Raw genomic sequence first — 55,135 nt, forward strand, 5'->3', positions numbered from 1 at the left:
GGTCGGAATCGGCCAGCGCAAAGATCGCGGCATGGAAGGTGGGCGTGATCAGCGTGACGTGGCGCGCCAGCCCGAGTTCTTCCAGGGTGTCGTCCAGCGGACCGCGCGCGCGTCCCCGGCGCGAGACGCTGACGTGGTCGTAGGCGCAGAAGCGCTGCGGGGTGATGGGCGCCTTGAAGATCGGGTGCTCCTTGCGCGCCAGTCCGCAGAACGCGGTGGTGAACAGGGTCTGCACCTTGATGTCGGCGCCGAACTTCTGGGATGAGCCTATGTAGAGGTCGGCATCGCCGCTGAGCGCGTCGGCGTCGTGATTGCCTTCGGAGACGAAGCGCAGCACGGCGCGGGGCGCGTAGCGGCGCAGGTGCTCGCGCAGCCGGCCGCCGTAGCCGCCCGCGAAAACGTCGTTGGCGCGCAGGGTGAAGACGCGGGTCAGGGTCGCAAGGTTGACGTCTTCGCCGAAGGCGGTGAAGACGGCCTGCGCCTGTTCGATCACGTGACGCACCTGCGCGTGCAGGGCCAGCGCCCGGGGCGTGGGCGCCAGGCCGCGGCCGGAGCGCACCAGAACAGGGTCGCCGACGGCTTCCCGGATGCGCGCCAGGCTGCGGCTCATGGCGGGAGTGCTCAGGTTCAGCCGGCGGGCCGCGCCGACGACGCTGCCTTCCTGGATCAACACGTCCAGGGTCAATAGCAGATTCAGGTCTAGCGGTTTCATCTGGCCAAGCATAGCGCGGCGGGCGCGTCGGGCAGGCGTTACAGGGTTGCGTCTGGCGCACTTCTGGATTGCGCGTTACGGCATTCCCCGGCGCCCCGTCCGGGAACAACATTCGAGCCGTGGCTGCGCGTGGGCGCAGGCCGTATGAGAACCGAGGAGAGACAAATGGCGCTGGAAGTTCTGGAACTGCATCATCACGCCGTGCGCATGCCGCTGGACAAGGTCGCGGCCATGGGCGCGTTCTACGGAGACGTGCTGGGACTGGATACGGACCGTGGCCGCTGGGAGATTCCGGGCATCGCCGGGTACTTCCTGGACATGGGCAACGACTGCCAGATCCACCTGCTGGGCAGCGACGGCCCGTCACCCTATTCCCAAGGCCCGGGCTGCGACCCTGTGGAAAACCACGTGGCGCTGGCCGTGCGCGATATCGCGGCGGCCGAGACCGAACTGCAGCGTCTTGCAGTGGATTATTGGAAGCTGGAAAACGTGGCCGCGCCCGATCTCATGCAGCTGTTCCTGCGCGATCCTGTGGGCAACCTGATTGAGCTGCACCAGATCGGCCGCTGCCGCTGCAAGCGCAGCGACCGCGTGTTCGCCGATACGAAGGCCGCGCAAGGCGCCGCGCCCACGCAGGGCCGGGGCTGAGGGGCCTGGGGACAAGTCATGTTCATCGATCTGAACGACCTGGCAGGCCCGGCCCGCTACAAGCTGCTGACCGCGGCGATCGTGCCGCGGCCCATCGCCTGGATCGTGTCGCGCGACGCCGCCGGGACGACGAACGTGGCGCCGTTCTCGTTCTTCAACCTGATGTCCGGCGATCCGGCGTTGATCTGCGTCGGCATCGGCGTGCGTGGCGACGCGCCCAAGGACACCGCGCGCAATATCGCCGAACGCGGCGAGTTCACCGTAAGCCTGGTGTCCGCCCCGCAGGCCGGCCGGATGAACGTGACGGCGGTGGATTTTCCGGCGGGCGTGGACGAGTCCCTGGAGGCCGGCCTGGAGCTGGCGCCGTCGCGGCGCATCGAGGTGCCCTGGGTGGCGCAGTCACCCGTGGCATTCGAGTGCCGCGTGCATGAACTGATGCGCATCGACCGCCGCAGCCTGATCGTGGCGCAGGTGGCGGCCATGCATGTGCGCGACGACGTGGTGGCGGACCGGGAGCATCTGTATCTGGATGGCCCCGCGATGGACCTGCTGGCGCGCCTGCATAACCCAGGCTGGTATTGCCGGCCGCAGGCGGCCTTTCAGATGCCTCAGCTGACGCTGGCGCAGTGGGAGGCAATGAAGCTGTCCGGCGAGGCCGAGCGGTATCTGGAGCAAGGCGCCGCAGCGCGCTGATGGAACAGGCGCGAAGTCACCGCCCCGCCCGCGCCTTCAGATCCCCCATCTCTTCCTGCATCAGCTGGTGCGCATAGCGTGAAAACACGCTGACCAGCCGCGTGCGCGTGTGGTACGGCGGATAAAGCAGCGCCACCGTCACCGGCACGGCGGGGCTGAAGGGGCGGATCTCGACGTTGTGCGCGGCGTATTCCTCGCGCGCGGCCAGCGGGTTGATGAGCGCCACGCCCAATCCTGCGCCGACCAGGGCGCAGATGGACGAGCCCAGGCCGGCTTCGGCCACGGTCTGGCGTTCGACCTTGGCTGTCTTGAATATCGTGTCGATCTTTTCGCGCAGCGCCGTGCCGCTGGTGAAGGCGACGAACGGCTCGCCGGCGAAGTCGGCGGGCTTGAGCTTCTTCAGCCTGGCCAGGCGATGGCCCTTGGGCACCACCGCCACGCAGCTCATGGTCAGCACCGGTTCGACCTGGATGCCGGGGGCGTCGCCGGACAGCATCGCCAGGCCGGTGTCGCAGAACCCCGAGCTGATCCACTGGTGCACCGTGCTGGCGTTGCCGGAATGGATGGACACCATCACATCCGGGTATTCGGTCTTGAAGGCGGCGACGATGCGCGCCAGCAGGCCGCCCGCCAGCCGCGGCATGGCGGCCACGCTCAGGCGGCTGGCGCTGAACGAGCGGATGCTGGCCGCGGCCGATTCCAGGCCGGCCAGGCCGATGAAGGTTTTTTCCACTTCCTGGAAGAAGCGCGAACCGTCCTGCGTCGGCGTCAGGCGGCTGCCGTTGCGATCGAACAAGGCGAACTGGGTAATGGCTTCCAATTGCGCAATTAAGCGGCTAACGTGCGGCTGCGAGGTGTGCACGCGGCGTGCTGCGGCGGTCATCGAGCCGGTCATCATGACGGCGCGGAACGCCTCGATGTGCCTCAGGCCCATCCGTGGAATGGCCATGTCAAATCCGTATAGAGGAATACTTGATTGGAACTGGATAAAACCATACCGCTAGTTGATACTTTTTGCCAGCCGCGGGGCTCATCGCGGGACGCGGCGGTTGCCGGCCAGACCGGCACCGTTGATCGTGAACATAAGCATGCGCCGCAAGAACGGCGCCAAGGGAATCAGATGAAAGCACTTGCTGCGATCTCCGTCGCCGCGGCCCTGCTCGGCAGCGCCGCATCCGCCCAGGCCGAAGGCCCCAGCCGCCTGGACAAGATCAAGGAAACCGGCGTGATCACGCTGGGCCACCCGGAGACCTCGGTTCCGTTCGCCTATCTCGACGGCAACCAGAAGCCGATCGGCTACACCGTGGAGATCTGCCAGGAAGTCGCCCAGTACGTGAAGGCCGCCCTGAAGCTGCCCAAGCTGGAGGTGCGCTACAACCCGACGACGTCGGCCACGCGCATTCCGCTGCTGGCCAACGGCACCATCGACCTGGAGTGCGGCAACACCACCAACAACCTCGACCGCCACAAGCTGGTGTCGTTCGCGCCCACGACCTTCGTGGCGCAGGTGGTGCTGGTCGCGCGCAAGGACGGCGGCGTGGATCCCAACAACCTGGAATCCTTCCGTGGCAAGTCCATCGCCGCGCAGGCTGGCGGCCAGACCTTCCGCCTGATCTCGCAATTGAACGCCAAGGGCAACCTGGGCATCACCATGGCGCCCACCAAGGACACGGCCGAAACGATTCTGATGGTGGAGTCGGGCCGCGCCGCGGGTTCGGCCAACGATGACGGCATCGCCTATGGCGCGGTGGCTTCGTCGAAGAATCCCGACGCCTTCGTGATCGGCACCAAGGGCCTGGAAATGGCGCCTTACGGCATCATGGAACCCAAGGACGACCCGGCCTTCAAGAAGGTGGTGGACGATGCCGTGCGCGACCTGATCAAGACGGGCAAGGTGGCCGCGATCTACGAGAAGTACTTCAATTCGCCGATCCCGCCCAAGCAGATCAACCTGAAGTACCCGATGAGCGATGCGTTGAAGCGCGCGCTGGCCAATCCGACCGATTCGGGCGATCCCAAGGCGTACGAGTAAGCAGGCTGTCCGCGGGACCTTGAGCGTCCCGCGGGCTCCGTGCAAGGACGCCGGCCGCCAGCGCGGCCGGCAACGCCATCAAGGGACGGGCATGAATTACAACTGGAGTTGGAGCGTCTTCCTGGACATGTCGCCGGACGGCGTGCATACCTTCCTGGAAACGATCTTCATCGGCGTGGGCTGGACCCTGGCGCTGGCCCTTACCGCATGGGTGTTCGCGCTGTTGCTGGGGTCATGGCTGGGCGTGATGCGCACGGCCCGGTCGCGGCTGATGAACGCGCTGGGCGCGACCTATGTGGAAGTGTTCCGCAACATCCCGCTGCTGGTGCAGATGTTCTTGTGGTACTTCGTGCTGCCCGAGCTGCTGCCGCATGCCTGGGGCCTGGCGATGAAGCAGATGCCGCAGCCCTGGGGCCAGTTCGTGCCCGCGGTGCTGTGCCTGGGCTTCTATGGGTCGGCGCGCGTGGCCGAGCAGCTGCGCGCAGGCATACAGTCGCTGCCGCGCGGCCAGTACCAGGCGGGCACCGCGCTGGGCCTGACCGAGTTCCAGGTATATCGCTACATCATCCTGCCTGAAGCTTTCCGCATCGTGCTGCCGCCCCTGACCTCCGAGTTCATGGGCACCATCAAGTATTCGTCGGTGGCGCTGACCATCGGGCTCCTGGAGCTGACCGGCCAGGCGCGTTCGATGGCGGAGTTCAGTTTCCATATCTTCGAGGCGTTCTCCGCCGCCACGGTGATCTACCTGATCATCAATGGCGTGGTGGTGCTGGGCATGCGCTTGCTCGAACGCCATGTCGCGGTTCCCGGACTGATCGGTTCGGCGAAAAGGCCCTAGGACGACGCCATGGGCAAATTCGATTTCGACGTGATCTGGGCGGCGCTGCCCTATCTGTTCAAGACGGGCATGACCTTCACGCTCACGCTGACCGCGCTGGCGGGCGTGATGGGCCTGGCGCTGGGCACGCTGCTGGCCATGATGCGGCTGTCGCGCTTCAAGATCCTGTCGGTGCCGGCGGGCATCTACGTGAACGTGATGCGCTCGATCCCGCTGTTGCTGGTGATCTTCTGGTTCTACTTCCTGATGCCCTATATCGCGGCGTGGGTGGTGGGGTCGCCTACGCCGCTGCGCGTGGGGGCGTTCAATTCGGCGGTGATCACGTTCACGCTGTTCGAGGCCGCGTACTTCTGCGAAATCATGCGCGCGGGCATCCAGTCGATCGCGCGCGGCCAGGTGTCGGCCAGCATGGCGCTGGGCCTGAACCACTGGCAGGGCATGCGCTACGTGGTGCTGCCGCAGGCGTTCCGCAACATGCTGCCGGCGCTGCTGACGCGCATCATCATCCTGTTCCAGGACACCTCGCTGGTGTATGTGCTGTCGCTGACCGATTTCCTCGGCGCGGCGGCCAAGATCGGCCAGCGCGACGGCCGTCTGGTGGAGCTCTATCTGTTCGTGGCGGTGGTGTATTTCGTGATCTGCTTCACGGCGTCCCGCCTGGTCAAGCTGCTGGAAAAGCGCACCCGGGTATTGCGCTAGCCGCGCGGCCCTACAAGTTATCCACAGGTTCAACGATGCAAACTTCTTCCAAGCCCCCAATGATCGAGATCAAGCAGGTCAGCAAGTGGTACGGCGACTTCCAGGTGCTGGACGATTGCTCGACCACGGTGGGCCGTGGCGAGGTTGTGGTGGTCTGCGGACCGTCGGGCTCCGGCAAGTCCACGCTGATCAAGACCGTCAATGCGCTGGAGCCCTTCCAGAAGGGCGAGATCGTGGTCAACGGCACCTCGGTGGGCGATCCGCGCACCAATCTGCCCAAGCTGCGCGCGGTGGCCGGCATGGTGTTCCAGCACTTCGAGCTGTTCCCGCACCTGTCCGTGACCGAGAACCTGTGCCTGGGCCAGGTCAAGGTGCTCAAGCGGGGCAAGGACGAAGCCCGCCAGCGCGCGCTGGCGCTGCTGGAGCGCGTGGGCCTGTCGGCGCACAAGGACAAGCATCCCGGCGAGTTGTCCGGCGGCCAGCAGCAGCGCGTGGCGATCGCGCGCGCGCTGTCGATGGACCCGGTGGTGATGCTGTTCGACGAGCCGACCTCGGCGCTGGATCCGGAAATGGTCAACGAGGTGCTGGACGTGATGACCGACCTGGCCGGAGAAGGCATGACGATGATGGTGGTGACCCATGAAATGGGATTCGCGCGCCGCGTCGCCGACCGTGTGATCTTCATGGACGGCGGCAAGATCGTGGAGGACTGCGAGAAGGAGCAGTTCTTCGGCGATGTGGAGGAGCGTGCGCCGCGCACGCGCCAGTTTCTTTCCAAAATTTTGCAGCACTGACAGCCATGAACCCAAGGCAATCCGCCGCCACCCGCGCACCCGTCGACCTGCGCAGCGACACGGTCACCCATCCCACCGAGGCCATGTACGAGCGCATGCGCAGCGCGCCGATCGGCGACGACGGCCTGGACGGCGATCCCACCGTGCGCGAGCTGGAGGCTTATGTGGCGGGCCAGCTGGGCAAGGAGGCCGGGCTGTTCGTGCCCAGCTGCACCATGGCCAATCTGCTGGCGGTGCTGGCGCAGACCCAGCGCAACGAGCAGGTGGTGTTGGAATCGGCGGCCCATATGTACACCTCCGAGCGCGGCGCGGCCACGTTCACCGGTTCGTTCTACCTGGGCGTGCCCGGCACTGATGGCGCCATGGACCTGAACCGCCTGGAGGACGCCTTGCTGGCCGGCGGCCACAGGCTGAAGACGGCGCTGGTGACGATGGAGACCTCGCACAACAACGCGGCCGGCGCGGTGCTGCCGCTGGATCACATGCAGGCTGTCCATGGCATGGCGCGGGCGGCTGGCGTGCCCGTGCATCTGGACGGCGCGCGCCTCTACAACGCGGCCGTGGCGCTGGGCGTGGCGGCGGACGAGATCACACGCCATGCCGACACGGTGTCGCTGTGCTTGTCCAAGGGCTTGAGCGCGCCGGTGGGCGCGGTGCTGGCCGGCAGCCAGCCCGTGATGGCGCGTGCGCGCGTGCTGCGCCGCATGCTGGGCGGCACGCAGCGCCAGTCGGGCATCATGGCGGCGGCCGGCCTGGAAGGCGTCCAGGCCATGGGCGGGCGGCTGGGCGAGGATCACGCCCGCGCGCGCCGCCTGAGCGCGGGCGTCAACCGGCTGGGGCCGGCGCTGTCGGCCACCGAGCCGCAGACCAATATCGTGCAGGTGGAGACGGCGGGCACCGGCATGAGCAATACGGAATGGGTTGCGGCGCTGCAGGCGGCGGGCCTGCTGGTGCGCCCCTGGGGCCGCACGCGGCTGCGCTGCGTGACCCACCGCCACATCGGCGACGCGGATATCGACGCGGCCGTGCAGGCCTTCGAAACGGTGCTGAACCGCCGCTGATCTGCTCCGTTTTTCGGATGGGCGCAGTGCGATAATGCCGCATGACCACGACCCATCTTTCCCGAAAAGACTATCTCTGCGCCCTGGCGGTCGTGGTCATCTGGGGCACCAACTTCGTCGCAATGAAGATCGGCATGCGGGGCTTGTCCCCCATGCTGCTGGGCGCGCTGCGCTTCGCGCTGGCGGCCTTTCCCCTGATCCTGTTCGTGCGCCCGCCGCGCCTGCCGTGGCGCTGGGTCGCGGCCTATGGGCTGGTCCAGGGCCTGGGCCAGTTCGGGCTGCTGTTCACCGCGTTGAAGTTCGGCATGCCGGCCGGCATGGCTTCGCTGGTCATCCAGACCCAGGCCTTCTTCACGCTGCTGCTGGCGGCGCCGGTGCTGCATGAGCGCGCGCAGCGCCATCATTGGGTCGGCCTGTGCGTGGCGGCGCTGGGGCTGGCGGTCATCGCCGGCGCCCGCGGCGAGGGGCCGGGCCAGATGACCATGCTGGGCTTCGCGCTGACCCTGGGCGGCGCGTTCATGTGGGCCGTGTCCAACATGATCGTGCGGCTGGCCAGCCGCAAGTCGCCCGGCTACGACCCCTTCGCCTTCATCGCCTGGAGCAGCGCCGCGCCGGTGCTGCCCTTCCTGCTGCTGGCCGTGCTGATCGACGGCTGGGAGCCCGTGGTCGGCATGGTGGCCGGCATGGGCTGGGGCGAAGTGTCGTCGGTGCTGTACCTGGCGGTGCTGGCCACCCTGGTGGCCTATACCCTGTGGACGCAGCTGCTGACGCGCCACCCGGCCGCCAAGATCGCGCCGTTCTCGCTGCTGGTCCCCGTGGTGGGGCTGTGGGCGGCGTCCATGGCTTTCGGCGAAAGCCTGGAACCGCTGCAATGGCTGGGCGTGGCCTGCGTGCTGTCCGGCCTGGTCTTCAATCAGCTGGGCGGGCGCTGGCTGCGCACGCGCTGACCGGCCCGCCTTCTCCCCCCTACCCGCGGCCGATATCGGCCGGCCGGACTAAGTCATAACGGCGAGCAGGCGCGCCGCGCTACAGCTGCTCGAAGCGGATGTAACGCTTATCGGTGTATTCGCGGCGCGTGGTGATCTCTTCCACGCTGGCCCCGGGAGGGCCTTGCCGCAGCCATTCCAGCATGTGATCGACCTGGTCGGCGGTGCCTTGCACCATGGCTTCGACCGTGCCGTCGGGCAGATTCTGCACCCAGCCCTTGGCGCCCAGCAGGTGGGCGCGCCGGACCGTGGCGTGGCGGTAGCCGACGCCCTGCACGGCGCCGGTGATCGTGACGTGAACGGTCTCGATGTGGGTATCGGATTTAGGGTCTTGCATGGAAATTCTCTCGGATGATGCGCTGCGCTGAGCGATATGCGTAGGCGGTAGTGACTACAGCGGATGGTCTATAGGCCCGGGGGGCCCGCGGCGATACGTTAGAGCTCATGTCAAAACGTGCCAGCGGGAACACCCGTTACCAGAGCTTGGAGAAGCCATTATGGAAGAGACCAGTTTGTTGTCGGAAGCTGAGACAGCGCGCTACAGGGAACAGGGATACCTGGCCCTGAAGGACATGTGCCCGCAGGACGAGGTGGGCTATATCCGCAGGACGCTGCTCGACCTGTTCGCGAACAAGACCGGCTACAACGAGGGTGCGCAGTATGACTTTGTGAGCCGCGACGACCCGTCCAAGCCGGCCAAGTTTCCCAGTTTGCACGATCCGCGTCATTATGCCCCGGGCCTCTTGAAGACCGAGTACCACGAGCGCACCCTGGAACTGGCCCGTCAGCTGCTGGGCCCGGAGGCGGCCCTGTATGGCGAGCATGCCCTGCTCAAGCCCGGCCCGCACGGGCCGGAGACGCCGTGGCACCAGGACGAGGCCTTCCGTTCGCCGGACTTCGTCTACAACGAACTCAGCATCTGGCTGGCGCTGCAGCCGGCCACGACCGAAAACGGCTGCATGCAGTTCATCCCGGGTTCCAACAAGTGGGAAGTGCTGGAGCACCGCTCGCCGGGCGGCGACAAGACCTTGCATCCGCTGGAATGCTGCGGCGACTTTCCGCGCGACCAGGCCGTGCCGGAACCGCTGGATCCGGGCGGCATCACGGTGCATGACGCCCGCACCCTGCACTTCACCGGGCCGAACATCTCGCCGGCGCCGCGCCTGGCCTACATCCTGATCTACAACACGCCGCCGGTGTACAAGCCTGGCCGGCGCGAGTTCCCATGGCTGGAAGGCCGCTGGACCGACAGCCAGACCCGCAAGAAGCAGTGGCACAAGCGCGGCGGGCTGGCGGTGGACGTGATGCGCCGGCTGCCCGCCGCGCGGTTCACCAGCCCGCGCTGGGTGGCCTGGGCCACGATCCGGGCGGTGTCCAAGGTCTGGCCGCGCTAGGCGGCGTAGATACGGCGCGCGGATAAGGGGCGCAGGGGCCGCAAGAGTCCCTGCGAGAGGGGGGCGAACGAGGCCGGCAAGCGACGCTTGCCGGCCTCGGCGCGTATACTGGGCGGCGTTGCGGAGCCTGAGAGGTCCGCGCAATTGCCGGAGCGGCCCGCAGCTGGCGGCCTGGCGTCTAACAATAACGAGCCGCAGCTGGCGCCCATCACTCTAGATCACTCCATGACCGCTGACCTTTCCAAGATTACCTGCGTCGAAGACCTGCGCGCCATCGCGCAGAAGCGCGTGCCGCGCATGTTCTACGACTATGCGGATTCGGGCGCCTGGACCGAAGGCACCTATCGAGCCAACGAAAGCGATTTCCAGAAGATCAAGCTGCGCCAGCGCGTGGCCGTCAACATGGAAGGCCGCTCGCTGCGCACCACGATGGTCGGCCACGACGTGGTCATGCCGCTGGCGATCTCGCCCACGGGCCTGACCGGCATGCAGCATGCGGACGGGGAAATCCTGGCGGCCAAGGCGGCGGCGGATTTCGGCGTGCCCTTCACCCTGTCCACCATGAGCATCTGCTCGCTGGAAGACATCGCCGAAGCCACCAGGAAGCCTTTCTGGTTCCAGCTCTACGTGATGCGCGACCGCGAGTTCGTCGCCAACCTGATCGACCGCGCCAAGGCGGCCGGCTGCTCGGCGCTGGTGCTGACGCTGGACCTGCAGATCCTGGGCCAGCGCCACAAGGACATCAAGAACGGCCTGTCGACGCCGCCCAAGCCCACCCTGCGTAACCTCATCAACCTGGCCACCAAGCCGCGCTGGTGCATGGGCATGCTGGGCACCAAGCGCCGCACCTTCGGCAATATCGTCGGCCACGCCAAGGGCGTGAGCGACCTATCCTCGCTGTCGTCCTGGACGGCCGAACAGTTCGACCCGCGCCTGAGCTGGGACGACGTCGAATGGATCAAGCAGCGCTGGGGCGGCAAGCTCATCATCAAGGGCATCCTGGACGTCGAGGACGCGCAGTTGGCTGCCAACAGCGGCGCCGATGCGCTCATCGTCAGCAACCATGGCGGACGCCAGCTGGATGGCGCCATGTCGTCCATCGCCGCGCTGCCCTCGATCGCCGACGCCGTGGGCTCGAAGATCGAGGTGTGGATGGACGGCGGCGTGCGTTCCGGCCAGGACATCCTGAAGGCCGTGGCGCTGGGCGCGCGCGGCGCCATGATCGGCCGCGCCTTCCTTTACGGCCTGGGCGCCTACGGCCAGGACGGCGTGCGCCGTGTGCTGGAGATCCTGTACAAGGAAATGGACACGACCATGGCGCTGTGCGGCCGCCGTTCCATCGAGCCCGGCGACCGCAGCATCCTGCTGCCCGGAACCTATCCGAACTGAATGGCGCCGCGGCCCGAGATCAAAAGCCTGGACATGGGAGCGTGGCCAGGCTTTTTTCTTGCCGGCGGGCATCGCGCCCGGCCCGGCAGCGTTCGCGAGCAAACGCGGGAGTCTCCATGACGTGTAAGAAACTGGGCGGCGCGCGCCGTCCGGGCGCGGGAAGGCGGCTGTGGGGCGCCATCGCGGTGGCGCTGCTGCCGGCCGTCGCCGCGGCGCAGCAGACGACGCTGTACGTCGGCATGAACGGGGGCGACATGGCGCGCGCCTTCACACAGCACGTGTTCCCGGATTTCGAGCGCGCCAATAACGTCAGGATCGTGGTGGAGCCGGGCCTGTCGACGGAAGTGCTGGCGCGGGCGCAGGCCCGCAGGGACAAGCCGCAGCTGCATCTGATGTTCCTGGACGACGGCATCATGGCGCGGGCCATTTCCATGGGCCTGTGCGAACCGCTCAACGACGACCCGGTGCTGAAGGAGCTGTATCCCACCGCGTTGAAGAAGGACCGCATGGCCGCGGGCATCGACATCGGCATGACCGGCCTGGGCTACAACACCAAGGTGTACGCGGAACAGGGCTGGGCGCCGCCGACTTCGTGGATGGATCTGGCGGATCCCAAGTACAAGGGCAAGGTCGTGGTCCAGTCGGCTTCGAACAGCACCTTCGGCCTGCACGCGTTCCTGATGTTCAACCGCATCCAGGGCGGCGACGACCAGAACTACGAGCCCGGCTTCGCGAAATGGCCGGCCGCCATCGGCCCCAACGTGCGCGAATACCTGCCGGATTCCGCCCGGTTGGCCGAGATGATCCAGGCTGACGAGGCCGTGCTGTTTCCCTGGACGCCCACCGCGATCAGCCGCCTGAAGCGGCGCGGCGCGCATGTGGAGTACGCGCAGCCCAAGGAGGGCGCGGTCATCCTGATGGTGGGCGAGTGCGTCGTCGCGAAGAACAGCGAGCCCGAGCTGTCGCAGAAGCTGGCGCTGTACCTGCTTTCGGCGCAGGCGCAGGCCAAGGCGCTGGAGAAAGGCGGGCATTTTCCTTCCAACCGCAACGTGTTGGCGCCCGAGGGCCATGCGGACGCGCTGCAGCGCTTCCAGGGTTATATGTCGAACGCCAGGATCCTGAACTGGGACCAGATCAACGAGGCCCGGCCGGCGTTCAACGCGCGCTGGAACCGGGAGATCGAGCGCTGACGGCCCCCTGCCCCGCGCGCCGCAAAAAGCGCAAAATCTGCAAAGGCCGGCCCGCTACATTGCTCTCCAAGGAGACCGCATGAAGCCCGCAACCCTCAACCAGTATGGCCAGCGCCTGGAACCCGTCCTGCGCTGGCTGGCAAGCCACCCCGATGCCGACCCGGACCTGTACCGGCTGGCCGAGCTGGCCTGTCTGTCGCCGTACCACTTCCATCGCGTCTACCGCGCCATGATGGGAGAGACGGTGAACGCCACCGTGCAGCGCATCCGCATGCACCGCGCGGCGGTGGCGCTGGGGAATTCCGAGGCTTCCTTGCGCGAGGTGGCGCAGCGCGCCGGCTATGAGTCGGACGCGGCGTTCAACCGGGCATTCGGCGCGACCTTCGGCATATCGCCGGGGCGCTACCGGGCTGTCCGCTCCCGTCCCTTCGACCCACAGGAGCTAGGCATGTATCCCATCAAGATCGAAACCTTTCCCGGCGCAACGCTCGCGGTCCTGTCGCATCGCGGCAGCTATCAGGAAATCGGCCCGCTGTTCACGCGCGCCTTCATGCTGGCCGTCAGCCGCGGCATTGCGCAGCCGGAATCCATCGGCTATGGCGTGTACTTCGACGACCCCGAACAGGTGCCGGCCAGCCAGCTGCGCTCCATGGCCGGCATGTCGGTGGCGCCCGACGCCGATCTGGGCGGCGAGCTGGAACGCTTCGAGATTCCCGAAGGCCGCTGCGCCATCCTGACCTACACCGGGCCCTACAACGAGATGGACAAGGCCTACAACTGGATGTTCTCGGAATGGCTGCCCGGCAGCGGCGAGGTGCCGGCGGATTTCCCCATGTTCGAGCAGTACCTGAACGATCCGCGCACCACGCCGCCGGCGCAATTGCAGACGCGCATCTGCATGCCGCTGAAATAGCGGGCGGACGCGCGTCTGCGTCTGGCGCGCTTAGCGCGCCGGCGTCTGGAAACTGACCTGGGCGGGACGGCCCGGCAGATTCAGGGTCGCAGTGGCGGGCGGCGTGGTGGCCACCACCTGGCCCGCGCGCAGCACCAACAGGCGGGTGGCGCGCAGGCGCAGCGCCTCGACGGCGTCGCGCGCCTGCAGCAGCACCAGGTCGGCGCGCTTGCCGACGGCCAGGCCGGTTTCGTCCAGGCCCAGGATCTGGGCGGGCGTGGTGGTGACGGCCTCGAAACAGGCGCGCATGGCGTCCTGGCCCGTCATCTGGGCCACGTGCAGGCCCATGTGCGCCACTTCCAGCATGTCGCCCGAGCCCAGGCTGTACCAGGGGTCCATCACGCAGTCATGGCCGAAGGCCACGGGCACGCCGGCGGCCAGCAGCTCGGGCACGCGCGTCATGCCGCGGCGCTTCGGATAGGTGTCGTGGCGGCCCTGCAGCGTGATGTTGATCAGCGGATTGGCGATGGCGGCCACGCCGGCTTCGCGCATCAGCGGGATCAGTTTGGAGACGTAGTAGTTGTCCATGGAGTGCATGGACGTCAGATGCGAACCCGTCACGCGGCCCTGCAGGCCCAGGCGCTGCGTGTGGTACGCCAGCGTCTCGATGTGGCGCGACAGCGGGTCGTCGCTTTCGTCGCAGTGCATGTCCACGCGCAGGCCGCGTTCGGCGGCCAGTTCGCACAGGATGCGCACCGATTCCGCGCCGTCCTGCATGGTGCGTTCGAAATGCGGAATGCCGCCCACCACGTCCACGCCCATGTCCAGCGCGCGCTTGAGGTTGTCCAGGGCGCCGGGGGCGCGCAGCACGCCGTCCTGCGGAAAGGCCACCAGTTGCAGGTCCAGGTAGGGTTTGACCTTCTCGCGCACGTGCAGCAGCGCTTCGGTGGCCAAGAGGCGCGGATCGCACACGTCCACGTGCGAACGGATCGCCAGCAGGCCGCGTGCCACTGCCCAGTCGCAATAGGCCAGCGCGCGCTCGACCAGCGCTTCCTGGGTCAGCAGCGGCTTGAGCTCGCCCCACAGCGCGATGCCTTCCAGCAGCGTGCCCGACTGGTTCACCCGTGGCAGTCCGAAGGACAACGTGGAGTCCATGTGGAAGTGCGCGTCGACGAAAGGCGGCGCCACCAGCTGGCCGCCCGCGTCCACGGTCTGCGCGGCCTCGGCCTTCAGCGCCGGCTCCAGCGCCACGATGCGGCCGCCGGCGATGCCGATGTCGATGTTCTGGCGGCCATCGGGCAGCGTGCAGTGTCTGAGTATCAGGTCGAGCATGGTGTTCCTAGCGGAAGATTTCATTGTTCATGGTACTGCGCAAGCCCTTCGCCGCACGAAACCGGCGTCACCCCATCCGGGTCGCATGGAGCCGGCTCTGCCGGTCCATCGCGACGCCCCTGGGGGAAGCGCGCAGCGCTCGGGGGGGCCCTACCTTTCTCCCTTACGGTAGGGCTTCATCAACGCCTGCGGGTAGGCGGCGCGGCGCGCCATCACCACCAGGGCGAGGATGGACAGGACGTAGGGCAGCATCAGGTAGACCTGGTACGGCAGTTCAGGCATGCCGGGCAGCGCTGCGCCGCCCTGCTGCATGCGCAGCTGCAATGCGTCGAAGAAGGCGAAGATCAGCGCGCCGACGAGCGCCTTGCCGGGCCGCCACGAGGCGAACACGACCAGCGCCACGCAGACCCAGCCGCGGCCGTTGACCATGTTGAAGAAGAAGGCGTTGAACGCCGCCAGGGTCAGGAAGCTGCCCGCCACGCCCATCAGCGCGGAGCCCGCCACGATGGCGCCCATGCGCAGGCGCGTCACCGACAGGCCCTGTCCTTCGGCGGCGGCCGGGTTCTCGCCCACCATGCGGATCGCCAGGCCGACGGGCGTACGGTTCAGCACCCAGGCCAGGATGGGCACCGCGGCCAGCGCCAGCAAGGTCATGGGCGTCTGCCCCGCCAGCACCGGGCCGATGAACGGTATGCCGTCCAGGAATTTCATCTCGGCGAACGGCGTGATCGTGGGCGGCGTGTTCACGCTGGGGAACGTGACGCGATAGGCGAAGTAGCTCAGGCTGGTGGCCAGCAGGGTCACGCCCAGGCCGGACACGTGCTGCGACAGGCCCAGCGGCACAGTCAGTACGGCGTGCAGCAGGCCGAACACGGCGCCCGCGAAAGCGGCCGCCAGCACGCCCACGTAGAGTGGCGCGCCCAGGTACACCACCAGCCAGCCGGTGAAGGCGCCGGCGGCCATGATGCCTTCGATGCCCAGATTCAGCACGCCCGCGCGTTCGCACAGCAGCACGCCCAGCGTGCCCAGTATCAACGGCGTGGCCAGGCGCAGCACCGCCACCCAGAACGCCGAAGAACTCATCAGATCCATCCATTCCATGGCGCGCTCCTCAAGCCCGGTTGCGGCGCAGGCGGTACTGCGCGAATAGCGTCGCGACCAGCATGGCGAGCAACGAAGTGGCGACGATGACGTCGGCGATGTAGTTCGGCACCGAGATGGCGCGGCTCATGCTGTCCGCGCCCACCAGCATGCCGGCCACGAACAGGCTGGCCAGGATCACGCCTAGCGGATGCAGGCCGGCCAGCATGGCGACCACCACGCCGGTGTAGCCATAGCCCGGCGACATGTCGAGCGTGACGTAGCCGGTGCGGCCCGCCACCTCGATCGCGCCCGCCAGGCCGGCCAGCGCGCCCGACAGCATGGCGGTGCCCAGCATCACGCGGTTGACCGGCAGGCCCAGGAAGCGCGAGGCGTGCGCGTTGGCGCCGACTGCGCGCATCTGGAAGCCGAACACCGTGTAGCGGTTCAGCAGCCACAGGCCCAGCGCCAGGCCCGCGGCCCACAAGAGGCCGGTATGGGCGCGCGTGCGCTCGATCAGCTTGCCGAGTTCCAGGTCGCCGTTGAGCGCCACGGACTGCGGCCAGCCCATGGCCATGGGATCCTTCATGGGGCCGTCCAGCATCATGGACACGAACAGCAGCACGATGAAGTTGCCCAGCAGCGTGGTCACCACTTCGTCCACGCCCAGGCGGGTCTTGAGGATGGCGGGGATCAGCAGCAGCAAGGCGCCGGCCAGCGCCGCAGCCAGCATCATGCCGGCGAAGAGCGCGGGCACGGGCAGGTCGAAGCCGGTGCCGTCATGCAGGCCGCCCACCGCCACCGCGGCCAGCGCGCCCAGGTACAGCTGGCCCTCGGCGCCGATGTTGTAGAAGCGCGCGCGGAATGCCACGGCACAGGCCAGGCCGGTCAGCATCAGCGGGGTGGCGCGGGTCAGCGTTTCCGACAGGGCGAAGCGCGAGCCGAACGCGCCTTCGAACAGCAGGGCGTAAGTGCGGCCCACGGGGGCGCCGGCCCAGGCCACCAGCAGGGTGCAGACCGCCAGCGTGAAGGCGATGGCCGCGAAAGGGGCCAGGGCCAGCGCCAGGCGGCTGGGCTCCGGGCGGCGTTCCAGGATCAGTTTCATGCGAGTAATGCTCGGTAGGAGGTGGTGTCGCGCGGCAGGGAGGCTGTGTTCATCCCTGCGTGCCCGTCATGGCCAGACCCACCGTGGCGGGCGTCCATTCGGATACCGGCTTCACGGCGATCAGCTTGCCGCCGCACAGCACCGCGATGCGGTCGGCCAGCGCGAAGATCTCTTCCAGGTCTTCGGAGACCAGCAAGACGCCGGCGCCGCGCGTGCGCGCCGCCAGCAGCTGTTCGCGCACGTAGGCGACCGCGCCGATGTCCAGGCCCCAGGTGGGCTGGTCGGCCACGATGAAGCGCGGCTCGCGCGCCAGCGTGCGGCCCAGGATCAGCTTCTGCATATTGCCGCCGGACAGGCTGCGGGTGCGCACGTCCAGCGACGCGGCGCGCACGTCGAACTGCTTGGCCAGCTTCTGCGCGTAGGCGCGGCCGGCGCGGGCGCGGATCAGGCCCCAGCGCGCGAAGCGCCGGTCCTTCAGGTCTTCGACGATGGCGTTTTCCCACAGCGGGCTGTCGCCGATCACGCCTTCGCCATGGCGGTCTTCCGGGATGCGGCCGACGTGGGCGGCGGTCCAGCCGGCCGGCGTCGTCGGCGCCGCCGCATGTTCGGGGCCGAGACGGATGGTGCCTTCCGAGGGCTGGCGCAGGCCGGTCAGCACCGACACCAGCGCCTGCTGGCCGTTGCCGGCCACGCCCGCGATTGCCACGATCTCGTGCTTGTGGATAACCAGGTCCAGGCTGTCCAGGCGCGGCGCGCCGTCGCGGGCGTCGCGCACGGTCACTTGCGACAGGGTCACCACGGGCGCGGCCTGCTCGGCGGCGGCCACCGCTTCGGCGTGCGGCATGACGACCTTGCGGCCCACCATCAGCTCGGCCAGTTCGGCCGGACTGGTGTCCGCGGTGTCACGCTCGGCCACCAGCTTGCCCTGGCGCAGCACCGCCACGCGGCCCGACACGGCCATCACCTCGTCCAGCTTGTGCGAAATGAAGATGACGGCCAGGCCTTCGTCGACAAAGCCGCGCAAGGTGGCGAACAGGTCCTGCACTTCCTGCGGCGTGAGCACGGCGGTGGGCTCGTCCAGGATCAGGACGCGCGCCCCGCGGTAGAGCGCCTTCAGGATTTCGACGCGCTGCTTCTCGCCGACCGACAGCGTGCCGACGCGCGCGTCCGGATCCACGCCCAGGCCGAAGCGCTGGCCGAGTTCCACCAGGCGCTGGCGCGCCTTGCCGCGGCCGGACGCCAGCTTCCACAGCGGTTCCGTGCCGACCATGATGTTGTCCAGCACGGTCAGGTTGTCGGCCAGCGTGAAGTGCTGGTGCACCATGCCGACCCCGGCCGCCAGCGCGGCGTCTGGCCGCCCAGGGGGCAAGGGCTGGCCGAAGACTTCGATGTTGCCGGCGTCGGCCACGTAATGGCCGAACAGGATCGACACCAGGGTCGATTTGCCGGCGCCGTTCTCGCCCAGCAATGCCAACACTTCGCCCTGGCGCAGCGTGAGCGATACGTCGTCATTGGCCGTCAGGCTGCCGAAGCGTTTGGTGATCCCCGTCAGTTGCAGGGCGAGAGGCGCTGGTTTCATCGTGCCGAGGACTTGGGTTCTTTGTCGTTGACCTTGACGGTGAAGCTGCCGTCCAGGATGGCCTTCTGCTTGGCCTGGACCTTGGCCATCAGGTCGGCGGGGATCTTGCTTTCGAAGGTGCCCAGCGGCGCCAGCGACGAACCCTGGTGCTTCATCAGCGAGTACTGGCCGTAGTCATCGGCCTTGAACGTGCCGGCGCGCACCTGCTTGAGCGCTTCCTCGATGGTGGGCTCCATGCTCCACAGCGCCGAGGCGACCACGGTGTCCGGGTACTGCTGCTGCGTATCGATCACGTTGCCGATGGCCAGCTTGCCGCGCTCCTTGGCGGCGTCCGACACGCCGAAGCGCTCGGCGTAGAGCACGTCCGCGCCCTTGTCGATCATGGCGAAGGCGGCTTCCTTGGCCTTCGGGGGATCGAACCAGGAGCCGATGAAGGTCACGGTGAACTCGGCCTGCGGGTTCACTTCCTTGGCGCCTTCGATGAAGGCGTGCATCAGGCGGTTCACTTCAGGAATGGGGTAGCCGCCGACCAGGCCGATCTTGCCGGTCTTGCTCATGCCGCCGGCAATCATGCCGGTCAGGTAGGCGGGTTCCTGGATGTAGTTGTCGAATACCGAGAAGTTGGGCTGCTGCGGCTTGCCCGAGGAACCCATCAGGAAGGCGGTCTGCGGATAGTCCTTGGCCACCTTGCGGGCGGCGGCCTCCACCGCGAAGGCCTCGCCCACCACCAGCTTGTTGCCCTGCTCGGCGTACTGGCGCATCACGCGCTCGTAGTCGGCGTTGGTGACGTTTTCCGAGAACGTGTATTCGATCTCGCCGCGGTCACGGGCCGCGACCAGTGCCTTGTGGATGCGCGACACCCATTGCTGTTCGACCGGCACCGTGTAGATGGCGGCGACCTTGGTCTTGGCGGGCGCCTGGGCCTGGGCGGCGCCCGCGAACAGCAGCGCGCCGGCAGCGGCGGCGGCCAGCTTGAGCAGGCCGCGGCGGGCGATGCCGGCGACGGACGGGGTGGAAGAGGCTTTCATGCAGGTGACTCCTACGCGGGGAGGGAAAGGGACGGGGAATGGCGGCGATGCGGGCCCGGCGCCGTGCCGCGCGCGGCGCAAGCGCGCACGCGGCCGCGGCCTGGTTCCATATGGCCGCGGCCGGCAGGCGTGCCGGGGCGAGCGTACGGAAACGAGGGCGTGGGATCGGTCATCGGATGGGAGCGCCAGGAGACGCGCCCCATCCGAATGATCGGGTTCGCAGCCAGCCCTGGCGAAGCAAGTTGTATGCCATGGGGCATTCCCGCGACAAGTCGGGGAAACCTGATGGCCGGGCAGGATTATAGGCACCCTGGCGGGGATTGGTGGCACCAGGACGGTGCGCGGCGTCGCAAGGGGTGGACAGAGTGCTTCTTGTGTCCACCGTCAGCGGGTCTGACAGTGCGCCGGGGCAAGGTCCGATGGGCCCGCGGACGCCGCATCATTGATGCCTAGAGCACTGTCTGGCTGAGGGAGGCAGGAAACAGCAGGGGCAGGCGCCGGCCGGTCTGACGGCGCGGGCGGGCGGATTAGACGAACCGGCCGCACAAATAGGGAGGCCCCACCGAAGCGGGGCCATCGTTCGGACCTAGTTGCATCACCGGCATTCACATCCGGGAGTGGCTTTCCTAGGGCAGCGCTGGGACTGTACCGGTTTCTGGCATGCCCTTCAACCAGGTTTTCGGCGGCGCGTGTGGGGGCGCCCTTCGATAGGCGGAGAACAGGACTAATGGAATGGGAACTGCGGGTAACGGTGTTCTCTGCGCCCAGAATGGGGCGTTATCTGAACAAGTATGGCGGGGACGCGCTGCGTGCTGCCGTTGCCTACGATCACAACGTCCTGCTGGCGCAGGCGTTGATGCCTGCCTTGCAGACCCTCGAAATAGTGCTTCGGAATGCCATCCATCGAAGCCTGAGCAGGTCGATGGGAAATCCCGACTGGTGGAATGGTCTGCCCATGCCCGAATTCGATTGGCTGCACGCCGCGGTGAACGATGCGGGAAACAAGATCCAACGACGCCGGGAACGCGTCACCATCGACAAGATCGTGGCCGAATTGACCTTTGGATCGTGGACCCGGCTGTTCAATGCGCAACACGGACGCACGCTATGGGGGCGTCTTCTGCTGGCGTTTCCGACCTGCCCCAAGATAAAGCGCCAGCGCGGTCCTATCAGTTCGTCGCTGAACCGCATCCGCGATCTGCGAAACCGCGTCATGCACCACGAGCCATTGCTTTGGGTGGCCCCGTCCGTGAAAGAGATTCACGCCGACATCCTGGAGGTCCTGGACTGGATCGACCCGGGCATCAACCTCTGGCTCGCCCGGCATGACGCCTTGCCGGCGAAGTGGGCTGAAGGCGTGGCGATCTGAGCCGCGAATGGCGGATCCGCCGGGTTCAAGGGCATTCCAAGTATGGAACGCGCCGTTGCGCCAGCAGGCGTGCCGTTCCCGGGGCCGCAAGCCTAAAATCGCATAAGAGCCGCGCGCGTGGCGCGGCAAGCTGGAAGACTCCATGCAAGACATACAACTACTGCTGGAACAGTATGGCGGGTGGCTGGTATTCGCCAACGTGCTGGTCGAGCAGGCCGGCTTGCCGGTGCCCGCCTATCCCATGCTGATCGCCGCGGGCGCGCTGGCGGGCGCGGGCGGCTGGCTTACGCCCTGGCTGGCCGCCACCGCCGCCTGCCTGCTGGCCGACACCATTTGGTACGTGGCCGGCCAGCGTTACGGCTCGCGCCTGTTGGGCGTGATCTGCAAGATGTCGCTGTCGCAGGACTCCTGCATCCGGCAGACGCAACGCCTGTACCTGCGCATCGGCGTGCGCGCCCTGCTGGTGTGCAAGTTCCTGCCGGGGGCGGGCGCCCTGTCCACGGTGATGGCGGGCCTCACGGGCACGCCCTATCGCCGCTTCCTGGCCTATGACCTGGCGGGCTCCCTGATCTGGGTGGGTTCGGCCCTGTTGCTGGGCGGCCTGTTCCACAGCGTGGTGAACGACGTGCTGGAGATCCTGGGCACCTATGGCGCGATGGGGCTGGGCGTGCTGGCCGCGGTGCTGGCGCTGTACATCCTGGCGCGCTTCCTGCGGCGCCGGATCCTGCTGCGCAGCCTGCGCGTGATTCCGCGCCTGTCGGTGGACGAGCTGATGCGCTGGCGCCAGGACGGCCGCAATGCGCTGGTGTTCGACGTGCGCCCCGAAGCGTTGCGCGCAGAGCAACGCATACCTGGCGCGATCGCGGTGGACCTGAAGGCGCCCTTGCCCACGCTGGACGCCCAGGCGCTGGAATCCGACATCGTCGTGTACTGCGCCTGCCCCAACGAAGTGTCAGCCGCGTTGCTGGCGTCGCGGCTGCGCGCCGCGGGCTATCCCAAGACCTGGGCCTTGCGCGGCGGCTACCAGGCCTGGCAGGAACACGAACACCCGGCTCCGCCACAAGGCGCATAATTCCGCCATCAGCCCGCTCAGACGGCGGGCAGCCTACAAGGAGAGACAGGCATGCGGATTTTGTTCCTGGGCGCCGGCGGTACCGGCGGATACTTCGGCGGACGGGCGGCCCAGGCGGGCGCGGACGTGACCTTCCTGGTGCGCGAAGCGCGCGCCGCGCGGATCCGCGAGCAGGGCCTGCGCATCAAGAGCCCGCTGGGCGATGCCACGCTGCAGCCTCAGCTGGTCACGCAGCAGACCCTGCAGGGCGGCTACGACGTGGTGGTGCTCAGTTGCAAGGCCTACGACCTGGACAGCGCCATCGAGGCCATCCGCCCTGCCGTGGGGCCGGATACCGCAGTGCTGCCCATCATGAACGGCGTGCTGCAATACGACGTGCTGGACCGCGAATTCGGGCCGCACCGGGTGCTGGGCGGCCTGTGCCAGATCAACGCCACGCTCGGTCCCGAGGGCGAAGTGGTGCACCTGGGCAAGTACGCCAACATCGTCTTCGGCGAGCGTGCAGGCCCTGCCCGCAGCGAGCGCTGCGTCGCGCTGGAACAGGCGCTGGCCGGCGGTGAATACGTCAGCCGCCTGAGCACCGACATCTACCAGGACATCTGGGAGAAATACGTGTTTCTGACGACGCTGGCAGCCGCCACCTGCCTGATGCGTGGCACCGTTGGGCAGATTGCCTCTTCTGACGACGGCATCGACATCATGACCGGGCTGCTGCAGGAATCGCAAGCCGTTGCCGCCGCCTCGGGCCACGCGGTGCGGCCGGAAGCCGACGCCTCGGCGCGCAAGCTGATCGCGGACCGTACCCAGCCCGTCACTGCTTCGATGTTCCGCGACCTGAGCCAGGGCTTGCCGGTCGAGGCCGACCACATCGTTGGCGACATGGTCCGGCGCGCCCGCAACCTGGGCGTGGACGCGACCTATCTGCGCACCGCCTACGCGCACCTGCAGGTCTACCAGGCGCAGCGCGCCGCGGCCTGAGCGCCGCCTTCCCGGCGGCCCCTGTTCAAGCGGAGCCGCCGGGAGCACACTGGCATGGCGGGTCCGGCCGGCTGCCGCCATGCCCGTTCCGCCCAGGCTTCCCCGCTATTGGTGCATGAATTGCAAAAAACTCGTCCGTATTTACGGGTTTTTTGATCGGATTTGAACGAATAGTATGGCTTTGCCTGAGCCGGAGCGCGCAATGCCGCAAGTCGCGGCGGCCCTGGCTCCCCTACCAAGGAGCAAGACCATGAAAGTTGCACTGATCGGAATTACCGGCCGCGTGGGTTCGCGCGTGGCTGACGAGTTGCTCAAGCGCGGCCACCAGGTCACGGGCATCGCCCGCAACCCGGCCGACGTCAATCCCCAGCCTGGCCTGACCGTCAAGCAGGGCGACGCCACCGACCCGCAAGCGCTGACCCCGCTGCTGACCGGCCATGACGCCGTGATCAGCGCATCGCGCTTCGTGTCCTCCGACGCCAAGCCGCTGCTGAGCGCCGTGAAGGACGCGGGCGTGCCGCGGCTGCTGGTGGTGGGCGGCGCGGGCAGCCTGCTGGTCGCGCCCGGCAAGATGCTGATCGATACCCCTGAATTCCCCGATGCCTACAAGCCGGAGGCCCGCGCTGGCGTGGTGTTCCTGGACACGCTGCGGCATGAGAAGGTGCTGAACTGGACCTTCCTGTCGCCGTCCGCCCTGTTCGAGCCGGGCGAGCGCACCGGCAAGTTCAAGCTGGGCGACGACACCTTGCTGGCCGACGACGAAGGCAAGAGCTGGATTTCGATGGAGGACTATGCGATTGCGCTGGTCGACGAGCTTGAGGCGCCCAAGCATTCGCGCCGCCGTTACACCGTCGGCTACTGATCCGGACAGCCGGCTGAGCGCAAAGGGCCTCGCGAGAGGCCCTTTTTTTCGTTCCGGACTAGGGCCGGAATCCATGTTTTTGTTTGTAAACTGGCGCACCGCCAACCGGCGTTCCGATACCTGAGCTTGCCCTGTATGCGTATGAAGTTGAAATCGTTGGTCCTCTGTATGCTGGTTGCCGCCTCCGGTCTGGCGGTTGCCCCGGCCAGCGTGGCCGCGCCCCAGTCCAACAAGGACATCGCGGTGGCGTTCTTCCGCATGATGTTCCAGGACCGCGATACCGATGAGGCGGTGCGCCGGTACGTCAGCCCCGAGTACACGCAGCACAACCCGTACATGCAGGACGGCGTCGGCCCCCTGGTGGATTTCTTTCCCGCCTATTTCGAACAGCATCCGCAAGCCATCGTCGAGATCAAGCGCGTGATCGCCGAAGGCGATCTGGTGCTGATCCACAACCTGTGGCGCGATTCTCCGGAAGACCGCGGCCAGGCCGTCATGGACATCTTCCGCGTGGAAAATGGCAAGATCGTCGAGCACTGGGACGTGAGCCAGGAAATCCCCGAGAACCCGGCCAACAAGAACGGCATGTTCTAGGAAGCAAGGCATGGCCAGCATCGAACCCGTAGATCTGCCCCGCGCGTACCTGCTGCTGAACCACGGTCCCACCGTGCTGGTGACCAGCGCCCACGGCGAGGCGCGCAATGTCATGGCGGCCGCCTGGGCCATGCCCCTGGACTTCAGCCCGCCCAAGATGCTGGTGGTGGTCGACAAGAACACCTACACGCGCGAACTGATCGAAGCATCCGGCGAGTTCGCCCTGTGCATACCCACGCGCGCCCAGGCCCGCGCCACGCTGCGCGTAGGCACGGATTCCGGACGCAACGAGGACAAGTTCCAGGCCAGCGGCCTGACGACCTTTCCGGCCAGCAAGATCGGCGCGCCGCTGGTCAGCGGCTGCCTGGGCTGGCTGGAATGCCGCGTCGTGCCCGAGCCGCACAACCAGCAGGCCTACGATCTCTTCATCGGCGAGGTGGTGGCCGCGTGGGCGGCGCCGGAAGCGTTCTCCGGCAACCGCTGGCATTTCCCCGACGACGAGCGCCGCTCGGTGCATTACGTGGCCGGCGGCTCCTTCTTTGCCACCGGCGAAGCGTTCAACGTTTCCGATTCGGAGTGATCCCCATGCGCAGCGTTTATCTGGCCGGTTTCGACGTGTTCCTGCCCGACGCGGCCGCGCACGGCAAGCGTTTGCAGGCCTTGTGCGCCACCTACGGATTCGAGGGCCTGTTTCCGCTGGACAACGAGGCGCCGCGGGACCTGTCCGGTCCGGCGCTGGCGCAATGGATCTATCGAGAAAACGTTGCGCTGATCCGGCGCGCGGACATGGTGATGGCGAACCTGAATCCGTTTCGCGGCGCGGAGCCCGATTCCGGCACGGCCTTCGAGGTGGGCTACGCGATCGCCTGCGGCAAGCCGGTGTGGGGCTACACCGGGCAGGCCGGCACGCTGATCGACCAGGTGGCGGTGGGCGCGGCGGCCGACGACGGCGTGTCGCGCATGGTGGACGCGGAAGGCTACACGGTGGAAGACTTCGGCTTGAACCTGAATCTGATGCTGGCGTGCAGCGCCCGCATTGTCACGGGCGGCGCCGCCGATTGTCTGGCGGCGATGGCGCGCGAGCCGGGCCGCTAGCCGTCCGGCTGAGGCACCGCTTGTCAGCGGCCGTCCGGGCTTGCGGCTTTCAGCGCGAATGCCCTGCTAACCGCGTGCGGTCTTCGCCGTTTTGCGCGGCGCGCGGCGCGGCGCCGCGGCGGGCTCGCCCAGATATCCCATCACCGCGTCGACCACGGCCTGTTCCAGCTGCTGCGTCGAGAATCCGGCGGGCGGCTCCAGCGCCGCGGCATGCACCAGCGACTCCATGATGCGCAACACCACGTAGGTTGCCAGGTCGCGGTCCTGTTGCGCGATTTCGGCGCGATGCAATTCCAGCAGATGGCGCATGCGCCGGTGGATGTCCTGGTCGGCGCGGCTGTGCTCGTGCGGCAGGTCGAACAGCGGAAACTCCCGCTCCAGCACGCGGTGTAGCGCGGGTTCCAGCAGATGGGCGTGCAGCATGGCCTCGACGATCGCCGCGACCCGTTCGCGCAGCGTGGCGGCGGGGTTGCTGTCCAGCACCGCGTCGATGACGTCCAGCATCTGGTTGTCGTGGCGGTTATGCAGCGCCGCGATCAGCGCGTTCTTGTTGGGAAAGTACTGGTACAGCGAACCGACGCTGACGCCCGCCGTTTCCGCGATCAGGTTGGTGTTGGTGCCCGCATAGCCGTGCGTGGCCAGAACGCGAGCCGTGGCTTGCAGAATCGTCTCTACGGTGTTCTGGGATCTGATCTGGCGCGGCGATTTACGGGGCTGTGGGATGGCGGTCATGGGTACTTTGCAATGCGAGTATCGAATATGAGCAATGGCTCATAAAATTTCCGGCAGGCAATCCGTTTCACCGCCCGCGCAGGGCGATTATGCCATCGCCGGTTTTGGTACCGGCCCCGGGTTGCGCATCGCTTACTCAAGGAAATCCTATGTCTCATTCATCGACGGCCGGGGCCATGCCCGCGGCCCAGGGACCCGCGCGCTCTGTTTTTGCGCAAGTCCTGCCGCTGGCGCTGGCGGTATTCGTCGGCTTTTTCATGATCGGCCTGCCCATGCCGGTATTGCCTCTGTACGTGGACGGCACGCTGGCGCTGGGCGCACTGGTCGTCGGCGTGGTGGCGGGGCTGCAGTTCGCCGCCGCGCTGTTGTCGCGCGCCTATGCCGGCTCGCTGTCTGACCGCCGCGGCGCCAAGCGCGCGGTGGTGGGCGGCTTCGCGCTGGGTTCGGTCGCCGGGCTCTTCTATCTGCTGGCCGACGACCTGTCGGCCAGGCCGCAGGCAGCGCTGGCCGCGTTGCTGGCCGGACGCGCGCTGATGGGCTGCGCCGAAAGCCTGATCGTCACCGGCGCCCTGAGCTGGGGCGTGGGCCGCGTGGGGCCGCAGAACGCCGGTCGCGTGATGGCCTGGGTGGGCGTGGCCATCTACGCCGCCTACGCGCTCGGCGCGCCGGCCGGCATGCGGCTATACGCCGCCACCGGCTTCGCGGGCATTGCCTGGGCCACGGCGCTGATTCCGCTGGCCGCCCTGGCGCTGGTGCTGCCGCTGCGCGGGGTGCGCGCGATGGGTGGCGCGCGCACGCCCTTCTATCGCGTGCTGGGCATGGTGCTGCTGCCCGGCGCGGGCCTGGCTTTGGCCAGCGTCGGCTTCGGCGTGATCACCGCGTTCGTGAGCCTGCTGTTCTCGCAGCGGGGCTGGGACGGCGCGGCGTGGATGTTCACGGCGTTCGGCGCGGGATTCATCCTGGCGCGCGTGTTCTTCGCCGGCCTGCCGGACAAGCTGGGCGGTGCGCGCGTGGCGCTGGTGTGTGTGCTGATCGAAGCGGCGGGGCAGTGGCTGATCTGGACCGGTTCCCTGCCGGCCTGGGCCTTTGCCGGCGCCTTGCTGACGGGCGCGGGCTACTCGCTGGCGTTTCCGGCCTTTGGCGTGGAGGCGGTGCGCCGCGTGCCCGCGGCAAGCCGGGGCACGGCCATGGGCGCGTATGTGGCGTTCCTGGATATTGCGCTGGGACTGAGCAGCCCGGTTGCCGGCTGGCTGGCCGGCGCGCAGGGCTACGGCGCGGTGTATGCGATGGGCGGCGCGTGCGCGCTGGCGGCGATGGTAGTGGCCATGGCGCTCAAGGCCAGGCGCTGAAGCGCAAGGCGGCGCCAGCCTGGCGCCGCCTTTGCCGGAATCAGACCGTCGCGGCCATCTCCAGCACTTCGTCGTCGATCGCTTCGGCCTGGCCGTCCTTCAGCTGTTGCAGATGGTCGGCCAGTTCCGCGATGGTCAGCGCCACCAGCCCGTGCTGCGCGGCGTACCGTTCCAGCGCCGCGCCGCGCATCATCGTGCCGTCGGCGTTCATCAGTTCGCACAGCACGCCGGCGGGACGCAGGCCGGCCAGCACCGCCAGGTCCACCGAGCCTTCGGTGTGGCCGCGGCGGGTCAGCACGCCGCCGGGCTGGGCGCGCAGCGGGAACACGTGGCCCGGGCTGACGATATCTTCGCTTTGCGCCGTCGGTGCGATGGCGGCGCGGATGGTGGTGACGCGATCCACGGCCGACACGCCGGTGCTGACGCCCTCGCGTGCCTCGATCGAGACGGTGAAGGCAGTGGCAAAGCGGCTCTGGTTGCGCTGGACCATGGGCGGCAGCTCAAGCCGGTCCAGGGTTTCGCCGGGCAGGCACAGGCAGACGATGCCGCTGCCGTCGCGGATCAACTGCGCCATGACCGGCACGGTCAGCTTGTCGGCGGCCACGATCAGGTCGGCCTCGTTCTCGCGGTCGAAGTCGTCCATGAGGATGACGGGACGGCCCAGGCGCAGATGATGCAAGGCGCGCTGCAAGCGGGCGGCGAAAGGCTGCGAAGCCAGGCTGGGGATGGGGGACTGCTGGGTAAGGGTAACGTTGGACATTTGAAACGCTCTCGCAAGTTGAAAGGGGCGAAAAACGTTTCAGGGCTACTCGACAGCCGAACGCAATACGACAGTCCAGGCGCAAGCGCGCCTGGTGCTACCGGGTTTGTGCCGGCACATCTTCTCTCATCCGGACTATGACCGTCGGCCCTGGCATCTCACCAGATCTGCTGACCCCGGCATCCACGAAGGACGCCGGGCGCTCGCGGGCTCGCCACATTGCATGGCATACCGCCGGTGGGGAATTTCGCCCCGCCCTGAAGACGTACTGCATGTCGTGTTAACGACCTGGAGGATTGTACGCCTGTCCGCGGCGGGGCCCGGAATACGCTTGCTGCGCCTGGGGTCTTGGCGGCCGACGGGGACGGACCCCGTCCGGTCAGGAGGCGGTGGCGGCGGTTTCGGAGGCCGCTTCGGTGGTCGCAGCCTCGGTCTCGCCGGCTTTCTTTTTCTTCTTCTTGGCCGGCAGCGCCAGCATCGTGCCGCGGCACGGCGGCGTGCCGCAGAGGCAGCGGTAGCCTTCCTTGAGCTTCTTGGTGATGCGGCCGTCCAGCACCAGGCCGTAGTCGTACGACAATTCGGTGCCGCGCGGGATGTCGCGCAGCGCGACGATGTAGACGCGCTTGCCGTGCTTGCCTTCCTGGGCTTCGCAGTTGGGCTCGCAGGAATGGTTGATCCAGCGGGCGTCGTTGCCTTGGTCGCCGCCGTCGATCACGCGGCCGGAACTGAGCGCGAAGAAGAAGGTGTGGAAGGGATCGTCCGGATTCGTCGGATGACGGCGGTCGGCTTCCTTGGCGCTGATGCGCTCGCCGCCGTACTCGATGATGCGCGTGCCCGCGGGGATCTTGCGCGCGGCGAAGACGCCGTTGCCGTGCAGCTTGGAGCGGCGGACGACATGCCAGGGCTTGATCGGGGTGTCTTCGTTGGTCATTGATCAGTGGAAGTGGCGGTGAGACGAAACAGGATTATATCGGCGCGTTTTTGACAGCTTGATAGGCGTATAGTGTGCGCCGCTACGTTCCTCCCATTTTCCTGGTTAGCACCATGATTGTCCGTCCGCGTCCTTCCGCGCTGGCTTTGTTCTTTGTCTTGCGCGGGTCCATCATCCCGCGGATCCTCAGCCGCATCCTCGTCATCACGGCGCTGTCCTGCTTCGTGGTGTGGATGTACCACCAGGAATGGTTCTCGCCCGCCCATCTGTCGGCGGTGCCGTTCTCGTTGTTCGGCCTGGCCCTGTCCGTGTTCATGGGCTTTCGCAACAACGTCTGCTACGACCGCTGGTGGGAAGCGCGCAAGCAGTGGGGCGACCTGATCGTGCAGGCGCGCAGCCTGGCGCGCGAAAGCTCGGTGCTGCTGGCGGCCAGCACCGCCAACCCGGTGCAGGAGCGCATCGTGCGCCGTTGCATCGGCTTTGGCTACGCGCTGGCGGCGCGGCTGCGGCAGGAAGACATGGCTTCTGCCGCGCGTCCCTGGGTGCCGCAGGACGAGGCCGAGGCCCTGGCCGGCTGCCGCAACGTGCCCGACGTCTTGCTCATGGCCATCAACCGCGACCTGGCCGCCTGCCTGCGGCGCGGCGAACTGAGCGACATCCTCTACCAGGCGCTGACCCAGCGCGTGGCCGCCTGCGCCGCCATCCAGGCGGCCTGCGAGCGGATCAAGTTCACGCCCTCGCCCTTCGCCTACTCGCTGCTGCTGCATCGCACGGCCTGGTTGTTCTGCCTGCTGCTGCCCTTCGGCCTGGTGGGCACGCTGGAATACATGATGCCGGTGGCCGTCACCATCGTCGCTTACACCTTCTTCGGCCTGGACGCGGTGGGCGACGAACTGGAAGATCCGTTCGGGTCCGATGAGAACGACCTGCCGCTGTCGGCGCTGGCCCGGGTGATTGAGATCGACCTGCTGGAAGGCCTGGGCGTGCGGCCCCTGCCCGAGCCCGCCGTGCCGGTGGATTTCGTGCTGCGCTGAGGCAGCGCCTATTCCGCCAAACCGGTCAGCGGCAGCTTGGTTTCCTTCAACCGGCGCAGCACGAAGCAGGATTTGCTGTGCCGGATGCCCGGGATGCGGTAGAGCTGTTCGCGCAGCAGCCGTTCGTAGTCGCGGGTGTCGCGCACGGCGATGCGGATGTAATAGTCATAGTCGCCCGAGACCAGGAAGGCCTCCAGCACCTCGGGGATCTGCGCCAGCGCCCGGCCGAACTCGTACAGCGTTTCCTCGCTGTGGCTTTCCAGGGTGACGTGGACGATCACGGTGTCCATGAAGCCCAGGCTGGCCGGATCGATGTCCACCGTATAGCCGCGGATCACCCCGGCGCTTTCCATGCGCTTGATGCGGTTCCAGCACGGCGTGGACGACAGGCCGACGGCCGCGCCGATGTCGTTCAGGCTGGCGCGCGCGTTGTCTTGCAGCACCTTGAGAATGGCGAGGTCAAACTTGTCCAGGTTCATTTTCTTTGATTCCTTAAAATCAAAGATAAATTTACTCCGTTCATCGGTTATCCGTGGAAAAGAAGATAAATATTCTTCGGATCTACGAATAAGATAGATAGCATGAACGATCGCCTGCACCCCACCGCCGCCGCCGCGCTTGCCGCCTCTGAACGCCCCGCCGATAACGGGGCGAAAATTCTGCTCGATACGTTAATCGCGTGCGGCGTGGACACCATTTTCGGTTACCCCGGCGGCGCCGTGCTGCCGCTGTACGACGCCCTGTACGCGGAACCGCGGCTGCGCCACGTCCTGGTGCGCCACGAACAGGCTGCCGTGCATGCCGCCGAGGGCTACGCCCGCAGCACCGGCCGCACCGGCGTGGTCTTCGTCACGTCCGGCCCGGGCATGGCCAACACCACCTCGGGCCTGCTGGACGCCATGTGCGATTCGATCCCGGTGCTGTGCATCAGCGGCCAGGTCGCGACCGCTGCCATCGGCACCGACGCCTTCCAGGAATGCGACGCCATCGGCATCTCGCGCTCGGTGACCAAGTGGAACACTCAGGTCCGTTCGGTGGACGACGTGGCCGCGGTGACGGCCCGCGCCTTTGAACTGACCCGCCAGGGTCGTCCCGGCCCGGTGCTGCTGGACTTCCCCAAGGACGTGCAACTGGCCGTGCCGCGCGACGCGGATGACGATTCCGTGCCCTCGCAGCAGAAGCTGGCCGCGCTGCGCGCGCGCCGCCAGGCGGGCAAGCTGGCGCCCAAGCTGCCGCAGTCGGCCGTGCGCCGCGCCGCCGCCTTGATCGCCCAGGCCAAGCGCCCCATCTTCTACGGCGGCGGCGGCCTGGTGAACGCCGGCCCCGAGGCCTGCGAGGCCTTCACCGACCTGGTGCGCCACACCGGCGCGCCCTGCACCCTGACCCTGATGGGCCTGGGCGCTTTCCCCGCGTCCAACCCGCAATTCGTCGGCATGCTGGGCATGCACGGCACGGTCGAGGCCAACCTGGCCATGCACAACGCCGACCTGGTGGTCTGCATCGGCGCCCGCTTCGACGACCGCATCACCGGCAAGCTGTCGGAATTCTGCCCGCACGCGCGCAAGATCCACATCGACATTGACCCGGCCTCCATCAACAAGGTGGTGCGCGTGGACGTGGCCCTGGTGGGCGACTGCCTGCCGCTGGTGCGCGCGCTGCGCGCCGAACTTGGCGACGACCCCATGGACCCGGCGCGGCTGGCGCCCTGGTACCAGCGCATCGCCGCCTGGCGCGCCCAGGACTGCCTGGGCTATACCCCGGCGGCCGACGCGATCCTGCCGCAGCACCTGATGTCGCGCCTGAACGCCGCGCTGGCGGACCGCGACGCCATCGTCTCGACCGACGTGGGCCAGCACCAGATGTGGGCCGCGCAGTACCTGCGCTTCGACAAGCCCAACCGCTGGCTGACCTCCGGCGGCGCCGGCACCATGGGTTACGGCGTGCCCGCCGCCATCGGCGCGCAGGTCGGCCATCCGGACAAGACCGTGGTCTGCGTCAGTGGCGACGCTTCAGTGCTGATGAACATCCAGGAACTGTCCACCGCCATGCAGCACCAGACGCCCGTCAAGGTCGTGTTGTGCAACAACGGCTACATGGGCATGGTGCGGCAATGGCAGGAGCTGATCCATGGCGGTCGCTACAGCCACAGCTACAACGCTTCGCTGCCGGACTTCGTGGCGCTGGCGCGCGCCTTTGGCTGGGGCGCGGCCCGCGTCGAAGACCCGGCGCAGCTGGACGCGGCGTTGGCCGAATGCCTGGCGCATGATGGTCCGTATTTCCTGGACGTGGCGGTGGCCGCGCAGGAGAACTGCTTCCCGATGATGCCCGCCGGGCATGGGCATCAGAAGATGATGCTGGCGGAAGGGGTGTGGTATCAGGACGAGACGACGTAAGCGGTACGTGGATGGCGGAGGCTGCGGCCGCGCGTGTGTGCCGCACACCCCGCACGCGGCAGCCATCGCCGTCCCATCTCCCTCAGAACTGAATCGACAATCCCCCGTCCACCACCAGCACGTGTCCGTTCACGTATGACGCCGCGGGCGATGCCAGAAACACGGCAGCGCCCGCGATTTCTTCAGGCTCGCCCCAGCGGCCCGTGGGATTGCGCGCCGCGATGCGCGGCCCGACGTTGGGATCGGCCACCATGGTGGCGTTGGTTTCGGTGGCGAAGGTGCCGGGCGCGATCGCGTTGCTGGTGATGCCATGGCCGCCGAATTCCGCCGCTAGCGCGCGCACCATGCCCGTCAAACCCTGCTTGGCCGCGGGATAGACCGCATCGCCCGAGCGCGCCAGCTCGCCCACCACCGAGGTGATCGCGATCAGGCGGCCGCTTCCCTGCCGCACCATGCGTTCGGCGGCGAACTTGGCCAGCAGCATGCCGGCGACCAGGTCGGTGTCGATCAGCTCGCGCATCTCGGCGGGGCTGGTGTCGCGCAAGGTCTTGCGGTTGCGGGCGCCGACGTTGTTCACCAGGATGTCCAGGCGTCGATGGTCGCGGTCTATGTCCTGGAAGGCGCGTTCCATGGCCGCATCGTCGCTGATGTCGAACGGCAGCGGATGCGCGTCCAGTCCCGCGGCGGTCAATTCAGCCGCGGCGGCGGCCGCCGCCTCCACATTGCGGCCATTGATCAACACTCGCGCGCCGCATCCGGCCAGCGCCCGCGCAATACAGAAGCCTAGCCCGCGCGCCGAACCGGTCACCAGGGCGACCTGTCCCGTCAGGTCGAAGTTGCGCAAATATGGCAGCGTATTCATGTCAGTCGTCCAAAGTGCTTCGTCTCAATCAGGGCCGCTGCGGGCGGGAACCAACCTATTCGCGGAACTCCGGCGCCCAATGCAGCAGCCGGCGTTCCAGCCAGGTTACGCAATAAACCAAGGCGATGCCGACGATCGACAGCAGCGTCACCGCCGCGAACATGTCGGTGGCGTTCAGGGTCGCCAGCGCGGTGATCATCAGATAGCCCATGCCCGTGGTGGAGCCCACGAATTCCGCCAGCACCACGCCGATCAGCGCGAAGCTGATGGCGTTGGGCAGGGCCGCGAAGGTCCACGCGGCCGCGGTGGGGATGCGCACCCGCCACAGGATCTGGCGCGGCGAGCCGCCCAGGGTGCGGCAGAAGTCCACCAGCTCGCGCTCCACGCTGCGGCCGCCCTTGTAGGTGTTGAAGAACACCAGGAAGAACACCACGAACCAGGACGTCACCACCTTGGAGGCCAGCCCCAGTCCGAAGAACATGGTGATGAGCGGCACGAAGGCGATGCGCGGCATCGAATTGAACGCCACGATGAAGGGGTTGAACACGTCGGCCAGGAAACGGCTGCGGCTGAGCGTCATGCCCACCACGAAGCCGCTGCCCACGCCCACCAGCAGCCCCACCATGGTGGCCTGCAGGGTCAGCCACAGGTGCGGCCATACGGAACGCGGGCCGGGCTGCAGCCATTCCCACAGGCGCACGGCGACGCGCGAGGGCTGGCTGATGAAGAAGGGGTCGAACAGCGTGTTCTGGGCGAACCAGGGGATGCGCGTGAGCGTTTCCCAGGAGCCCAGGATGATGGCAAGGATCAGCACTTGCCAGAATGTGATGCGCAGCCGGCGCGCCACGCTGGCGCGGCGGTCCAGCCGCAGCTGGTCCTGCAGGGAATCGGCGGAGTAAGTCGTGGTCATGACGCGTATCGGTTCAGGCGGCGGCGCGGAACTGCTGTCCCAGCACGCTCCAGAGGCTTTGCACGTGGGTCACGAACTGCGGCGTTTCGCGCAGCGTGAATACATCGCGCGGGTGCGGGATCTCGATGCGCTCGTCCAGCAGCACGCGGCTGGGCGGGCCGGACAGCACCACCACCCGGTCGGACAGCAGGATGGCTTCGTCCAGGTCGTGCGTGACCATGACGATGGTCTGGCCCAGCTTGCGCCAGATCTCGATGAGTTCGCGGTGCAGGTGCGTCTTGGTGTGCGTGTCCAGCGCGCCGAAGGGCTCGTCCAGCAGCAGGATGCGCGGCTCCACGGCCAGGCTCATCAGCAGCGCCACGCGCCGCCGCATGCCGCCCGACAGCTGGTGCGGAAAGGCGTCGGCGAACTGGCTGAGGTGGCCCATTTCCAGCAGCTCGGCCACGCGGCGCTCGATCTTGTCGGCCGCTACGCCCTGGAACTTCAGGCCCAGCGCCACGTTCTTGCGTACGCTGAACCAGGGCAGCAGCGTGTCCTTCTGGAAGATGTAGCCCAGGGCCGGCGGCACCTGGCCGTCGACGACGCGGCCGTCCACGCGGATGGTGCCGGTGGTCGGGCGCAGAAAGCCCGCGATCATGTTCAGCAGCGTGCTCTTGCCGCAGCCCGACGGGCCCACGATGGAGACGAACTCGCCTTCCGGGATCGTCAGGCTGACCTCGCCCACCGCATGCGTGGTGGCCTGGCGCGTCTGGTAGGCCTTGCCCACCTTGTCCAGCGTGATCATCAGAGACCCCGGGCGCGGCGCACGAAGCTCATGTTCACGCAACGGTCGTAGGGCACGGTCTTGAGTTCGTCGTTGGAGAACTGGCGGCCGTCGCCCATGATGGCCGTCATGCGGTCATAGGCGTCCTGGGTGATGATGTTGTCCTTCAGGAACACCGTTTCCTTGTAGACGCCCAGCGTCTTCTCGATGGCGGCGCGCGGGAAGGCGTTCAGGTAATCGTCGTAGATGGCGTCGGTGACGGCCGCGGCGCTGTTGGCGCTGATGAAGTCCTGCGCGCGGACCAGGGCGGTGACGAAGGCCTGCACCACTTCGGGGCGCTTCTGGATGGTGTCCTGCAGGGTCAGGGCCGCGATGCCCGGCACGTCGCCGCCCATGAATTCGTTCCACGAGCTCTCGGTGGTGGCGTCGAAGATGGGCACGCCCCAGCCTTCCTGCTTGGCCTGCTCCATCATGGACATGGTGGCCATGCTGGCGGACACCGAGCCGGTCTTGAGTGCGCCCAGCATGGTCGCCAGGTCGCCCAGCGGGCGGATGTCCACCTTGTCGGCCACGCCGGCCTTCTGCATCAGGTACAGCGCCATCAGCCAGGTGCTGGACTGCGGCTGGGTGGCGCCGACGCGCTTGCCCGCCAGGTCCTTCAGCGATTTGATCTTGCCGCTTTCGAAGTCCTCGCGGCGCACGATGACGTTGGCGTAGGTGAGCTTGCGGTCGAAGCCGAACACCAGGGTGGCGGGCTTGCCGGCCAGCGTCAGCGCGGGGGCGGCCGTCGCGGCGGTGGCGCCGAACACGATCTGGCCCGCGGCCAGCAGCTGGTTGGTGCGCGGACCGCTCTGCGAATTCAGGTATTCGACTTCCAGCCCGCCTTCGCCGAAATAGCCTTTCTTCAGCGCGACGTAGCCGGCGGCGAAGAACGGGTCGATGCTGCCCTGGCCGTAGACGACGCGGCCCAGCTTGGGTTGCGCGAACGCGACGCGGCCGTTGACCAGGCTGATGCCGGCCAGCGCGCCTGCGGCGGCCAGCACGCGGCGGCGGGTGGTGAAGTCGGGGCTGTTGCTCATGTCATCCTCGGGTTTGGTCTGGTTGCTGCTGGTTGGCGTAGACAATACCCCAGCGGCCGCTGGCGGCCAACAATGGAAAACGCCCGGTTGCCCGGGCGTTGCGCACGATGGTCGGGGGGCGGCGCGTCTGGCGCCGCGCCCGTTCACGCGGCGGTCTTTTTCGGCGCGGCCTTCTTCACCGCTTTCTTGGCGGCCGTTTTCGTGGCCGTCTTGGTTGCGGTTTTAGTGGCGGTCTTCTTCACCGCGGCCTTCTTGGCTGGCGCTTTCTTGGCGGCGGTCTTGGTCGCGGTCTTGGCGGCCGTCTTGGCCGGCGCGCGGCCCGGCTTTTCAGGACGCGGCTCGAACTCGAAGCCGATCTTGCCGTCCGGCTGGCGGACGAGGAAGGCCTTGAACTTGCGGTTGGTGCGGCTGGAGACGAAGCCGTCGAGCAGGTCGGTGCGGCCGTTGGTCAGCAGCTTTTCCATTTGCTCGCGCGAGATTTCCTGCTGCAGGATGACCTTGCCGGAACGGAAATCGCAGCTCTTTTCGGGGCCGACGGATTTCTCGCAGACGTAGCTCATGCCGTGCTCGAACACGCGCGACTGGCACTTGGGGCACGAACCCACCGGCGTGTGGCCGGAGAAGTCCACGGCCTCCCCGTCGTCCTCGTCGTTCTGGCCGAAGTCGAATTCCAGCTTGTACTCGTCGCTGATGCGCAGGATGGCGGCGAACGGCCGGCCCATCTTGCTGATGAAGCCTTGCAGCGGACCGATCTCGCGCTTGGCCAGCAGTTCTTCGACTTCGGGCAGTTCGAAGGTGCGGCCGCCCGGGTGCTTGCCGATGGAGAAGTCGCAGGCGGTGCAGGCAAAGCGGCGATAGTTTTCCTTCACCACGGCGCCGCACTTGGGGCACGGCGTCTGCAGCGTGGCGTAGTCGCCCGGCACCGTGTCGCGCTCGTATTCCTTGGCGCGCTTGACGATGACCTGGGTCATCTGCGCGATCTCGCGCATGAAGGCCTCGCGGCCCAGTCCGCCCTGCTCGATCTGCTTGAGCTTGTGCTCCCATTCGCCGGTCAGTTCCGGCGAGGTCAGTTCGGACACGTCCAGGCCCGAAAGCAGCGTCATCAGCTGGCGCGCCTTGGCGGTAGGCACCAGGTCGCGGCCTTCGCGGCGCAGGTAGCTTTCGTTGAGCAGGCCTTCGATGATGGCGGCGCGCGTGGCCGGCGTGCCCAGGCCGCGCTCGGACATGGCTTCGCGCAGTTCCTCGTCGTCCACCAGCTTGCCCGCGCCTTCCATGGCCGACAGCAGCGTGCCTTCGTTGAAGCGGGCCGGCGGCTTGGTCGAGAGGCCGACGGCTTCCACGTCCTCGGTGCGCACGGTCTCGCCGTCCGCCACGGGCACCAGGTTGGCGTCTTCGCCCTGGGCTTCCTTGCCGTAGACGGCCAGCCATCCCGGGCTGACCAGCACCTTGCCGTCGGTGCGGAAGCGGTGCCCCTGCACTTCGGTCATGCGGGTGGTGACGCGGTATTCCGCGGCGGGGAAGAACACCGCCAGGAAGCGCTTGAGCACCAGGTCGTACAGCTTGGCCTCGGCTTCGCTCAGATCATGCGGGATCTGCAGCGTGGGGATGATGGCAAAGTGGTCCGACACCTTCTTGTTGTCGAAGATGCGGCGGTTGGGCTTGACCCAGCTTTCACTGACCACCGTGCCGGCGTGGCGGGCCAGGCCGCCCACCGCGTTGGAGCCGCCCTGCGCCAGCGCGCGCATGGTCTCCTTGACGGTGTTGACGTAGTCCTCGGGCAGGTAGCGCGAATCGGTACGCGGGTAGGTCAGCGCCTTGTGGCGTTCGTACAGGGTCTGCGCCAGCGCCAGCGTGGTCTTGGCCGAAAAGCCGAAGCGGCCGTTGGCCTCGCGCTGCAGCGAGGTCAGGTCGTACAGGGCCGGCGACATCTGGGTCGACGGTTTGGACTCTTCCGTGACGCTGCCGGGCTGTTCGCGGCAGGCGGCCACCACGCTTTGCGCGGCGGCGGCCGACCACAGGCGCGATTCGCGCTTTTCCGGGTCGCGGTCGTCTTTCTTGAACTGCGGATCGATCCAGCGGCCTTCATACAGGCCGGCGGCCGCCACGAAGGTGGCGCGCACTTCCCAGTAGTCGCGCGGCACGAAGCGGCGGATGCGTTCCTCGCGCTCGGCCACGATGGCCAGCGTGGGCGTCTGCACCCGGCCGACCGGCGTCTTGAAGAAGCCGCCGTCCTTGCTGTTGAAGGCGGTCATGGCGCGCGTGCCGTTGATGCCCACCAGCCAGTCGGCCTCGGCGCGCGAGCGCGCGGCCGCTTCCAGCGGCTTGAGCTGGACGTCGTCGCGCAGGTTGGCGAAGGCTTCGCGGATGGCGGCCTGGGTCATCGACTGCAGCCAGAGGCGCTGGATCGGCTTCTTCACGCCCGCGTACTGAATGATGTAGCGGAAGATCAGTTCGCCCTCGCGCCCGGCGTCACAGGCGTTGATGATGGCGTCGACGTCCTTGCGCTTGGCCAGGCGGACCAGCAGCTTGAGCCGTTCGGCGGATTTCTTGTCGGTGGGGCCCAACTCGAATTCGGGCGGAATCACGGGCAGGTGCGTGAAGCTCCACTTCCCCTTGACCGGATCGTTGGGCGCGACCAAGCTCAGCAAGTGGCCTATGCTGGACGCGAGGACGTAACGTTCGCTTTCAAAATAGTCGCCCTCGCGCGCAAAGCCTCCCAAGGCGCGTGATATATCAAGGGCCACCGAGGGCTTCTCGGCAATAATCAGCGTTTTATTCATGTGTATCCAGTGGCGGCAGTCCCGCCGTAGTAGCGCGGATAATAAGATCGGAGATTCGCCAGATGCAAGTCGGCACTGAAAGACAAGCGGGATCCGAACTACACGCTTGGCGTCAATTTCTGGCGCGGAGCACCCTCTGGCTGGGGGTTTTGCTGCTAGGCAGCGCAGCAGTTTGCTGGGTCGCGGCCAACTGGCAGGACATGACGAAAGTGCAGCGCTTCGCCGGCGTCCAGGGACTCCTGGCGGTTTGCGCGCTGGCTGCCGCCTGGGCCGGATTGCGCCTGCGGGCCAGTCCCGGCGTGCGCCGCACCATACCGGGCGCCCTGCTCGCCCTGGCCGGCATCCTGCTGGGTGCGCTGCTTGCATTGCTAGGCCAAACTTATCAGACCGGCGCGGATACCTGGGAATTGTTCGCCTGGTGGGCGCTTTTGCTGCTGCCCTGGGCGCTGGCCGCCGGCAGCCAGGCCGTCTGGCTGCTGTGGGCGCTGGTGCTGAACGTGGCGGTGGCCTTGTGGCTGGGCGAGCGGGTGTTCTCCTGGATGCTGATATTTGGCGGCCCGGGCGTGCCCGGCCTGATAATGGCCGGCCTGAACCTGGTGCTGCTGCTGGGCTGGGAGCTGGCTGCCCGCCGCTGGCGCGCTAGCACCCTGGTCGGTCCGCGGGTTCTGGCCGTCCTGGCGATCAGCGTGCTGGTGCTGACCCAGATGCTTGGCGACTTCCTGGGCCGCGGCCTGGGCCTCTATAACGGCATCGCCTGGGTCGCGGTGACCCTGGGCCTGGGCTTCTATTATCAGAAGGGCCGGCGCGACCTGATCATCCTGGCCATGCTGGCCGCCGGCGTCATCTGCGTGTCGCTGCGGGTGGCGGGCGAATGGCTGCTGCGCCTGGAGCCCGGCGTCTGGGCGGCCCTGCCGCTGGCGGCGCTGCTCATGGCCGAGGCCGTCTTGGCCGCGCGCTGGCTGCGCCGGCTTGCCGGCGACCCGCAGACGGCGGTGGCCGCGGCTGCCGATTCCGAACCGGCTGCGGCTTCGGCCGGCAACTCGGTGGACCCGGCAGACGCCAGCGCGCCGGTCGCGCAGCTGGCGCCCGCTCCGGCGCCGCAGGCGGATCCGCCCTGGTACGTGCAGTGCCTGCTGGGCCTGAGCGCCTGGCTGTCGACGGTATTGCTGCTGGTGTTCATCGCCTTCTCGGGCTTCATCACCTCCGAAGGCGGCGCGCTGGTCGCCGGGCTGGTGCTGTGCGCGGCCGGCGTGGCGGTGCTGCGTAGCGACGCCGGCCCGTTCTGGCGCCAGTGCGGCACGGCCATGGCCTTCGCCGGGCAGATCCTGATCATCTTCGGACTGTCCAGCTCGACCTCGTTCGCCAGCGCCTGCGTCTTCGTGCTGCTGATGGCGGCCACGGTCTACGCCGTCGGACCCGACGTCATCCTGCGCTTCCTCAGCGGCCTCTTGATCGCCTCGGCCGGCGCCGGCCTGATCTGGTACGGCCTGTCGCCCGACGTGGGCCAGGAAGACCTGCTGGACGCCTGGATGCGCTTTGACGCCATGCGCGCCACCTTCCTGTGGCTGCCCATCGCCGTGACCGGAGCCTGGGCAACGGCCGTGATCTTCACCCTGGCTCATCGCCTGGGCGGCAAGCGCGGCCACACGCTGCAGCCGCTGGGCTGGGCCTTCCTGCTGTCGGTGCAGGGCATGGTGTGGCTGGCGGGCGGCATCTCCGTCCAGCAGCTGCCCGCCATGTGGCAGCTGAATCCGCACACGACCGTGCTGGTCGCGGCCGGCGCGCTGCTGCCGGTGGCGGCGGCGCTGGCGGTGCTGTGGCCGCGCCGCCATGTGCTTACGGCTGGCGTCACCTGGGGCGTGCCGATAGGCCTGTTGATCCTGGCGCTGTTCTGGCTGCCCAGCCCGGGCGTGGGCTTCGCCCTGGCCTGGCTGCTGCTGGGCTTCGGCCTGAACCAGTTCCGCCTGGTGGTGTTCGGCGTGCTGAGCCTGCTGATTTATCTAGGCGTCTATTACTACCAGCTGGACGTGCCGCTGCTGCAAAAGGCCTTGTGGCTGGGCGGCGGCGCGCTGCTGCTGTTCGTGCTGCGCGCCATGGTGTGGCTGGTGCCGCGCCTGATGCGCACCCAGCCGCCCAGCCAGCGCATGCCGCTGCCGCCGGTGTCGGGTCCGCTGCGCTGGCGCACGCTGGCCATCATGGGCGGATTGGCGCTGGTGCTGGTCGTCGCCAACGGCGGCATCTGGCAGCGCGAAAAGCTGCTGGCTACCGGCAAGGTGGTCATCTTGGAACTGGCGCCGGTGGATCCCCGCTCCCTGATGCAGGGCGACTACATGGAGCTGACGTTCGCGGCCAGCCGCGAAGTCACCCGGCTGCGGCTGGGCGGCGAACGTCCCGAGACCACGGAATCGGTCATGGGCTACGAGCCGGACGGCTATGTGATGTTGATGCCCGACGCGCGCGGCGTGGCGCAGCCGCTGCGCATCCAGCCGGACACGCAACCGCACACCGACGCGGAAGTGCCGCTGCGCTATCGCATCCGCGACAACAGCGTGCGCATCGTGACCAACGCCTATTTCTTCCCCGAAGGCCAGGCCGAGCGCTACCAGGTCGCCCGCTACGGCGAGCTGCGCGTGGCGGACAACGGCGAGGCCTTGCTCGTCAGGATGCTGGACCAGGACCTCAAGCCGCTGTAGCGGCGGGCAGCGGGAAGCGCCGCGCCCATTGCGCGGTGGCTTCCCGCAGGAAATGGTCGCGGTCGGCGCTGTCTATCGGATCGAAGCCCAGGGCGCGCCAGGCCGCCGTCAGCGCCGCCAGCGGCGCGCCGGTGTCGATGGGCGGGGCGCCGTTCTGCTTGGACAGCTTCAGGCCGCTGGTGGCGTCCAGGATCAGCGGCACGTGCAGGTAGCGCACCGGGGGCAGCCCCAGCAGCCGGCCCAGCACGCGCTGGCGCGCGGTGGAGCTGAGCAGGTCCGCGCCGCGCACCACGTCGGTCACGCCCTGCGCGGCGTCGTCCACCACCACCGCCAATTGATAGGCCCACAGGCCGTCGGCGCGCCGCAGGGCGATGTCGCCCACCGCCTGCGCCACGTTCTGTTCCTGCGGACCCAGCCAGCGGTCCACGAAATGCTCCACGCCTTCTGGCATGACCACGCGCCAGGCTCGGGCCTGGCGGCCTGCGGGCAGGCCATGGCGACAGGTGCCGGGGTACGGCCGTTCGCCATCGGCGCCGGGCGCGGTCTGGCCGCGCAGCGCTGAATCAGCGATTTCGCGCCGGGTGCAGCCGCAGCCATAGATCAGGCCGCGCGCGGCCAGCGAGTCGAAGGCGGCCTGGTAGGCGTCGCCGCGGCGCGATTGCCACATGATCTCGCCGTCCCAGGCCAGGCCCAGCGCGCGCAGCTGGGCCATGATGACGTCGGCCGCGCCCGGCACCGTGCGCGGCGTGTCCACGTCTTCGATGCGCAGCAGCCAGCGCCCGTCCTGAGCGCGCGCGTCCAGCCAGCTGGCCAGCGCGGCGACCAGCGAGCCCGCATGCAGCGGGCCGCTGGGGCTGGGGGCGAAGCGGCCGATGTAATTCACGATGGGACGCCCGCGCGGCATTGCGCGCGGGTAAGGAGTAACGGCATCAAGCGACGCGGATGCCGGTCAGTGCAGCAGGCGCGTGCCGTCTTCGTCCAGCAGCTCTTCCAGGACCAGATTGTCGATCTCGGCTTCCTGGCTCCAGAGAACCATGAGGGCGATGATCTTGATCTTGGACAGCGGCACGGGCGTTTCCGGCGAAGCCAGGCCCCGGTCGATAACGATCTCACGCAACGGCGCGGGCAGCACGCCAGCCGATTCCAGGAAGGCGATGAAGCCGATGGATTCGGTGCCGAGCTGCTGGTATTCGTTGTCGGTGTAGATCCGGATGCCGGTGGCGGGAGCCTGGGCGAGGTCGACGCAGCGTTCGGTGGTTTCGGCCAGGCCGTAGAGCCAGCCGAGGGCGTCGTCGATGTCTTCGTGCTCGAAACCGGCGGCGGCAAGCCGCTTTGCGAGCACGTCGGCCGCAGGACAGGCTTGCGGCGTGTAGTAATTCTCGTACAGATAAACCAGGATATCGAACATATGGCGCAGTTTTGTGCCTGTTTGCACAGTCGGCCCGCATATCGGCAGACCAGCAAACATGAATTTTACTTTACGCTGATTTATAGGGGTGGGCAACCGGCCGGACGGTGGACTGTTGTATGTCGTCACCCTGCGGCAACAGGCAGGCATTTTCGGTCTGATTGCTGCCTATATTCATGATCTGGCAAGAAAAGGGGCGGGCCTTGCGGATCCGCCCCTTTTTCCATCGGGGTCCGTCCCTCAGGCTGCCCGCGGCGCGTTTTCCAGCTTCAGCTGCGCCAGCTGGCGCATGAACACCGGGATGCAGATCGCCAGCCCGATCAGGCCGCTGGTCAGGCCCGGCAGGATCGTCAGCAAGGCACCGATGGTGCACAGCCAGCGCTCCCAGCTCTTCATGCCCACCAGCATGTAGCGCGAGAACGCTGCCGACAGCAGCACCAGGCCGACCATGCAGCCGAACAGCGTCACGAAGAAGTCGTACCAGGTGAAGCCCTGCACCGAGATCAGCAGCGACGGCGAAAACACGAACACGAAGGGCACGATCAGCTTGGTGATGCCCAGCCTGAAGGCCGTGTTGCCGGTCTTGAACGGATCGCTGCCCGCCATGCCGGCCGCCGCATAGGCCGCCAGCGCCACCGGGGGCGTGATGTCCGCCAGGATGCCGAAATAGAACACGAAGAAGTGCGCCGCGATGGGCTGCACGCCCAGCTGCACCAGCGTGGGGGCGGCCACCGCCACCATGATCAGGTAGTTCGCGGTGGTGGGCACGCCGCAGCCCATCAGGATGCAGACGATGCCGGTCATGATGAGCGCGGCGATCAGCGTCAGCGTCTGCATGTTGGCCAGCGCGTCGGGGATCACCATGGCCGCGCCGCCCGCGATCGCCTGCGAGGCCGCGATCACGATGTACGAGATCTTGAAGCCCACGCCGGTCAGCGTCACCACGCCGATCACGATGCCCACGGTGCCTGCGGCCGCGCCCACGGCCAGCGCGTACTTGGCGCCGGTCTCGAAGGCTTCGTACAGGTCGCGCCAGCGCAGGCGCTGGAACGGATTCAGCAGGCCCACCACGATGCAGCCCGTGATGCCGGCAAACGCCGCCAGGTACGGCGTGCGTCCGCTGGCCAGCACGCCGATCAGCAGGACCAGCGGAATCAGCGTCGGCCAGCGCATCTTGAACGACTGCTTGAGCTTGGGCATTTCCTCTTCGGTCAGGCCGCGCAGGCCTTCACGCTTGGCCTCGAAGTGCACCTGCATGAACATGCCGAAGAAGTACAGGAAGGCCGGGAAGATGCCCGCGATGGCGATCTGCTGGTACGGGATGCCCAGGAACTCGATCATCAGGAACGCGGCCGCGCCCATGATGGGCGGCGTGATCTGCCCGCCCGTGCTGCTGGCTGCCTCCACGCCCGCGGCGAAGTGCCGCGGATAGCCGATGCGGATCATGGCCGGAATGGTCAGCGAGCCCACCGTGACCGCATTGGCCACCGACGAGCCCGACAGCATGCCGAACATGGCCGAACCGAACACCGACACCTTGGCGGGGCCGCCGGCGTAACGCCCGGCGATTGTCGAGGCCACGTCCAGGAACAGCTGGCCCAGGCCGATGCGGGTGGCCAGCACGCCGAACAGCACGAAGTGGAAGACATAGGTCGCGACCACGCCCACCGCCACGCCGTACACGCCCTGGCTCGTCAGGTACATATGGTTGACGACCTGCGACCACGTGTTGCCGGCATGCTTGAGCAGGCCCGGGAAGTACGGCCCGAACATGGCGTAGGCCATGAACACCAGCGCGATGATGGGCAGCGGCCAGCCCATGGCGCGGCGCGTGGCTTCCAGCAGGCCGATCAGCAGGATGGACCCCATGAACACGTCCATGGGCAAGGGGTTGCCCACGCGGAACGCCAGGTCCTCGAAGATGTAGGGGATGTACAGCACCGACAGCGCCAGCGCGATGGCGATGATCCAGTCGTACAACGGAATGCCGCCAGGCGAGAGCCAGGTGGACTTGGGCTGGCGCTGGTAGTGCGACTTGGAAAAGCCGAACACCAGGAAGATCAGGCTCAGCACGAAGGCCAGGTGAACGCCGCGATGCGTGGCCTCGCGCAGCAGGCCGAAGCCGGCCGTGTAGTAATGGAACAGGGATAAGGTGACGAGCAGGCCCGACACGATCCAGGTGGCCGTCTTGTCCAGCGGCCGGAAGCGGATTTCCGAATCGTACTTTTCCGCCAGCTGCTGGGTTTTCTCGTGGTCTATTTCCATCGCGGTGAGTCTCTGGTGATACAGCAAGCAGGGCCGCTCGTGGCGGCCCTGCGCGATTCAATCGTCCCGGCGCCCGCGGCCTGCGACGCGTGCTGGTCGCATCAAACCAGCGCGGCCCGATCGGGGCCGCCGTGGAGCCGGCTCTGCCGGTCCACGCGCGGCGCCCCCTTGAGGGGGAAGCGCCGCAGGCGCTTCGGGGGTGGGCCTACTTATTTCAGCAGACCAACTTCCTTGTAGAACTTCTCCGCGCCCGGATGGAACGGAATGCCCGCGCCCTTGACGGCGTTTTCCTTGGTGATGAGCTTGCCCTTGGCGTGGCCGGCATCCAGCGTCTTGCGCGTGGCGTCGCTGTACAGCGCCTTGGTCACTTCGTACACCACTTGCTCGGGCAGCTTGGCCGACGTGACCATCTGCGCGTTGACCGAGATGGTCTTCACTTCAGGCAGGTTTTGGTACGTGTTGGCGGCGATGACGTCGGGCGTGAAGAATTCCTGCTTGCCGCGCAGCGCGTCGATTTCCGGGCCGACCAGCGGCACCAGCTCGATGCTGCCGGTGGAGGCCAGTTCGGCGATGGCGCCGGCGGGGGCGCCGCCCACGAAGAAGAACGCGTCCAGGCCGCCGTCCTTGAGCTTGTCGCCGGCCTGGTTGGGCTTGAGGTATTCGGCCTTGATGTCCTTGTCGGTCAGGCCGTAGGCGCCCAGGATCAGGCGCACGTCGACCAGGGTGCCGGAGCCCGGCTCGTCCATGGACACGCGCTTGCCCTTCAGGTCCGCCACGCCCTTGATGCCCGAGCCCTTGCGCGTCACCAGGTGGATGCTTTCCGGGTACAGCGTGGCGATCAGGCGCAGGTCCTGGGCCTTGGGCTTGCCTTCGAAGGTGCCGGTGCCGCTATAGGCCCAGAACGCCACGTCGGATTGGGTGAAGCCCGCTTCAAACGAGCCGCCCATGACGCCGTTGATGTTGGCGACCGAACCGTTGGAGGCCACCGCGGTGGCGATGAGCTTGCCCGGCTGCGACACGGCGTTGCCGATGATGCCGCCCACGGGATAGTAGGTGCCGGCGGTGCCGCCGGTGCCGATGCGGAAGAACTGTTGGGCCTGCGCCGTACCGGCGGCGCCGACGGCGGCTGCCGCGATGGTCAGGGCGGTGATCCAATTCTTGAGTTTCATGCGAGCTTCTCCGATTCTTGCTGACGGGTGTCATTAATATGATTTCTGCCGTTGGGCGAATTCCCCCGGCAAAAACGCGCCTCCCCTCGGGGGCTTTCTTTATGATGAAATTCTGTCATGCCCACCCCCCGTAGCCAACGGTTACCGGGCTATCGTTTTCCAGGGGGTGGCATCGCCCAAGGTTATGGATGGTCCCGCTTTGGTTATGGCGCGGGTTACATCCTTGCAGTGCTGATAACGGAGTTGCCAAGATGTCCCAGGAAGTCATACGCGGCATAGCGCTGCCCCCCGCCGCCCAGCCGGGCGATCCCCTTGCCCGCGTCGACACGCCCAGCCTGGCGCTGGACTTGACCGCCTTCGAGGCCAACCTGCGCGCCATGCAGGCCTGGGCCGACCGCCACGAAGTGGCCTTGCGGCCGCACGCCAAGGCCCACAAGTGCCCGCAGATCGCGCTGCGCCAGCTGGCCCTGGGCGCGCGTGGCATCTGTTGCCAGAAGGTCAGCGAAGCCCTGCCCTTCGTGGCCGCCGGCATCCGCGACATCCACATCAGCAACGAAGTCGTCGGCCCGGCCAAGATGGCGCTGCTGGGCCAGCTGGCGCGCACCGCCAAGATCAGCGTCTGCGTGGACAACGCCCAGAACCTGGCGCAGCTGTCGGCCGCCATGGTGCAGGCCGGCGCCGAGATCGACGTGCTGGTGGAAGTGGACGTGGGCCAGGGCCGCTGCGGCGTGTCCGACGACGCCACCGTGCTGGCGCTGGCGCAGCAGGCGCGCGAACTGCCGGGCCTGAATTTCGCGGGCCTGCAGGCCTATCACGGGTCGGTGCAGCACTACCGCACGCGTGAAGAACGCGCCAACGTCTCGCGCCAGGCTGCGCGCATCGCGGCGTCGTACGCGCAGCTGCTGCGCGAAAGCGGCATCGCCTGCGACACCATCACGGGCGGCGGCACGGGCAGCGTGGAATTCGACGCGGCCAGCGGCGTCTACACCGAATTGCAGGCCGGCTCCTATGCCTTCATGGATGGCGACTACGGCGCCAATGAATGGGGCGGCCCGCTCACCTTCCAGAACAGCCTGTTCCTGCTGTCCACCGTGATGAGCGCGCCCGCGCCCGACCGCGTGGTGCTGGACGCCGGCCTGAAGTCGGCGTCCGCCGAATGCGGCCCGCCCGCGGTCTATGGCGAGTCCGGCCTGACCTGCACCGCCATCAACGACGAGCACAGCGTGGTGCGCGTGGAGCCGGGCGCTACGGCGCCCGCGCTGGGCAGCGTGCTGCGCCTGGTGCCCGCGCACGTGGACCCCACCTTCAACCTGCACGACGGCTTGGTCGTGCTGAAGGACGGCGTGGTGCAGGACATCTGGGAGATCTCGGCGCGCGGCTTCTCGCGCTGAGCGCGCATTCGCCGCACGCGTAAAAAAAGCCGGCGCGCGTGACGCGCGCCGGCCGCAAGGCGGGTTGCCGCGGAGATCAGCGGGCCTGCTGCTGGATCTTCTCCCCGCCGCGCTCGATGTCTTTGCCGGCGCCTTCGACCGTGTTGCAACCCGCCGCCATGCTGGCCACGGCCAGCGCCAGCACGATCCAGATTCGTTGTGTCATCTTGTCCTCCTGGTGGCGCTTACTTGCCATAACGGGTCTTGGCTTCCGCCACGCACTTGTCCTTGGCGTCGCCCGACATGGCGGCGCATTTCTGCTTGGCCACGTCGTAGTCGGCGTCCTGGCGCGTCTTGGCGGCGTTATGGTTGGCCTCGGCCTTCTTCTTGCCGGCCTTGGCCTGCGCCTCGGCCACGTCCTTGTCGGCGCGCGCTTGTTTCATGCACGCGTCCTTGGGGTCGCCGCGCATGGTGTCGCATTGCTTCTTGGCGGCGTCGTAGCGCGCGTCGATCTGGTCCTGCGACATCGCGGCATTGCTCTGCGCGTGGACCGGCGCCAACGCGGCGCCCAACGCCAGGGCCAGGCCCAGGGCTGCATTTCGGTAGTGCTTCATGGTCGATACCCTTGAATCCGTGGGAAAGGGAACCGCCGGCCGGCGCACGAGGGCGGGCCGGCGGCCTGCCAGGCTTATTTCTTGTTCAGCGCGTCGCGGACCTGGTCCTTGGCTTCGCCGACATTGCGCTGCACTTTGCCGACGGTCTTTTCGGCCTTGCCTTCAAGCTCGGTCTCGCGGTTGCCGGTCAGCTTGCCGGCGGTCTCCTTGATCGTGCCTTTGACTTCCTTGGCAGCGCCTTTGATGCGGTCGTTGTCCATGTCATCGCTCCTTGCTCGGGTTTGCGTGAAACCGCGCCGGAGAACCCCGAGGGGCCTGGATTCCGGCTGCGGACGAACCCACTATAGGAAGCGCATGGTGCGCGCGTAAGAAGCGCGCGCATCAGATCGACTGGTACTTTTCTACTGACTTTTGCGTGGCCGCTATCGGGCTTGCACTTGGGCGGCGTTCTGGCCTGCGTTCGAGTCCGCGCCTATTTCTGAGCCCGCTTGCGCGCCGGCTTTTCATACCCCACGATGCCGCGCTGCCGCGCCCAGATGATGGCCGCGCTGCGTCGGTGCACGTCCAGCTTGCTGTACAGCGCCGCCACGTGATTGCGCACCGTATTGCGCGACAGGTGCAGGCTGGATGCGATCTCCGCGTCGGTATGGCCCTGGCACATCAGGCCCAGGATCTCGCGCTCGCGCGGCGTCAGGTCGGCCAGTTCGCTCTGCCCCTGCGGCTCGCCTTGCGGGGCGCGGATCTGCGCAAGCTTCTCGATGACGGTGCGGCTGAACCACGAGGTGTCCTGCATCACGGTCTCTATCGCTTCCATCAGCTCGACTTCGTTGCGCTTGCGCTCGGTGATGTCTTGTATCGCCGCCAGCACGCAGGGCTGATTCTGGATCGACACCGGCGCGGCCGACACCAGGCAATCCAGCAGCGCGCCGTCGCGCGTGCGCAGCGCCATTTCCTGGCTGCGCACGCTGGCGCCTTGTTCCAGCGAGGCCATGGCGCGGTCATAGGCCTGCGGATCTGTCCATAGCTGCGCCAGCGCATCCTCGTCGCGCTCCAATGTCTTCGCGTCATAGCCGGTGGTGGCGATGAAGGCGTCGTTGACCTCAAGCAGCTTGCCCTCCGTGGTGCTCAGCGTCATGGGCACGGGTGCCAGCCGGAACGCGGCGGCAAAGCGCTGTTCGCTGTCGCGCAGCGCCGTTTCGGCCTTGCGGCGCGGCTCCAGGTCATTGAAGGTGAACAGCATGCAAGGCTGTTCAGCCACTTCGATGGGCTGGCCCGCCACCACCACCAGCTTGGTGCCGCCGTCGCGCACCGCGATCAGGGTCTCGGTCTGCGGGATCGTTGCGCCTTCCGCCAGCCTGTGCAGCGCGTCCTCGCGCTGCGGCGTATCGCCCAGCACGTCGCGTTGGCGCAGCGTCTTGCCCAGCACTTCCTCGCGCGTGTAGCCGGTCATCGCCAGAAAGCCCTCGTTGACCTTGATGTGGCGCAGGTCCGCCAACGAGCAGATCACGGCCGGCGCGGGGTTGGCGTTGAAGGTGCGCTCGAAGCGCTCCTCCGCGCTGAATCGCTCGGTCACGTCCAGCAGCACCAGCACCATGCCCTCGGCCGCGCCTTGCGCATCGCGCAGCATCAGATTGCGCACCTGGTGCATGCGGCTGAACTCCGGATCGCGGCGGCTGCTTACTTCCACCACCACGTCCTTGAAGGCCTCGCCCGCCAGCGCGCGGTCCAGCGGATATTGCGCCGCCCGCAGCACGCGGCGGTTGCGATAGCGCAGCGCAAATGCCTTGCGGTAGCCGGCGGCCGTGCCGCCCAACGCGGCCAGATCCGTCACGCCGTGCATCGCCAGCGCCGTGTCGTTGGCCCAGACGATGCGCCGGTCCTGATCCAGCAGGATGATGCCTTCGATCAGGCCGTCGATGATTTCCAGCAGATGGCGGCGTTCCGTCGTGAACGCCGTGGCAGTCTTCTTCATCCAGGCTCCTCGGTGTGCAAAACCGGGCCGCTGGCACGCGGCCGCAAGATAGGAAGAAAGTACTAGATAAAGTCGTCCCGCGTGATCTGGGCGGGCGCGCGCACGGCTTCTATCGTGGTCCTGCACCGATACGCGTGCTGCTTCGCGTGAAACGCTTTACGTGAATCTTCAGGAGATATCCATGAACACGAACCAGAAGCCAGGCGATCCCACCAACCAACCCGGCATCGACCCGTCGCGTCCTCCCGGACAGGAACCCGGCGATGCGCCGGAGAAGCAGGCCCCCGGCCAAGTGCCGGGCAAGCCGGGTCCCGATGAGATCGATCCGGGGCGGGTGCCGCCGGAGGCGCCTGGGAAGCCGGGGCAGCCCGGCGAGCCCGGACGTCCGGGGCAACCGGGAGATCCGGCCTAAGTCCGGATTGGCCGTGCCGTATCGGGCGCGGCCTGCCTGACCGGCCGCCCGGCAAACCGCTCCTGCGATGCAAGACGGTTTGCCGCGGCATGGCGCATTGCGCTCCTATCAGTCGACCTGCGCGCCCGACTGCTTCACCGCCTCGCCCCACTTCTTCACTTCACCGGCAATGAACGCGCCGGTCGCCTCAGGCGTCTGCGGCATCGGCTCCGCGCCGCGGTCGCGGAAGAACTTCTGCATGTCCGGCGCGTTCAGCACCTGGCCGATCTGCTTGCTCAGGTAGTTCGTCACCTCGGCCGGCGTATCGCGCGGCGCCAGCACCGCCGCCCAGCCGATCGCCTCGAAACCCGGATAACCCGATTCCGCCACGGTAGGCACGTCCGGCAGCTGCGGCAGGCGCTTGGCCGTCGTCACTGCCAGCGCCACCGCCTTCTTGTTCTGCACGTGCGGCAGGCCCGCCGTCACCGAATCCACCATCAACGGCACCTGATGCCCCAGGAAATCCGCCTGCGCCGGGCCGCTGCCCTTGTACGGGATATGGCGGATGTCGATGTTCGCCGCCGCCTTGAACATCTCGGCCGACAAATGCTGCGTGCCGCCGATGCCCGCGCTGGCATAGGCCAGCTCGCCCGGCTTGGCGCGCGCCTGCGTTACCAGCTGCTTGAGCGACGTGATGCCCGAAGCCGGCGTCGCCAGGAACATCAGCGGCACCGAGAACACCCCCGACACCGGCGCGAAGTCCTTGGTCAGGCTGTAATTGATGGTCTTGTACAGCGTCTGGTTCACCGCTGCGGCGCTGCCCGCGATCACCAGCGTGTAGCCGTCCGGCGTCGCGCGCGCCGCCTGCTCCATCCCGATATTGCTGCCCGCGCCAGCGCGGTTCTCCACCACGATGGGCTGCTTGACGGCCGCGCCCAGCTTTTCGGCCAGCGCGCGCGCAAAGATATCGGTCGCCTGCCCGGGCGGGAACGGCACGATCAGGCGGATGGGGCGCTCGGGATAATCGGCATGCGCGGTGGCCGCGGCCGTCGCCAGCGCCAGGCCGGCGGCAAGACTGGAAAGAATACGTTTCATGATTGGTCAGTAAAAAGCGACAAAGGGCTGCGCGCGGGGTCGCGCCTGTTGCATAAAATAGAGCGCCCGCGTTGTCAGCCCTTTTGAGGCGGCCCGGGGCGGATCGGCTGGGGGTGCGTCACAATAGCATCCCCCCGTCGGTGCTAAATTCGCCTATTGGCATCGTCCAATTACTTTCTCACCCCCTGTTCTCTCATTCCGCAGGAACCGCCATGGAATTCAGCCAGTTCAAGACCAACGCCCTCATGGAGATCACCTCCCGCCCGGACCTCGTGTTCGTGCGCGGCCAGGGATCCTGGCTGGAGGATCACGCGGGCAAGCGATACCTGGACTTCGTCCAGGGCTGGGCCGTCAACACCCTGGGCCACTGCGCCCCGGAAATGCAGAAGGCCCTGCTGGACCAGTCCAAGCTGCTGATGAACCCCTCGCCGGCGTTCTACAACCTGCCCTCCATCGAACTGGCCGAGCGCCTCACCGGCGCCTCGGTCTTCGACCGCGTCTTCTTCGCCAACAGCGGCGGCGAAGCCAACGAAGGCGCCATCAAGCTGGCGCGCAAATGGGGCCAGGTCAATAAGAAAGGCGCCTACAAGATCATCACCATGAACCACGGCTTCCACGGCCGCACGCTGGCCACCATGTCCGCGTCCGGCAAGCCGGGCTGGGACAAGATGTTCGCCCCGCAGGTCGAAGGCTTCCCCAAGGCCGAAATCAACGACCTGGAATCCGTGCGCAAGCTGATCGACGACCAGACCGTCGCCATCATGCTCGAACCCGTGCAAGGCGAAGCCGGCGTCATCCCCGCCACCAAGGAATTCATGCAAGGCCTGCGCAAGCTGGCCGACGAGCACAAGCTGCTGTTCATCGTTGATGAAGTGCAGACCGGCATGGGCCGTACGGGCACCATGTTCGCTTACCAGCAATCGGATGTCGTGCCGGACATCATGACGCTGGCCAAGGGCATCGGCGGCGGCGTGCCGCTGGCTGCGCTGCTGGCTCGTCAGGAAGTGTGCGTGTTCTCGCACGGCGACCAGGGTGGTACGTACAACGGCAACCCGCTGATGGCTGCTGTTGGCGTTGCCGTGTTTGACGCGCTGGCTGCGCCGGGCTTCATGGAGTCGGTCAACGCTCGCGCCAAGCAGCTGTCCGAAGGCCTGCTGGCTCTGTCGGCCAAGTGGGGCATGAAGGGTGAGCGTGGGATGGGTCTGCTGCGTGCGCTGGTGATGGATCGTGATGATGGTCCTGCCATTGTTGAGGCTGCGCGTAATCTGGCGCCTAATGGCTTGCTGCTGAATGCGCCGCGTGGGAATCTGCTGCGCTTCATGCCGGCTTTGAATGTGACGGCGGAAGAGATCGATACGATGCTGACGCAGTTGGATGGGTTGATTGCGCAGGTGCGTAAGGCGTAATCGAAGCGATACGTTAAGCAGTGACGATGAGGGCCGCGATTAGCGGCCCTTTTCTTTGGTATGTCCATAAGCGCAAGGCATGGACTATCATCAACCGGCATTCATGTGTGTGCATCGCAGTATCGACCCATTGTTGAACTAGCCAGATATTGGAGGTTTCCATGAGCGGTTACTACGAGTTGAAGCGCAGCGGCGATCAGTACATGTTCAATCTGAAAGCCGGGAATCATGAAGTGATTTTGACGAGTGAGCGGTACACCACCAAAGCCAGCGCTCAGGATGGAATTGCGTCCGTTCGGCAGAATTCGCCGATCGATGAACGCTATCAGCGCAAGACGGCCACCAACGGTTCGCCCTATTTCTCATTGAGCGCGGCGAATGGGCAGTCCATTGGACGCAGTGAAATGTATTCGAGCGCCGCGGCTCGGGATGCCGGAATTGCGTCTGTGAAGACCAATGGGCCAAGCACGGTAGTGAAAGACAATACCTGAGTGGCTTGGGTGTAAGCCCTGATTCGCATCCATCGGTGTCGGGACTAGGGAGCCGCAATGTTTGCGGCTCTTGTTCCGCCAGTTTGCATCAGTGCGGCCGCCCGGCCTCGACCCATTGTTGGACCAGGTCCATCGACAAGCGATAGCGAGCGCAGTTGTACACGTCCAGTATGCGCAGTTCTTGCGCCAGTATCGGGCGGAATAATTGAACATCGTCTTCAGATAGGCCCAGCGCCGCTGTTGCGGTGTCGGCGGTTTGCTGCGCACGCAGCACCCGGGCAATCGCTTCGTTCAGTTTTTCCCGGAATCGGAATCGCACGGGATCCGGCACGCCCGCAGCGTTCAGTTGCACGGCGTACTTGCGGATCGAGCGCCGATAGGCCCAGGCAAACAGCTCTGTCGCCAGCGTCACGTCGCCGTATTCATAGACCCCCAACATGGCGTAGACGTAGTCCTGCACCTCTACGTCCAGGAAGGACAGCGGCGCGCAGTTGTAAAGCATCAGCGGAATGTTGGCCGCCAGGCGGCTGGTCCGCTTGTTGCCGTCTTCGAAAGGCTGAAGATAGGCCAGGTTCACCCAAAGAAAGAATGCCGCTTCCACCGGGTTCTTGATAAGCCGAGCTTTCTCCACAATCTGGTCGAACATTTCCTGCAGCAACAAGGGCGCCTGGAGCGGCACGTAAGTCGTGTCCCCGATGTTGACCACGATCTGGCGGATGCGGCCCAGGCCGTCGGTATTGGCCAATAGTTCCTCCAGCAGGATCGCGTGAAGGTTGCCGATCACGGCGGACGTCAGGCCATGTGCGGGCACCGCATCGACCAGGAACTCGATGGCCCTCTTATGGTTGAGCAGCATCACTGCATCCAGATCTTCCCCGGCCATTCCGTGCTTGAAGAGTTCCTGCGTGGCCAACAAGGAATACCGGTTGCCTTCCAGTCGAGAGGATGACCAGGACAGGTCGAGCAGCAGCGGCTCCAGTACGCGACGCGCGTAAGTCCCGGCTGGCGACTGACCTGGCATGCGGCCTTCGTCGGCCAAGTTTTGAGCTAACGAAGGCGGCAACAGGGAGCTCTGGTTTGGGACGTAGCTATCCACGAAGGCGCGTTCGTATCCCACGGGCGTCCGGGCGGATAACGGCTGCCGAAGCCGGGCCAGCAGGGCTTGACCACGCTCAGACCAGATCATCCCGGTGGCCTCGGACGCCGGCTCCGCCAGCCGCGTGGCAATGGTCGTTGAGAGCGTCGA

54 protein-coding genes and 1 riboswitch (2 of these 55 only partly in view) are annotated in these 55,135 nt (G+C 67.0%); of the genes, 27 read left to right on the forward strand and 27 right to left on the reverse strand.

The window, feature by feature from the left end; all coding sequences use genetic code 11:
* A protein-coding gene (locus HWY37_RS20950) for a LysR family transcriptional regulator (RefSeq protein ID WP_175205357.1) crosses the window boundary here: on the reverse strand, window positions 1-712 show its 5' portion. 212 nt of this gene lie to the left of the window's left edge; only the first 712 of its 924 coding nucleotides appear in the window; its start codon is at window positions 710-712; its stop codon lies beyond the left edge, outside the window.
* A 165-nt stretch (window positions 713-877) separates the two neighbouring features.
* On the opposite strand from HWY37_RS20950, the gene HWY37_RS20955 reads away from it, so the two are divergent.
* Window positions 878-1,360, forward strand: coding sequence for a VOC family protein (locus HWY37_RS20955; RefSeq protein WP_176089750.1), 483 nt, complete (start codon window positions 878-880; stop codon window positions 1,358-1,360).
* A gap of 18 nt (window positions 1,361-1,378) precedes the next feature.
* Window positions 1,379-2,053, forward strand: a complete 675-nt coding sequence (locus tag HWY37_RS20960) for a flavin reductase family protein (RefSeq protein ID WP_175205355.1) — start codon at window positions 1,379-1,381, stop codon at window positions 2,051-2,053.
* Window positions 2,054-2,069: 16 nt separating this feature from the next.
* Here HWY37_RS20960 and HWY37_RS20965 read toward each other — a convergent pair whose 3' ends face one another.
* The gene (locus HWY37_RS20965; RefSeq protein WP_175205354.1) at window positions 2,070-3,002 is read right to left on the reverse strand and encodes a LysR substrate-binding domain-containing protein; all 933 of its coding nucleotides are present in this window, start codon (window positions 3,000-3,002) and stop codon (window positions 2,070-2,072) included.
* A 171-nt stretch (window positions 3,003-3,173) separates the two neighbouring features.
* On the opposite strand from HWY37_RS20965, the gene HWY37_RS20970 reads away from it, so the two are divergent.
* From HWY37_RS20970 to HWY37_RS20995, 6 genes are all read left to right on the forward strand, one after another.
* Window positions 3,174-4,085, forward strand: a complete 912-nt coding sequence (locus HWY37_RS20970; protein ID WP_176089751.1) for an amino acid ABC transporter substrate-binding protein — start codon at window positions 3,174-3,176, stop codon at window positions 4,083-4,085.
* Between the two features lie 91 nt (window positions 4,086-4,176).
* Window positions 4,177-4,923, forward strand: a complete 747-nt coding sequence (locus HWY37_RS20975) for an amino acid ABC transporter permease (RefSeq protein WP_176089752.1) — start codon at window positions 4,177-4,179, stop codon at window positions 4,921-4,923.
* A 9-nt stretch (window positions 4,924-4,932) separates the two neighbouring features.
* A complete protein-coding gene (locus HWY37_RS20980; RefSeq protein WP_054455759.1) occupies window positions 4,933-5,622 on the forward strand; it encodes an amino acid ABC transporter permease in 690 nt (229 codons plus the stop codon).
* 59 nt (window positions 5,623-5,681) lie between these two features.
* On the forward strand, window positions 5,682-6,416 hold the full coding sequence (locus tag HWY37_RS20985) for an amino acid ABC transporter ATP-binding protein (protein WP_175205483.1): 735 nt from the start codon (window positions 5,682-5,684) through the stop codon (window positions 6,414-6,416).
* A gap of 5 nt (window positions 6,417-6,421) precedes the next feature.
* Window positions 6,422-7,477, forward strand: coding sequence for a threonine aldolase family protein (locus HWY37_RS20990; RefSeq protein ID WP_176089753.1), 1,056 nt, complete (start codon window positions 6,422-6,424; stop codon window positions 7,475-7,477).
* Window positions 7,478-7,518: 41 nt separating this feature from the next.
* Window positions 7,519-8,424, forward strand: coding sequence for an EamA family transporter (locus tag HWY37_RS20995; protein ID WP_176089754.1), 906 nt, complete (start codon window positions 7,519-7,521; stop codon window positions 8,422-8,424).
* A gap of 79 nt (window positions 8,425-8,503) precedes the next feature.
* Here the strand turns inward: HWY37_RS20995 and HWY37_RS21000 are convergent, their stop codons facing one another.
* Window positions 8,504-8,800, reverse strand: a complete 297-nt coding sequence (locus HWY37_RS21000) for an acylphosphatase (protein WP_175205349.1) — start codon at window positions 8,798-8,800, stop codon at window positions 8,504-8,506.
* Between the two features lie 160 nt (window positions 8,801-8,960).
* Here HWY37_RS21000 and HWY37_RS21005 point away from each other — a divergent pair, with 160 nt between their 5' ends.
* The 4 genes from HWY37_RS21005 to HWY37_RS21020 all read left to right on the forward strand — a co-directional run bounded on the left by HWY37_RS21005 (window position 8,961) and on the right by HWY37_RS21020 (window position 13,349).
* Entirely contained in the window at window positions 8,961-9,857 is an 897-nt protein-coding gene (locus HWY37_RS21005) for a phytanoyl-CoA dioxygenase family protein (protein WP_175205348.1), read from the forward strand.
* A 225-nt stretch (window positions 9,858-10,082) separates the two neighbouring features.
* Entirely contained in the window at window positions 10,083-11,246 is a 1,164-nt protein-coding gene (locus HWY37_RS21010; RefSeq protein ID WP_175205347.1) for an alpha-hydroxy acid oxidase, read from the forward strand.
* A 116-nt stretch (window positions 11,247-11,362) separates the two neighbouring features.
* Entirely contained in the window at window positions 11,363-12,436 is a 1,074-nt protein-coding gene (locus tag HWY37_RS21015) for an ABC transporter substrate-binding protein (protein ID WP_175205346.1), read from the forward strand.
* Between the two features lie 79 nt (window positions 12,437-12,515).
* Window positions 12,516-13,349: an AraC family transcriptional regulator gene (locus HWY37_RS21020; RefSeq protein ID WP_175205345.1), complete on the forward strand. Its 834-nt coding sequence runs from the start codon at window positions 12,516-12,518 to the stop codon at window positions 13,347-13,349.
* Between the two features lie 30 nt (window positions 13,350-13,379).
* On the opposite strand, the gene HWY37_RS21025 is transcribed toward HWY37_RS21020, so the two are convergent.
* From HWY37_RS21025 to HWY37_RS21045, 5 genes are all read right to left on the reverse strand, one after another.
* Entirely contained in the window at window positions 13,380-14,660 is a 1,281-nt protein-coding gene (locus tag HWY37_RS21025; RefSeq protein ID WP_176089755.1) for an amidohydrolase family protein, read from the reverse strand.
* Window positions 14,661-14,810: 150 nt separating this feature from the next.
* A complete protein-coding gene (locus tag HWY37_RS21030; RefSeq protein WP_175205343.1) occupies window positions 14,811-15,761 on the reverse strand; it encodes an ABC transporter permease in 951 nt (316 codons plus the stop codon).
* Between the two features lie 10 nt (window positions 15,762-15,771).
* Complete coding sequence (locus HWY37_RS21035) at window positions 15,772-16,845, reverse strand: ABC transporter permease (RefSeq protein WP_175205342.1); 1,074 nt, start codon at window positions 16,843-16,845, stop codon at window positions 15,772-15,774.
* Window positions 16,846-16,894: 49 nt separating this feature from the next.
* Entirely contained in the window at window positions 16,895-18,424 is a 1,530-nt protein-coding gene (locus HWY37_RS21040) for an ABC transporter ATP-binding protein (RefSeq protein ID WP_175205341.1), read from the reverse strand.
* On the reverse strand, window positions 18,421-19,452 hold the full coding sequence (locus HWY37_RS21045) for a BMP family protein (protein WP_175205340.1): 1,032 nt from the start codon (window positions 19,450-19,452) through the stop codon (window positions 18,421-18,423). Before HWY37_RS21045 ends, HWY37_RS21040 begins: the two co-directional genes overlap by 4 nt.
* 727 nt (window positions 19,453-20,179) lie before the next feature.
* On the opposite strand from HWY37_RS21045, the gene HWY37_RS21050 reads away from it, so the two are divergent.
* The 7 genes from HWY37_RS21050 to HWY37_RS21080 all read left to right on the forward strand — a co-directional run bounded on the left by HWY37_RS21050 (window position 20,180) and on the right by HWY37_RS21080 (window position 25,422).
* Window positions 20,180-20,821 (forward strand): Abi family protein, encoded by a 642-nt coding sequence (locus HWY37_RS21050; protein ID WP_176089756.1) that lies wholly within the window; start codon window positions 20,180-20,182, stop codon window positions 20,819-20,821.
* Between the two features lie 142 nt (window positions 20,822-20,963).
* Entirely contained in the window at window positions 20,964-21,893 is a 930-nt protein-coding gene (locus HWY37_RS21055; protein ID WP_176089757.1) for a DedA family protein/thiosulfate sulfurtransferase GlpE, read from the forward strand.
* A 51-nt stretch (window positions 21,894-21,944) separates the two neighbouring features.
* Complete coding sequence (gene panE / locus HWY37_RS21060) at window positions 21,945-22,871, forward strand: 2-dehydropantoate 2-reductase (protein WP_175205337.1); 927 nt, start codon at window positions 21,945-21,947, stop codon at window positions 22,869-22,871.
* Between the two features lie 250 nt (window positions 22,872-23,121).
* Window positions 23,122-23,733 (forward strand): NAD(P)-dependent oxidoreductase, encoded by a 612-nt coding sequence (locus HWY37_RS21065; protein WP_175205336.1) that lies wholly within the window; start codon window positions 23,122-23,124, stop codon window positions 23,731-23,733.
* A 135-nt stretch (window positions 23,734-23,868) separates the two neighbouring features.
* Window positions 23,869-24,327, forward strand: coding sequence for a nuclear transport factor 2 family protein (locus HWY37_RS21070; protein ID WP_175205335.1), 459 nt, complete (start codon window positions 23,869-23,871; stop codon window positions 24,325-24,327).
* Between the two features lie 10 nt (window positions 24,328-24,337).
* Window positions 24,338-24,907, forward strand: a complete 570-nt coding sequence (locus HWY37_RS21075; protein ID WP_175205334.1) for a flavin reductase family protein — start codon at window positions 24,338-24,340, stop codon at window positions 24,905-24,907.
* A gap of 5 nt (window positions 24,908-24,912) precedes the next feature.
* Window positions 24,913-25,422 carry a nucleoside 2-deoxyribosyltransferase gene (locus HWY37_RS21080; RefSeq protein WP_175205333.1) on the forward strand — a complete coding sequence of 170 codons (510 nt, stop codon included), beginning with the start codon at window positions 24,913-24,915 and terminating at the stop codon, window positions 25,420-25,422.
* 66 nt (window positions 25,423-25,488) lie between these two features.
* Here HWY37_RS21080 and HWY37_RS21085 read toward each other — a convergent pair whose 3' ends face one another.
* Complete coding sequence (locus tag HWY37_RS21085) at window positions 25,489-26,154, reverse strand: TetR/AcrR family transcriptional regulator (RefSeq protein WP_175205332.1); 666 nt, start codon at window positions 26,152-26,154, stop codon at window positions 25,489-25,491.
* A gap of 149 nt (window positions 26,155-26,303) precedes the next feature.
* Between HWY37_RS21085 and HWY37_RS21090 the strand changes: the two genes are divergently transcribed.
* Window positions 26,304-27,503 carry an arabinose transporter gene (locus HWY37_RS21090; protein WP_175205331.1) on the forward strand — a complete coding sequence of 400 codons (1,200 nt, stop codon included), beginning with the start codon at window positions 26,304-26,306 and terminating at the stop codon, window positions 27,501-27,503.
* Window positions 27,504-27,543: 40 nt separating this feature from the next.
* On the opposite strand, the gene ribB is transcribed toward HWY37_RS21090, so the two are convergent.
* On the reverse strand, window positions 27,544-28,263 hold the full coding sequence (ribB, locus tag HWY37_RS21095; protein ID WP_175205330.1) for a 3,4-dihydroxy-2-butanone-4-phosphate synthase: 720 nt from the start codon (window positions 28,261-28,263) through the stop codon (window positions 27,544-27,546).
* A gap of 114 nt (window positions 28,264-28,377) precedes the next feature.
* Window positions 28,378-28,532: riboswitch (FMN riboswitch) on the reverse strand.
* 110 nt (window positions 28,533-28,642) lie between these two features.
* Complete coding sequence (locus HWY37_RS21100) at window positions 28,643-29,194, reverse strand: SET domain-containing protein (protein ID WP_175205329.1); 552 nt, start codon at window positions 29,192-29,194, stop codon at window positions 28,643-28,645.
* A 113-nt stretch (window positions 29,195-29,307) separates the two neighbouring features.
* Here HWY37_RS21100 and HWY37_RS21105 point away from each other — a divergent pair, with 113 nt between their 5' ends.
* Window positions 29,308-30,228 carry a bestrophin family protein gene (locus HWY37_RS21105; protein WP_175205328.1) on the forward strand — a complete coding sequence of 307 codons (921 nt, stop codon included), beginning with the start codon at window positions 29,308-29,310 and terminating at the stop codon, window positions 30,226-30,228.
* A gap of 8 nt (window positions 30,229-30,236) precedes the next feature.
* Here the strand turns inward: HWY37_RS21105 and HWY37_RS21110 are convergent, their stop codons facing one another.
* Window positions 30,237-30,707, reverse strand: coding sequence for an Lrp/AsnC family transcriptional regulator (locus HWY37_RS21110; protein ID WP_013390823.1), 471 nt, complete (start codon window positions 30,705-30,707; stop codon window positions 30,237-30,239).
* Window positions 30,708-30,800: 93 nt separating this feature from the next.
* On the opposite strand from HWY37_RS21110, the gene ilvB reads away from it, so the two are divergent.
* Complete coding sequence (ilvB, locus tag HWY37_RS21115; RefSeq protein ID WP_176089807.1) at window positions 30,801-32,621, forward strand: biosynthetic-type acetolactate synthase large subunit; 1,821 nt, start codon at window positions 30,801-30,803, stop codon at window positions 32,619-32,621.
* A gap of 82 nt (window positions 32,622-32,703) precedes the next feature.
* Here the strand turns inward: ilvB and HWY37_RS21120 are convergent, their stop codons facing one another.
* From HWY37_RS21120 to HWY37_RS21140, 5 genes are all read right to left on the reverse strand, one after another.
* The gene (locus HWY37_RS21120) at window positions 32,704-33,483 is read right to left on the reverse strand and encodes an SDR family oxidoreductase (protein WP_176089758.1); all 780 of its coding nucleotides are present in this window, start codon (window positions 33,481-33,483) and stop codon (window positions 32,704-32,706) included.
* A 55-nt stretch (window positions 33,484-33,538) separates the two neighbouring features.
* Window positions 33,539-34,393 carry an ABC transporter permease gene (locus HWY37_RS21125; protein ID WP_175205326.1) on the reverse strand — a complete coding sequence of 285 codons (855 nt, stop codon included), beginning with the start codon at window positions 34,391-34,393 and terminating at the stop codon, window positions 33,539-33,541.
* Between the two features lie 13 nt (window positions 34,394-34,406).
* A complete protein-coding gene (locus HWY37_RS21130; RefSeq protein WP_059376495.1) occupies window positions 34,407-35,177 on the reverse strand; it encodes an ABC transporter ATP-binding protein in 771 nt (256 codons plus the stop codon).
* Complete coding sequence (locus HWY37_RS21135; RefSeq protein WP_042795812.1) at window positions 35,177-36,235, reverse strand: ABC transporter substrate-binding protein; 1,059 nt, start codon at window positions 36,233-36,235, stop codon at window positions 35,177-35,179. Before HWY37_RS21135 ends, HWY37_RS21130 begins: the two co-directional genes overlap by 1 nt.
* Window positions 36,236-36,378: 143 nt before the next feature.
* A complete protein-coding gene (locus tag HWY37_RS21140; RefSeq protein WP_175205325.1) occupies window positions 36,379-39,015 on the reverse strand; it encodes a DNA topoisomerase III in 2,637 nt (878 codons plus the stop codon).
* A gap of 62 nt (window positions 39,016-39,077) precedes the next feature.
* Here HWY37_RS21140 and HWY37_RS21145 point away from each other — a divergent pair, with 62 nt between their 5' ends.
* Entirely contained in the window at window positions 39,078-41,708 is a 2,631-nt protein-coding gene (locus tag HWY37_RS21145) for a GDYXXLXY domain-containing protein (protein WP_175205324.1), read from the forward strand.
* Here HWY37_RS21145 and gluQRS read toward each other — a convergent pair.
* The 4 genes from gluQRS to HWY37_RS21165 form a co-directional block, all read right to left on the reverse strand.
* The gene (gene gluQRS / locus HWY37_RS21150; protein WP_246302357.1) at window positions 41,695-42,591 is read right to left on the reverse strand and encodes a tRNA glutamyl-Q(34) synthetase GluQRS; all 897 of its coding nucleotides are present in this window, start codon (window positions 42,589-42,591) and stop codon (window positions 41,695-41,697) included. The two genes, HWY37_RS21145 and gluQRS, sit on opposite strands and share 14 nt — an antisense overlap.
* 66 nt (window positions 42,592-42,657) lie before the next feature.
* Complete coding sequence (locus HWY37_RS21155; RefSeq protein WP_175205322.1) at window positions 42,658-43,116, reverse strand: Smg family protein; 459 nt, start codon at window positions 43,114-43,116, stop codon at window positions 42,658-42,660.
* A 240-nt stretch (window positions 43,117-43,356) separates the two neighbouring features.
* Complete coding sequence (locus HWY37_RS21160) at window positions 43,357-45,381, reverse strand: TRAP transporter permease (RefSeq protein WP_175205321.1); 2,025 nt, start codon at window positions 45,379-45,381, stop codon at window positions 43,357-43,359.
* Between the two features lie 209 nt (window positions 45,382-45,590).
* Window positions 45,591-46,550, reverse strand: a complete 960-nt coding sequence (locus tag HWY37_RS21165) for a TAXI family TRAP transporter solute-binding subunit (protein ID WP_175205320.1) — start codon at window positions 46,548-46,550, stop codon at window positions 45,591-45,593.
* Window positions 46,551-46,801: 251 nt separating this feature from the next.
* Between HWY37_RS21165 and HWY37_RS21170 the strand changes: the two genes are divergently transcribed.
* On the forward strand, window positions 46,802-47,941 hold the full coding sequence (locus HWY37_RS21170) for a DSD1 family PLP-dependent enzyme (RefSeq protein ID WP_175205319.1): 1,140 nt from the start codon (window positions 46,802-46,804) through the stop codon (window positions 47,939-47,941).
* Window positions 47,942-48,017: 76 nt separating this feature from the next.
* On the opposite strand, the gene HWY37_RS21175 is transcribed toward HWY37_RS21170, so the two are convergent.
* From HWY37_RS21175 to HWY37_RS21190, 4 genes are all read right to left on the reverse strand, one after another.
* The gene (locus tag HWY37_RS21175) at window positions 48,018-48,146 is read right to left on the reverse strand and encodes an entericidin A/B family lipoprotein (protein ID WP_175205318.1); all 129 of its coding nucleotides are present in this window, start codon (window positions 48,144-48,146) and stop codon (window positions 48,018-48,020) included.
* A 19-nt stretch (window positions 48,147-48,165) separates the two neighbouring features.
* On the reverse strand, window positions 48,166-48,534 hold the full coding sequence (locus tag HWY37_RS21180) for a hypothetical protein (RefSeq protein ID WP_176089760.1): 369 nt from the start codon (window positions 48,532-48,534) through the stop codon (window positions 48,166-48,168).
* Between the two features lie 74 nt (window positions 48,535-48,608).
* Entirely contained in the window at window positions 48,609-48,794 is a 186-nt protein-coding gene (locus HWY37_RS21185) for a CsbD family protein (RefSeq protein ID WP_175205316.1), read from the reverse strand.
* Between the two features lie 212 nt (window positions 48,795-49,006).
* Window positions 49,007-50,506 carry a PAS domain S-box protein gene (locus HWY37_RS21190; protein WP_176089761.1) on the reverse strand — a complete coding sequence of 500 codons (1,500 nt, stop codon included), beginning with the start codon at window positions 50,504-50,506 and terminating at the stop codon, window positions 49,007-49,009.
* A 181-nt stretch (window positions 50,507-50,687) separates the two neighbouring features.
* Here HWY37_RS21190 and HWY37_RS21195 point away from each other — a divergent pair, with 181 nt between their 5' ends.
* Complete coding sequence (locus HWY37_RS21195; RefSeq protein ID WP_175205314.1) at window positions 50,688-50,918, forward strand: hypothetical protein; 231 nt, start codon at window positions 50,688-50,690, stop codon at window positions 50,916-50,918.
* Window positions 50,919-51,026: 108 nt separating this feature from the next.
* Here the strand turns inward: HWY37_RS21195 and HWY37_RS21200 are convergent, their stop codons facing one another.
* A complete protein-coding gene (locus tag HWY37_RS21200; RefSeq protein ID WP_176089762.1) occupies window positions 51,027-51,992 on the reverse strand; it encodes a Bug family tripartite tricarboxylate transporter substrate binding protein in 966 nt (321 codons plus the stop codon).
* Window positions 51,993-52,204: 212 nt separating this feature from the next.
* Between HWY37_RS21200 and HWY37_RS21205 the strand changes: the two genes are divergently transcribed.
* On the forward strand, window positions 52,205-53,398 hold the full coding sequence (locus tag HWY37_RS21205; RefSeq protein ID WP_059376527.1) for an acetylornithine transaminase: 1,194 nt from the start codon (window positions 52,205-52,207) through the stop codon (window positions 53,396-53,398).
* A 161-nt stretch (window positions 53,399-53,559) separates the two neighbouring features.
* On the forward strand, window positions 53,560-53,889 hold the full coding sequence (locus HWY37_RS21210; protein ID WP_088143618.1) for a YegP family protein: 330 nt from the start codon (window positions 53,560-53,562) through the stop codon (window positions 53,887-53,889).
* Between the two features lie 88 nt (window positions 53,890-53,977).
* Here the strand turns inward: HWY37_RS21210 and HWY37_RS21215 are convergent, their stop codons facing one another.
* Window positions 53,978-55,135, reverse strand: partial view of a Fic family protein gene (locus tag HWY37_RS21215; protein WP_176089763.1) — the 3' portion only. The gene runs 210 nt beyond the window's last position; 1,158 of the gene's 1,368 nt are visible here — the last part of the coding sequence; its start codon lies off the right edge, out of view; the stop codon is at window positions 53,978-53,980.

This window comes from Achromobacter anxifer, from assembly GCF_903652925.1.
Lineage (GTDB): Bacteria > Pseudomonadota > Gammaproteobacteria > Burkholderiales > Burkholderiaceae_B > Achromobacter > Achromobacter anxifer.

Excerpts from the sequence above, each read along its gene's own strand:
- HWY37_RS20985 (WP_175205483.1), top strand. The coding sequence starts at position 5,682 with ATGATCGAGATCAAGCAGGTCAGCAAGTGGTACGGCGACTTCCAGGTG.
- HWY37_RS21010 (WP_175205347.1), top strand. The coding sequence starts at position 10,083 with ATGACCGCTGACCTTTCCAAGATTACCTGCGTCGAAGACCTGCGCGCC.
- HWY37_RS21140 (WP_175205325.1), bottom strand. The coding sequence starts at position 39,015 with ATGAATAAAACGCTGATTATTGCCGAGAAGCCCTCGGTGGCCCTTGAT.
- panE (WP_175205337.1), top strand. The coding sequence starts at position 21,945 with ATGCGGATTTTGTTCCTGGGCGCCGGCGGTACCGGCGGATACTTCGGC.
- HWY37_RS20975 (WP_176089752.1), top strand. The coding sequence starts at position 4,177 with ATGAATTACAACTGGAGTTGGAGCGTCTTCCTGGACATGTCGCCGGAC.
- HWY37_RS20995 (WP_176089754.1), top strand. The coding sequence starts at position 7,519 with ATGACCACGACCCATCTTTCCCGAAAAGACTATCTCTGCGCCCTGGCG.
- HWY37_RS20970 (WP_176089751.1), top strand. The coding sequence starts at position 3,174 with ATGAAAGCACTTGCTGCGATCTCCGTCGCCGCGGCCCTGCTCGGCAGC.
- HWY37_RS21170 (WP_175205319.1), top strand. The coding sequence starts at position 46,802 with ATGTCCCAGGAAGTCATACGCGGCATAGCGCTGCCCCCCGCCGCCCAG.
- HWY37_RS21165 (WP_175205320.1), bottom strand. The coding sequence starts at position 46,550 with ATGAAACTCAAGAATTGGATCACCGCCCTGACCATCGCGGCAGCCGCC.
- ribB (WP_175205330.1), bottom strand. The coding sequence starts at position 28,263 with ATGTCCAACGTTACCCTTACCCAGCAGTCCCCCATCCCCAGCCTGGCT.
- HWY37_RS21110 (WP_013390823.1), bottom strand. The coding sequence starts at position 30,707 with ATGAACCTGGACAAGTTTGACCTCGCCATTCTCAAGGTGCTGCAAGAC.
- HWY37_RS21145 (WP_175205324.1), top strand. The coding sequence starts at position 39,078 with ATGCAAGTCGGCACTGAAAGACAAGCGGGATCCGAACTACACGCTTGG.
- HWY37_RS21205 (WP_059376527.1), top strand. The coding sequence starts at position 52,205 with ATGGAATTCAGCCAGTTCAAGACCAACGCCCTCATGGAGATCACCTCC.
- HWY37_RS21085 (WP_175205332.1), bottom strand. The coding sequence starts at position 26,154 with ATGACCGCCATCCCACAGCCCCGTAAATCGCCGCGCCAGATCAGATCC.
- HWY37_RS21210 (WP_088143618.1), top strand. The coding sequence starts at position 53,560 with ATGAGCGGTTACTACGAGTTGAAGCGCAGCGGCGATCAGTACATGTTC.
- HWY37_RS21175 (WP_175205318.1), bottom strand. The coding sequence starts at position 48,146 with ATGACACAACGAATCTGGATCGTGCTGGCGCTGGCCGTGGCCAGCATG.
- HWY37_RS21185 (WP_175205316.1), bottom strand. The coding sequence starts at position 48,794 with ATGGACAACGACCGCATCAAAGGCGCTGCCAAGGAAGTCAAAGGCACG.
- HWY37_RS21190 (WP_176089761.1), bottom strand. The coding sequence starts at position 50,506 with ATGAAGAAGACTGCCACGGCGTTCACGACGGAACGCCGCCATCTGCTG.
- HWY37_RS21105 (WP_175205328.1), top strand. The coding sequence starts at position 29,308 with ATGATTGTCCGTCCGCGTCCTTCCGCGCTGGCTTTGTTCTTTGTCTTG.
- HWY37_RS21050 (WP_176089756.1), top strand. The coding sequence starts at position 20,180 with ATGGAATGGGAACTGCGGGTAACGGTGTTCTCTGCGCCCAGAATGGGG.
- HWY37_RS21025 (WP_176089755.1), bottom strand. The coding sequence starts at position 14,660 with ATGCTCGACCTGATACTCAGACACTGCACGCTGCCCGATGGCCGCCAG.
- HWY37_RS21160 (WP_175205321.1), bottom strand. The coding sequence starts at position 45,381 with ATGGAAATAGACCACGAGAAAACCCAGCAGCTGGCGGAAAAGTACGAT.
- HWY37_RS21200 (WP_176089762.1), bottom strand. The coding sequence starts at position 51,992 with ATGAAACGTATTCTTTCCAGTCTTGCCGCCGGCCTGGCGCTGGCGACG.
- HWY37_RS21075 (WP_175205334.1), top strand. The coding sequence starts at position 24,338 with ATGGCCAGCATCGAACCCGTAGATCTGCCCCGCGCGTACCTGCTGCTG.
- HWY37_RS21090 (WP_175205331.1), top strand. The coding sequence starts at position 26,304 with ATGTCTCATTCATCGACGGCCGGGGCCATGCCCGCGGCCCAGGGACCC.
- HWY37_RS21045 (WP_175205340.1), bottom strand. The coding sequence starts at position 19,452 with ATGAAAGCCTCTTCCACCCCGTCCGTCGCCGGCATCGCCCGCCGCGGC.
- HWY37_RS20955 (WP_176089750.1), top strand. The coding sequence starts at position 878 with ATGGCGCTGGAAGTTCTGGAACTGCATCATCACGCCGTGCGCATGCCG.
- HWY37_RS20960 (WP_175205355.1), top strand. The coding sequence starts at position 1,379 with ATGTTCATCGATCTGAACGACCTGGCAGGCCCGGCCCGCTACAAGCTG.
- HWY37_RS21070 (WP_175205335.1), top strand. The coding sequence starts at position 23,869 with ATGCGTATGAAGTTGAAATCGTTGGTCCTCTGTATGCTGGTTGCCGCC.
- HWY37_RS21020 (WP_175205345.1), top strand. The coding sequence starts at position 12,516 with ATGAAGCCCGCAACCCTCAACCAGTATGGCCAGCGCCTGGAACCCGTC.
- HWY37_RS21130 (WP_059376495.1), bottom strand. The coding sequence starts at position 35,177 with ATGATCACGCTGGACAAGGTGGGCAAGGCCTACCAGACGCGCCAGGCC.
- HWY37_RS21135 (WP_042795812.1), bottom strand. The coding sequence starts at position 36,235 with ATGAGCAACAGCCCCGACTTCACCACCCGCCGCCGCGTGCTGGCCGCC.
- HWY37_RS21030 (WP_175205343.1), bottom strand. The coding sequence starts at position 15,761 with ATGGAATGGATGGATCTGATGAGTTCTTCGGCGTTCTGGGTGGCGGTG.
- HWY37_RS21120 (WP_176089758.1), bottom strand. The coding sequence starts at position 33,483 with ATGAATACGCTGCCATATTTGCGCAACTTCGACCTGACGGGACAGGTC.
- HWY37_RS21055 (WP_176089757.1), top strand. The coding sequence starts at position 20,964 with ATGCAAGACATACAACTACTGCTGGAACAGTATGGCGGGTGGCTGGTA.
- HWY37_RS21015 (WP_175205346.1), top strand. The coding sequence starts at position 11,363 with ATGACGTGTAAGAAACTGGGCGGCGCGCGCCGTCCGGGCGCGGGAAGG.
- HWY37_RS21000 (WP_175205349.1), bottom strand. The coding sequence starts at position 8,800 with ATGCAAGACCCTAAATCCGATACCCACATCGAGACCGTTCACGTCACG.
- HWY37_RS21155 (WP_175205322.1), bottom strand. The coding sequence starts at position 43,116 with ATGTTCGATATCCTGGTTTATCTGTACGAGAATTACTACACGCCGCAA.
- HWY37_RS20990 (WP_176089753.1), top strand. The coding sequence starts at position 6,422 with ATGAACCCAAGGCAATCCGCCGCCACCCGCGCACCCGTCGACCTGCGC.
- HWY37_RS20965 (WP_175205354.1), bottom strand. The coding sequence starts at position 3,002 with ATGGCCATTCCACGGATGGGCCTGAGGCACATCGAGGCGTTCCGCGCC.
- HWY37_RS21005 (WP_175205348.1), top strand. The coding sequence starts at position 8,961 with ATGGAAGAGACCAGTTTGTTGTCGGAAGCTGAGACAGCGCGCTACAGG.
- HWY37_RS20980 (WP_054455759.1), top strand. The coding sequence starts at position 4,933 with ATGGGCAAATTCGATTTCGACGTGATCTGGGCGGCGCTGCCCTATCTG.
- HWY37_RS21040 (WP_175205341.1), bottom strand. The coding sequence starts at position 18,424 with ATGAAACCAGCGCCTCTCGCCCTGCAACTGACGGGGATCACCAAACGC.
- HWY37_RS21080 (WP_175205333.1), top strand. The coding sequence starts at position 24,913 with ATGCGCAGCGTTTATCTGGCCGGTTTCGACGTGTTCCTGCCCGACGCG.
- HWY37_RS21125 (WP_175205326.1), bottom strand. The coding sequence starts at position 34,393 with ATGACCACGACTTACTCCGCCGATTCCCTGCAGGACCAGCTGCGGCTG.
- HWY37_RS21035 (WP_175205342.1), bottom strand. The coding sequence starts at position 16,845 with ATGAAACTGATCCTGGAACGCCGCCCGGAGCCCAGCCGCCTGGCGCTG.
- HWY37_RS21100 (WP_175205329.1), bottom strand. The coding sequence starts at position 29,194 with ATGACCAACGAAGACACCCCGATCAAGCCCTGGCATGTCGTCCGCCGC.
- HWY37_RS21065 (WP_175205336.1), top strand. The coding sequence starts at position 23,122 with ATGAAAGTTGCACTGATCGGAATTACCGGCCGCGTGGGTTCGCGCGTG.
- HWY37_RS21195 (WP_175205314.1), top strand. The coding sequence starts at position 50,688 with ATGAACACGAACCAGAAGCCAGGCGATCCCACCAACCAACCCGGCATC.
- HWY37_RS21180 (WP_176089760.1), bottom strand. The coding sequence starts at position 48,534 with ATGAAGCACTACCGAAATGCAGCCCTGGGCCTGGCCCTGGCGTTGGGC.